55 protein-coding genes and 2 pseudogenes (1 of these 57 running past the window's edge) are annotated in these 57,671 nt (G+C 40.8%); 26 read left to right on the top strand and 31 right to left on the bottom strand.

Annotated features, from left to right (window positions below):
- The 3 genes from GD002_RS03810 to GD002_RS03800 form a co-directional block, all read right to left on the bottom strand.
- Positions 1 to 557, bottom strand: the 5' portion of a protein-coding gene (locus tag GD002_RS03810; protein WP_228548286.1) for a polysaccharide deacetylase family protein. 370 nt of this gene lie to the left of the window's left edge; only the first 557 of its 927 coding nucleotides appear in the window; its start codon is at positions 555 to 557; the stop codon falls past the left edge of the window.
- Between the two features lie 36 nt (positions 558 to 593).
- Complete coding sequence (locus GD002_RS03805) at positions 594 to 1,592, bottom strand: TRAP transporter substrate-binding protein (RefSeq protein ID WP_153731014.1); 999 nt, start codon at positions 1,590 to 1,592, stop codon at positions 594 to 596.
- A gap of 236 nt (positions 1,593 to 1,828) precedes the next feature.
- Complete coding sequence (locus tag GD002_RS03800) at positions 1,829 to 2,563, bottom strand: IclR family transcriptional regulator (RefSeq protein ID WP_153731013.1); 735 nt, start codon at positions 2,561 to 2,563, stop codon at positions 1,829 to 1,831.
- A gap of 321 nt (positions 2,564 to 2,884) precedes the next feature.
- On the opposite strand from GD002_RS03800, the gene GD002_RS03795 reads away from it, so the two are divergent.
- The 5 genes from GD002_RS03795 to GD002_RS03775 are packed head-to-tail and all read left to right on the top strand — an operon-like array spanning position 2,885 to position 7,616.
- Positions 2,885 to 3,730 carry a MurR/RpiR family transcriptional regulator gene (locus tag GD002_RS03795; protein WP_228548285.1) on the top strand — a complete coding sequence of 282 codons (846 nt, stop codon included), beginning with the start codon at positions 2,885 to 2,887 and terminating at the stop codon, positions 3,728 to 3,730.
- 1 nt (position 3,731) lies between these two features.
- Positions 3,732 to 4,895 carry an amidohydrolase gene (locus GD002_RS03790; protein ID WP_153731011.1) on the top strand — a complete coding sequence of 388 codons (1,164 nt, stop codon included), beginning with the start codon at positions 3,732 to 3,734 and terminating at the stop codon, positions 4,893 to 4,895.
- Positions 4,892 to 5,713: a GNAT family N-acetyltransferase gene (locus tag GD002_RS03785; protein ID WP_228548283.1), complete on the top strand. Its 822-nt coding sequence runs from the start codon at positions 4,892 to 4,894 to the stop codon at positions 5,711 to 5,713. Before GD002_RS03790 ends, GD002_RS03785 begins: the two co-directional genes overlap by 4 nt.
- On the top strand, positions 5,703 to 6,815 hold the full coding sequence (gene menC / locus GD002_RS03780; RefSeq protein ID WP_153731010.1) for an o-succinylbenzoate synthase: 1,113 nt from the start codon (positions 5,703 to 5,705) through the stop codon (positions 6,813 to 6,815). The genes GD002_RS03785 and menC overlap by 11 nt, the downstream gene beginning before the upstream one ends.
- Before the next feature lie 39 nt (positions 6,816 to 6,854).
- Positions 6,855 to 7,616 carry a polyphenol oxidase family protein gene (locus tag GD002_RS03775; RefSeq protein ID WP_153731009.1) on the top strand — a complete coding sequence of 254 codons (762 nt, stop codon included), beginning with the start codon at positions 6,855 to 6,857 and terminating at the stop codon, positions 7,614 to 7,616.
- A 34-nt stretch (positions 7,617 to 7,650) separates the two neighbouring features.
- On the opposite strand, the gene GD002_RS03770 is transcribed toward GD002_RS03775, so the two are convergent.
- From GD002_RS03770 to GD002_RS03755, 4 genes are all read right to left on the bottom strand, one after another.
- Entirely contained in the window at positions 7,651 to 8,277 is a 627-nt protein-coding gene (locus GD002_RS03770; protein ID WP_228548300.1) for a DUF5643 domain-containing protein, read from the bottom strand.
- Between the two features lie 230 nt (positions 8,278 to 8,507).
- Positions 8,508 to 9,920 (bottom strand): vWA domain-containing protein, encoded by a 1,413-nt coding sequence (locus tag GD002_RS03765; RefSeq protein WP_153731007.1) that lies wholly within the window; start codon positions 9,918 to 9,920, stop codon positions 8,508 to 8,510.
- Between the two features lie 273 nt (positions 9,921 to 10,193).
- Complete coding sequence (locus tag GD002_RS03760; RefSeq protein WP_153731006.1) at positions 10,194 to 12,188, bottom strand: methyl-accepting chemotaxis protein; 1,995 nt, start codon at positions 12,186 to 12,188, stop codon at positions 10,194 to 10,196.
- A 146-nt stretch (positions 12,189 to 12,334) separates the two neighbouring features.
- Positions 12,335 to 12,676 (bottom strand): DUF378 domain-containing protein, encoded by a 342-nt coding sequence (locus GD002_RS03755; protein ID WP_153731005.1) that lies wholly within the window; start codon positions 12,674 to 12,676, stop codon positions 12,335 to 12,337.
- Between the two features lie 191 nt (positions 12,677 to 12,867).
- Between GD002_RS03755 and GD002_RS03750 the strand changes: the two genes are divergently transcribed.
- Complete coding sequence (locus GD002_RS03750; RefSeq protein ID WP_153731004.1) at positions 12,868 to 13,797, top strand: patatin-like phospholipase family protein; 930 nt, start codon at positions 12,868 to 12,870, stop codon at positions 13,795 to 13,797.
- A gap of 75 nt (positions 13,798 to 13,872) precedes the next feature.
- The gene (locus tag GD002_RS03745) at positions 13,873 to 14,028 is read left to right on the top strand and encodes a hypothetical protein (protein ID WP_153731003.1); all 156 of its coding nucleotides are present in this window, start codon (positions 13,873 to 13,875) and stop codon (positions 14,026 to 14,028) included.
- 10 nt (positions 14,029 to 14,038) lie between these two features.
- Here the strand turns inward: GD002_RS03745 and GD002_RS03740 are convergent, their stop codons facing one another.
- Positions 14,039 to 14,200, bottom strand: coding sequence for a hypothetical protein (locus GD002_RS03740; protein WP_330583375.1), 162 nt, complete (start codon positions 14,198 to 14,200; stop codon positions 14,039 to 14,041).
- Between the two features lie 404 nt (positions 14,201 to 14,604).
- On the opposite strand from GD002_RS03740, the gene GD002_RS03735 reads away from it, so the two are divergent.
- From GD002_RS03735 to GD002_RS18095, 3 genes and pseudogenes are all read left to right on the top strand, one after another.
- Positions 14,605 to 14,841 (top strand): ATP-binding cassette domain-containing protein, encoded by a 237-nt coding sequence (locus GD002_RS03735; RefSeq protein ID WP_153731001.1) that lies wholly within the window; start codon positions 14,605 to 14,607, stop codon positions 14,839 to 14,841.
- A 15-nt stretch (positions 14,842 to 14,856) separates the two neighbouring features.
- A pseudogene (locus GD002_RS18120) lies at positions 14,857 to 14,922 on the top strand (hypothetical protein); the annotation flags it as partial.
- A 153-nt stretch (positions 14,923 to 15,075) separates the two neighbouring features.
- Positions 15,076 to 16,155: an ATP-binding cassette domain-containing protein gene (locus GD002_RS18095; RefSeq protein ID WP_330583376.1), complete on the top strand. Its 1,080-nt coding sequence runs from the start codon at positions 15,076 to 15,078 to the stop codon at positions 16,153 to 16,155.
- 24 nt (positions 16,156 to 16,179) lie between these two features.
- On the opposite strand, the gene splB is transcribed toward GD002_RS18095, so the two are convergent.
- The gene (gene splB / locus GD002_RS03725; protein ID WP_153730999.1) at positions 16,180 to 17,208 is read right to left on the bottom strand and encodes a spore photoproduct lyase; all 1,029 of its coding nucleotides are present in this window, start codon (positions 17,206 to 17,208) and stop codon (positions 16,180 to 16,182) included.
- 586 nt (positions 17,209 to 17,794) lie between these two features.
- Between splB and GD002_RS03720 the strand changes: the two genes are divergently transcribed.
- Positions 17,795 to 18,430, top strand: a complete 636-nt coding sequence (locus GD002_RS03720) for an S-Ena type endospore appendage (RefSeq protein ID WP_153730998.1) — start codon at positions 17,795 to 17,797, stop codon at positions 18,428 to 18,430.
- A 45-nt stretch (positions 18,431 to 18,475) separates the two neighbouring features.
- On the opposite strand, the gene GD002_RS03715 is transcribed toward GD002_RS03720, so the two are convergent.
- The gene (locus GD002_RS03715) at positions 18,476 to 18,862 is read right to left on the bottom strand and encodes an S-Ena type endospore appendage (protein WP_153730997.1); all 387 of its coding nucleotides are present in this window, start codon (positions 18,860 to 18,862) and stop codon (positions 18,476 to 18,478) included.
- Positions 18,863 to 19,063: 201 nt separating this feature from the next.
- Here GD002_RS03715 and GD002_RS03710 point away from each other — a divergent pair, with 201 nt between their 5' ends.
- From GD002_RS03710 to GD002_RS03675, 8 genes are all read left to right on the top strand, one after another.
- Positions 19,064 to 19,435 carry a GntR family transcriptional regulator gene (locus GD002_RS03710; RefSeq protein ID WP_153730996.1) on the top strand — a complete coding sequence of 124 codons (372 nt, stop codon included), beginning with the start codon at positions 19,064 to 19,066 and terminating at the stop codon, positions 19,433 to 19,435.
- Positions 19,436 to 19,440: 5 nt separating this feature from the next.
- Positions 19,441 to 20,301: an ABC transporter ATP-binding protein gene (locus GD002_RS03705; RefSeq protein ID WP_153730995.1), complete on the top strand. Its 861-nt coding sequence runs from the start codon at positions 19,441 to 19,443 to the stop codon at positions 20,299 to 20,301.
- Positions 20,298 to 20,969, top strand: coding sequence for an ABC-2 transporter permease (locus GD002_RS03700; RefSeq protein ID WP_153730994.1), 672 nt, complete (start codon positions 20,298 to 20,300; stop codon positions 20,967 to 20,969). Before GD002_RS03705 ends, GD002_RS03700 begins: the two co-directional genes overlap by 4 nt.
- 84 nt (positions 20,970 to 21,053) lie before the next feature.
- A complete protein-coding gene (locus GD002_RS03695; RefSeq protein ID WP_153730993.1) occupies positions 21,054 to 21,977 on the top strand; it encodes an ABC transporter ATP-binding protein in 924 nt (307 codons plus the stop codon).
- On the top strand, positions 21,955 to 22,893 hold the full coding sequence (locus GD002_RS03690) for an ABC transporter permease (RefSeq protein ID WP_153730992.1): 939 nt from the start codon (positions 21,955 to 21,957) through the stop codon (positions 22,891 to 22,893). The genes GD002_RS03695 and GD002_RS03690 overlap by 23 nt, the downstream gene beginning before the upstream one ends.
- Before the next feature lie 234 nt (positions 22,894 to 23,127).
- Positions 23,128 to 24,312 carry a M20 metallopeptidase family protein gene (locus GD002_RS03685; RefSeq protein WP_153730991.1) on the top strand — a complete coding sequence of 395 codons (1,185 nt, stop codon included), beginning with the start codon at positions 23,128 to 23,130 and terminating at the stop codon, positions 24,310 to 24,312.
- A 13-nt stretch (positions 24,313 to 24,325) separates the two neighbouring features.
- Positions 24,326 to 25,861, top strand: coding sequence for an AbgT family transporter (locus tag GD002_RS03680; protein WP_153730990.1), 1,536 nt, complete (start codon positions 24,326 to 24,328; stop codon positions 25,859 to 25,861).
- A gap of 153 nt (positions 25,862 to 26,014) precedes the next feature.
- Complete coding sequence (locus GD002_RS03675; protein ID WP_153730989.1) at positions 26,015 to 27,313, top strand: helix-turn-helix domain-containing protein; 1,299 nt, start codon at positions 26,015 to 26,017, stop codon at positions 27,311 to 27,313.
- A gap of 44 nt (positions 27,314 to 27,357) precedes the next feature.
- Here GD002_RS03675 and GD002_RS03670 read toward each other — a convergent pair whose 3' ends face one another.
- A complete protein-coding gene (locus GD002_RS03670; protein ID WP_228548282.1) occupies positions 27,358 to 28,809 on the bottom strand; it encodes a protein adenylyltransferase SelO in 1,452 nt (483 codons plus the stop codon).
- Between the two features lie 212 nt (positions 28,810 to 29,021).
- Here GD002_RS03670 and GD002_RS03665 point away from each other — a divergent pair, with 212 nt between their 5' ends.
- Positions 29,022 to 30,755, top strand: coding sequence for a globin-coupled sensor protein (locus GD002_RS03665; protein ID WP_228548281.1), 1,734 nt, complete (start codon positions 29,022 to 29,024; stop codon positions 30,753 to 30,755).
- Positions 30,756 to 30,822: 67 nt separating this feature from the next.
- On the opposite strand, the gene GD002_RS03660 is transcribed toward GD002_RS03665, so the two are convergent.
- Positions 30,823 to 31,626, bottom strand: a complete 804-nt coding sequence (locus tag GD002_RS03660; RefSeq protein ID WP_228548299.1) for a YitT family protein — start codon at positions 31,624 to 31,626, stop codon at positions 30,823 to 30,825.
- Between the two features lie 273 nt (positions 31,627 to 31,899).
- Between GD002_RS03660 and GD002_RS03655 the strand changes: the two genes are divergently transcribed.
- The gene (locus GD002_RS03655; protein WP_153730986.1) at positions 31,900 to 32,067 is read left to right on the top strand and encodes a hypothetical protein; all 168 of its coding nucleotides are present in this window, start codon (positions 31,900 to 31,902) and stop codon (positions 32,065 to 32,067) included.
- A 314-nt stretch (positions 32,068 to 32,381) separates the two neighbouring features.
- Positions 32,382 to 34,157 (top strand): multicopper oxidase family protein, encoded by a 1,776-nt coding sequence (locus GD002_RS03650; RefSeq protein ID WP_153730985.1) that lies wholly within the window; start codon positions 32,382 to 32,384, stop codon positions 34,155 to 34,157.
- 46 nt (positions 34,158 to 34,203) lie between these two features.
- Here GD002_RS03650 and GD002_RS03645 read toward each other — a convergent pair.
- Positions 34,204 to 34,587 (bottom strand): annotated as a pseudogene (locus GD002_RS03645) (DUF3427 domain-containing protein); the annotation flags it as partial.
- Between the two features lie 221 nt (positions 34,588 to 34,808).
- Here GD002_RS03645 and GD002_RS03640 point away from each other — a divergent pair.
- A complete protein-coding gene (locus tag GD002_RS03640; protein ID WP_153730984.1) occupies positions 34,809 to 35,594 on the top strand; it encodes a tryptophan-rich sensory protein in 786 nt (261 codons plus the stop codon).
- 116 nt (positions 35,595 to 35,710) lie between these two features.
- Here the strand turns inward: GD002_RS03640 and GD002_RS03635 are convergent, their stop codons facing one another.
- The 6 genes from GD002_RS03635 to GD002_RS03610 all read right to left on the bottom strand — a co-directional run bounded on the left by GD002_RS03635 (position 35,711) and on the right by GD002_RS03610 (position 42,199).
- On the bottom strand, positions 35,711 to 36,193 hold the full coding sequence (locus GD002_RS03635; RefSeq protein WP_153730983.1) for a glycosyl-4,4'-diaponeurosporenoate acyltransferase CrtO family protein: 483 nt from the start codon (positions 36,191 to 36,193) through the stop codon (positions 35,711 to 35,713).
- A gap of 24 nt (positions 36,194 to 36,217) precedes the next feature.
- Positions 36,218 to 37,330 (bottom strand): glycosyltransferase, encoded by a 1,113-nt coding sequence (locus GD002_RS03630; protein WP_153730982.1) that lies wholly within the window; start codon positions 37,328 to 37,330, stop codon positions 36,218 to 36,220.
- Between the two features lie 33 nt (positions 37,331 to 37,363).
- Positions 37,364 to 38,872, bottom strand: coding sequence for a phytoene desaturase family protein (locus GD002_RS03625; RefSeq protein ID WP_153730981.1), 1,509 nt, complete (start codon positions 38,870 to 38,872; stop codon positions 37,364 to 37,366).
- A gap of 15 nt (positions 38,873 to 38,887) precedes the next feature.
- Positions 38,888 to 39,751 carry a phytoene/squalene synthase family protein gene (locus GD002_RS03620; protein ID WP_153730980.1) on the bottom strand — a complete coding sequence of 288 codons (864 nt, stop codon included), beginning with the start codon at positions 39,749 to 39,751 and terminating at the stop codon, positions 38,888 to 38,890.
- Between the two features lie 13 nt (positions 39,752 to 39,764).
- Positions 39,765 to 41,285, bottom strand: coding sequence for a phytoene desaturase family protein (locus tag GD002_RS03615; protein ID WP_153730979.1), 1,521 nt, complete (start codon positions 41,283 to 41,285; stop codon positions 39,765 to 39,767).
- 200 nt (positions 41,286 to 41,485) lie between these two features.
- On the bottom strand, positions 41,486 to 42,199 hold the full coding sequence (locus GD002_RS03610; protein ID WP_153730978.1) for a polysaccharide deacetylase family protein: 714 nt from the start codon (positions 42,197 to 42,199) through the stop codon (positions 41,486 to 41,488).
- Positions 42,200 to 42,493: 294 nt separating this feature from the next.
- On the opposite strand from GD002_RS03610, the gene GD002_RS03605 reads away from it, so the two are divergent.
- On the top strand, positions 42,494 to 43,033 hold the full coding sequence (locus tag GD002_RS03605) for an ECF transporter S component (RefSeq protein WP_153730977.1): 540 nt from the start codon (positions 42,494 to 42,496) through the stop codon (positions 43,031 to 43,033).
- A 49-nt stretch (positions 43,034 to 43,082) separates the two neighbouring features.
- On the opposite strand, the gene GD002_RS03600 is transcribed toward GD002_RS03605, so the two are convergent.
- From GD002_RS03600 to GD002_RS03565, 8 genes are all read right to left on the bottom strand, one after another.
- Positions 43,083 to 43,790 (bottom strand): ABC transporter permease, encoded by a 708-nt coding sequence (locus tag GD002_RS03600; protein WP_153730976.1) that lies wholly within the window; start codon positions 43,788 to 43,790, stop codon positions 43,083 to 43,085.
- Entirely contained in the window at positions 43,787 to 44,635 is an 849-nt protein-coding gene (locus GD002_RS03595; protein WP_153730975.1) for an ABC transporter ATP-binding protein, read from the bottom strand. Before GD002_RS03595 ends, GD002_RS03600 begins: the two co-directional genes overlap by 4 nt.
- Positions 44,636 to 44,884: 249 nt before the next feature.
- The gene (locus tag GD002_RS03590; protein WP_153730974.1) at positions 44,885 to 45,910 is read right to left on the bottom strand and encodes a LytTR family transcriptional regulator DNA-binding domain-containing protein; all 1,026 of its coding nucleotides are present in this window, start codon (positions 45,908 to 45,910) and stop codon (positions 44,885 to 44,887) included.
- A 52-nt stretch (positions 45,911 to 45,962) separates the two neighbouring features.
- Positions 45,963 to 47,843: an SLC13 family permease gene (locus tag GD002_RS03585; RefSeq protein WP_194841463.1), complete on the bottom strand. Its 1,881-nt coding sequence runs from the start codon at positions 47,841 to 47,843 to the stop codon at positions 45,963 to 45,965.
- A gap of 258 nt (positions 47,844 to 48,101) precedes the next feature.
- Positions 48,102 to 49,601 (bottom strand): malate:quinone oxidoreductase, encoded by a 1,500-nt coding sequence (locus GD002_RS03580; protein WP_153730973.1) that lies wholly within the window; start codon positions 49,599 to 49,601, stop codon positions 48,102 to 48,104.
- 251 nt (positions 49,602 to 49,852) lie between these two features.
- Positions 49,853 to 51,121 (bottom strand): DUF4179 domain-containing protein, encoded by a 1,269-nt coding sequence (locus tag GD002_RS03575; protein WP_153730972.1) that lies wholly within the window; start codon positions 51,119 to 51,121, stop codon positions 49,853 to 49,855.
- Positions 51,114 to 51,656, bottom strand: coding sequence for an RNA polymerase sigma factor (locus GD002_RS03570; protein WP_153730971.1), 543 nt, complete (start codon positions 51,654 to 51,656; stop codon positions 51,114 to 51,116). Before GD002_RS03570 ends, GD002_RS03575 begins: the two co-directional genes overlap by 8 nt.
- A gap of 123 nt (positions 51,657 to 51,779) precedes the next feature.
- Complete coding sequence (locus tag GD002_RS03565; protein ID WP_153730970.1) at positions 51,780 to 52,970, bottom strand: DUF4317 domain-containing protein; 1,191 nt, start codon at positions 52,968 to 52,970, stop codon at positions 51,780 to 51,782.
- A 275-nt stretch (positions 52,971 to 53,245) separates the two neighbouring features.
- Here GD002_RS03565 and GD002_RS03560 point away from each other — a divergent pair, with 275 nt between their 5' ends.
- Complete coding sequence (locus GD002_RS03560) at positions 53,246 to 53,668, top strand: organic hydroperoxide resistance protein (protein ID WP_153730969.1); 423 nt, start codon at positions 53,246 to 53,248, stop codon at positions 53,666 to 53,668.
- Positions 53,669 to 53,828: 160 nt separating this feature from the next.
- Here GD002_RS03560 and GD002_RS03555 read toward each other — a convergent pair whose 3' ends face one another.
- Positions 53,829 to 54,554 (bottom strand): 3-ketoacyl-ACP reductase, encoded by a 726-nt coding sequence (locus GD002_RS03555; RefSeq protein ID WP_153730968.1) that lies wholly within the window; start codon positions 54,552 to 54,554, stop codon positions 53,829 to 53,831.
- Positions 54,555 to 54,636: 82 nt separating this feature from the next.
- Positions 54,637 to 55,254, bottom strand: coding sequence for an NUDIX hydrolase (locus GD002_RS03550; protein ID WP_153730967.1), 618 nt, complete (start codon positions 55,252 to 55,254; stop codon positions 54,637 to 54,639).
- A 154-nt stretch (positions 55,255 to 55,408) separates the two neighbouring features.
- Here GD002_RS03550 and GD002_RS03545 point away from each other — a divergent pair, with 154 nt between their 5' ends.
- Positions 55,409 to 55,897: a hypothetical protein gene (locus tag GD002_RS03545; RefSeq protein ID WP_408020074.1), complete on the top strand. Its 489-nt coding sequence runs from the start codon at positions 55,409 to 55,411 to the stop codon at positions 55,895 to 55,897.
- Positions 55,898 to 55,998: 101 nt separating this feature from the next.
- Here the strand turns inward: GD002_RS03545 and GD002_RS03540 are convergent, their stop codons facing one another.
- Both GD002_RS03540 and GD002_RS03535 read right to left on the bottom strand, forming a co-directional pair.
- Positions 55,999 to 56,775, bottom strand: a complete 777-nt coding sequence (locus GD002_RS03540) for a TatD family hydrolase (protein WP_153730966.1) — start codon at positions 56,773 to 56,775, stop codon at positions 55,999 to 56,001.
- Between the two features lie 70 nt (positions 56,776 to 56,845).
- On the bottom strand, positions 56,846 to 57,514 hold the full coding sequence (locus tag GD002_RS03535; RefSeq protein WP_153730965.1) for a peptidylprolyl isomerase: 669 nt from the start codon (positions 57,512 to 57,514) through the stop codon (positions 56,846 to 56,848).
- Positions 57,515 to 57,671: the final 157 nt, after the last annotated feature.

The following is a 57,671-nucleotide window of genomic DNA, read 5'->3' as shown; positions in this document are numbered from 1 at the left end:
CCATGTTCTACCAACAGTTCTCTCGTATTTACTGAAGGACCATATCGGCTATACCATCCTGCCGGTGCCGTTCCACAAGTTTTCTTAATCGAATCGTATGCCAATTGAATCCTTTCTTTTTCCTCTTCACGGCTTAACTTCCATGCCTTTTCCCATCTCCAGCCATGTGCACAAACATCATGACCACGTTCTTTAATCCACGAAGCAACTTCAAGATTTCGTTCCAATGCGACCGCACAGCCAAATATCGTTACTGGAATATCCAGTTCATCGAATAAACGCTGCAATCGCCAGATCCCTACCCTGCTGCCATATTCAAACACTGATTCCACAGCGATATCCCGCATATGGTTCGGCATTAGGGGATTGAATTCAACAAATGTTTCATTCTCGTCATCACCTAACGACTTCATTTGTTCCGAACCTTCCTCATAGTTAATCGCGATATTCAAAACGACCCGTGCTTCATCTGGCCAATTTACTTGTAAACCTTCACGACCGTAACCTACAAAGTCTCTTAGTGGTCCTGCAACAGGATACTCAATTAGTTTAGACAATGTAAAATCCCCCTCTGCCTTTTAATTCAATACGGATTACTTTTCACTTTCGATGATCTTGTGCAGCTCGCCATACTTATCTTCGTATTTCTTATATACAGGTTTTACAGCTTCTTTAAATGGTTCTAGATCGATATCTTCTATGATCTCCATCCCATTTTCCTTTGCTACTTCCATATATTCTTTATTCAGTTTCTGAACGAATTCACGCTCATGTATTCCTGCTTCTTTTGCTGAGCTCAATATAATTTCTTTCATATCTTCATCAAACTTATTGAACAAATCATTATTCATTAAGATAGCTCCACCGGAATACATATGATTCGTGATCGTCAGATATTTATGCACTTCGTAATACTTTTGTGGAATTAACACAGCTAATGAATTTCCTTGACCATCTACGATACCTTGCTGTGCAGATAAAAATAGTTCACTGAACGCAATAGGTGTTGCAGAAGCGTTAAATGCATTAATTGTATCGATTTGTACTTGATTCTCTTGAGTTCTCAACTTCAGACCTTTTAAATCTTCAAACTTTTTGATTGGTTTATCATTTGTTGCGATATTGTATGCACCATTATCTACCCAATACAAGTTTTTAATATTGGCATCCTCTAACTGCTTTGAAATCTGATCTCCTACTTCTCCGTCCAATACTTTTTCAGCATGTTCGTTACTTTCAAACAGGAAAGGGAAGTCTAACGCGTTGACCTTGTCAGCGAAATTTCCAAGAGGACCCGTAGACAAAACGGCCATGTCTATACTTCCCGCTTGTAAGGATTCTGCCATCTCCCGCTCTGCTCCTAATTCTGAGTTAGGATGTATTTGAACTTTGATAGATCCGTCACTTTTCTCTTCCACTAGCTCTTGAAATTTCAAAGCTGCTTCATGTAAATGAGAATCTAATGCTCCGCCATGCGCAAGTGACAGCGTTTTCATTTCACTTTCATTAGATCCATTTTTTTCACCAGAACAACCTGCCAATACACTTAAGCAAAGAACTAAAAACAGAAACAGTTTACCTACATTTTTCATCGTAATCCCCCTAACAGATTATCATTAAATGATAATCTAAATTCATTTATTGATAAATCATATATTAATTATTTAAAAAAATCAATAGCTTTTATAATCTTCACTCGATATTTTATGCTGTTTTTTTGTAGAGACTTAGTAAATTTATTCTCTTATTTCTTTACCTTTCTTCAACAAACATCAGATGAAAAGGGCCTTTTTCCATAATTGGAAAAGGCCCGAAAGTATAGCTTTTTTTATAATTTTCGCAACGCAGTTGTGAGTTCACTGGTTGCTTTTTTTATTTCTTGGATGGTCCGATCAATTGCATCTTCGTCAAAACGTACTTTAGGACCGGCAACTGTAATACTAGCAATCACGTTATTATTCAAGTCAAATATAGGCGCAGCAATTGCAAGTGTGTCCGCATCCACTTCTCCTATTGTTTTGACATAACCTTGCTGACAAATCTTTTTTACTTCCTCAAAAAATCGTACTTGATCAATAGATGGATGAATAGATAACATATCATCTATTATGTTTTTCTTTTCAAAAGCTAAAATAGCTTTTCCAGTTGCCCCTTCTGTTAAGGAGTGCTGTTTTCCTTTTTGAGCTACAAATCTAATGAGACGATCTACCTCTACGGATTGCACTGTGACCCCTACATCGCCTTTTTTGATAGCTAAAAATGAGGTTTCATTTAATTTTTCAGTCAAATCTTTCAAGAGAGGTAATGATATACCCAATAAATCATTCTCAACTTTTAAATAAAGGTTTTGAGCTAACGAGAATAGTTTGATACCTAACCCTATTTCTCCATGCGGTTCTCTAGTGACTACTTCATTTAACTCTAATGTTTTAATTAATCTATACACAGTAGATGTTGGGATAGAAACTTTTTCGGATATCTCTTTTACAGTCATCGACTTATTTTCTTCAGCTAAAGTAAATAAAATATCGAGTGCACGTCCTACAGTTTGAGTCTGATTCATAAATTAATTCCTTTCTTTTTATACAATTATGTATAATTCTCTCCATACTATTTTCGTATCCTCTGTTAAAAAACAAGCTACTGCCTATTTTTATGCATAGTAATAGTACACAGGTATATGCTCAACTGATGGTTTGCATAGAACACTCACAGAAATTGAAGTAAATTAGAAACAGACTAATCTGCATAGTTTCAGTTACCTATTTTATCTAATCAACAGGAAATGTCAATGTTCGAAACACGTCTCTTGATTGAAGTTTAAAGTGCAATATGGTTTAATAAAAGAAGGAAAAACTTCACTAGATTGTAGGGGGATGCTATGATGGGTTTAGATGAGACGATAAAAATACACTATTCTTCCTTATCTCCCGGCCAAAAAAAAGTGGCTACTTTTTATATTGACCGACCACAAGAAGCAGCGTTACTAACAGCCTTTCAAATCGGAAAACAGGTGGGTGTAAGTGAAACAACAGTCATTCGTTTAGCATATGCACTGGGATTTAGCGGCTATTCAGAATTACAACAAGCTCTTCGCAAAGATTGGCTCTCACCTAAGCAGAACATTTATGAAGGATCTCCTTCAGAAGAGAAGCAAATGGATGATAATTACTTCATTCACCAAGTAATCCAGAGAGAACAAACTATTTTGCAACATGTTAAGGAGCAAATCAATACTGAAGATATTTGGCAAGTGGTTGACGTTCTCATTCATTCAGACCGAGTATATATTGGAGGCTTTGGTAGTTCATATGCAGCAGCGTATTGGCTGTTTTATGCGCTGAAGCAAATGAGAGATAACGTCGTAATTTCCAACCCAACTGGCTTTATGACAGAAGATATTTGTGATTTGACTGCAAACTCAGTAGCCATAATTTTTTCCTTTCCACGCTATCGTCAAGATACCGTACAATCGGCAAAGATGGCTAAAGAGAGAGGTTCAAAAGTGATCGGTATTACGGATAGAGCACTATCTCCTCTCGGTCAGCTGGCAGATATGACGTTTACAAGTGCTGAAAAAGACACAGTCGACTCTCATTCCATTGCATCTATTATTAGTTTGTTGGATATGCTTCTTGCAGGCATGAGAATCCGCGATCGTGAACGCATTTCCAAGCGGCAACAGCACCTAGAGCAACTATATACAGAACAGCAATTATTTTTAGAATAGAATGGAGGATATTTCCTTGAATAATCCAATTCAATTCATTGAAGACCGTAGAGAACAGATCTTGCAAACCTATCAAGAGTTGCACAAACTCGCAGAGCCTAGCTGGGAAGAACAAAAGACATCTCGTTATTTACAGGAAAAACTATCAGCTGCCGGTCTACAAGTCAAAACCTATACAGGTCACTATGGATTTATTGCAGAAATAGCAGGAAAAAAGGAAGGCGTCATTGCGCTTCGTGCCGACATGGATGCCTTAGTTCAAGAAGTAGATGGTACCGTGAAAGCCAATCACTCTTGCGGCCACGACGGGCATAGTACAATGGCGTTGTATTCAGCGTTAGCACTCCAAGACAGTAAATTCTCTTTACAACACACCATTCGGTTCATCTTCCAACCTGCAGAAGAAAAAGCAGAAGGTGCGCTGCAAATGATGGAAGAAGGTGTTTTGGAAGATGTATTGTTTTTAGGTGGTGTGCACGTCAGACCACACACAGAAGTACCTTTTGGCAAATCAGCCCCTGTTATTTTACATGGTTCTTCTGCGACATTAACAGGAGTCATTACAGGAACACCTGCCCATGCAGCACGACCAGAAGAAGGTAATAATCCGATTGAAGCGGCAAGTTTATTGATTCAGTCGTTAAAACAGATCCGTCTGCCCGGCAATAAAAAATACTCTATAAAAATGACGGAACTGCATGCCGGTGAAACGAGTAATTCTATTCCTGCAAGCGCCCGATTCACTTTGGATATTCGTGCAGAAGCGAATGAAACGATGGATGCTTTATTGTCAAAAGCCCGCCATATTATTGACAGCACTGCTAAACTGACAGAAACGAATATTACTTGCAAGGAAGAAGGGTATTCTCCTGCTGCCACTAAAAATGACCAGGCCGTTCATCTAGCACAGCATGCGATCGGTTCTATATTAGGTAAGGAAAATGTGGCTGCTCCTTGCATTTCACAAGGAGCAGAGGATTTTCATTTCTACACATGGAAAACGCCTCATATTCCCGCCACGATGATCGGCTTGGGCTGTGATTTAAAACCTGGACTTCACCATCCACAGATGACATTTAATACAGACGCCTTGATCTATGGAACAAAAATACTAACCCAACTGCTACTAAATGCAGATCAAGGAATGGAGGAGAATAGCCTGTGATAAATTCAGCTTCTTTAACGCTTCGATTAATAGAAACGCTTGAGGATTTACACAAAGTTCATGCGCTGGAGTCCATCGTTTGGAGTGTAGAAGACACCGTACCTATCAGTCATACCATTGCTACCGTTAAAAACGGTGGATTGATCTTAGGTGCATTTGACGGGGATAAATTGATCGGCTTTCAATACAGCTTTCCTGGATTTGACGGCAAAGAGGTCTATTTATATTCACATAGTCTCGGCATCCATCCAGATTATCGTAAACTGGGTATTGGCGAAAAATTAAAAGTAGCTCAACGGCAAGTTGCACTTGAAAAGGGATTTGACCGTATTATTTGGACCTATGATCCACTTGAAACGGTCAATGCAAACTTAAACTTACATAAACTACGCGCTGTCGTCGTGGCTTATATTGAAAATGCTTATGGAGAGATGGAAGACGAGATGAATAGTGGAATTCCAACCGATCGTTTTACAGTGGAATGGAATATTCGACAAGAGCCTTCCGATATCAGTCCCATTGATTTACAACACAGCCCTTCACTTATTGAAACAAGTGTTACTAATGGATTTTTATTTGCAGAGCAGACGCATTGGCGAAAAGATGATGAGATCGTGTATGTTCCTGTACCAGCCAACTTTCAAGAGCTTAAACAACACGATTTTTCAGCGGCTATGATTTGGCGAGAAAAGACGAGAGAAGTGTTCAAAGATTATCTGAACAACGGATGGGTCGTGACCGATCTTTTAAAACATCCGGAATTCAGTGAAAGCTATGTCTATATATTAGAGAAACGAGGGAATTCAAATGGAAATTAAAACTGTCATTTTACGGTATATGAAGATGAGACTGTTACACCCTTTTCAAACGAGTGTGGGAACAGAGATTGATAAAGATTTTATTTTGGTAGAAGTGAAATCAGAAAAAGGCATATCTGGATACGGTGAGTCAGTAGCCTCTATTGTTCCGCTCTTTCACGAAGAGACCGTTCAAACAAATTGGCATATGCTACAAGATTATTTAATACCTGCTCTATTCAAGGCATCCATTCAGCATCCCGACGATGTCTCGAAGGCTTTTACTCATTTTCGCGGGAACTACAATGCCAAAGCGGCGATTGAAGGAGCTGTTTGGGACTTATACGCGAAAGAACAGAATTTACCGCTCGCTACTGCACTTGGTGGCACGAAGAAACAAATAGAAGTAGGCGTGAGTATTGGGATTCAAGAATCTGAAGCGAAGTTACTACAGAAAATTGAAGGCTTCTTGGATGCTGGCTTCAAGCGAATTAAAGTCAAAGTTATGCCGGGATGGGACTTGGACATTTTACGTGCCGTTCGTCGTCAATTCCCTGATATCCAGCTGATGGCAGACGCCAATTGTGCCTATTCTTTAAAAGATATCGATCATTTGCGTCATTTTGATGAGTTTGGTCTTACTATGATTGAACAGCCATTAGATCATGGAGATATCATCGACCATGCACAGTTACAAGCTCAAATTGAAACACCTATTTGCTTAGATGAAAGTATTCATTCTGCAGAAGATGCTAGAAAAGCAATTGAACTGGGCAGCTGTAAAATCATCAACTTAAAAATCGGACGTGTAGGCGGTCTAACTGAGTCCAAGAAAATTCATGATCTCTGTCAGCAATATCAAATCCCGATTTGGTGTGGCGGTATGCTAGAAGCAGGTGTTGGACGGGCTCATAATATCGCCATCACAAGCTTGCCAAACTTTAGTCTTCCCGGCGATACAGCTCCATCTGCGCACTATTGGGATGAAGACATCATCTTGCCAGAAGTCACTATGCATGACGGGCTCATTGAGGTGCCGACAACGCCTGGTATCGGGTTTGATTTGAATTGGGACAAGGTGGAAGAGTGCATGGTGCATAGTCGGGTGTTTCACAGGGGTTAATGGACGTAATTGGCATATAGTAAGGCTGGAGGGATTTTTATGAAAATGACGGTCTATACCCAAAATCAAGAAATACTAGCTGGCACCACAATGAAGGATAGTGAACAACTCGAAAATAATAACATGGCCCTTCATGCTTGTGAATCGACAGATCATGTGATTCGAAACAGAAAACGATTAGCCAGTTTTCTACAGTACAGCCTTGCAGATTTCGTGTTCGCCAATCAAACACATAGCGCAAACTTTCATTGTGTGACAGTAAATGACCGAGGTAAAGGGGCAGACAAGCAAGAAACTGCGATTGCAGATACAGATGCGCTGTACACCTTTGAGCCAAATATCGTGTTATGTAGCTTGACTGCAGATTGTGTCCCAGTACTGTTCTACAGTGATGATTGCCCGTTAGTTGGAGTCATTCATTCGGGGTGGCAAGGGACGGCGAAGGAGATCACGCTAAAATTATTCCGCCACTTACAGCAAGTAGAACACTGCGACCTCCGTCAAGTACACGTACAAATCGGTGTTGCACTCAGTCAGGAGAAATTTGAAGTGGATGAAGATGTCTATAAGAAATTCTACGATCTTGGCTATGCTGATGAGTGGATGGAATACAATCAAACAACAAATAAATACCATATTGACAATCAACTGACGGTGAAAAAGCAATGTGAGTTAGCTGGAATTCCTTCTAGCAATATTACAATTGACCGTACTTGCACATTCCAAAGCGCAGATGGTTTTTCCTATCGTGAGGATAAAAAAGCAGGACGGCATTTGAGTTTTATTCGAAGGACAACATAAAACAGGCAGTGACGGAATATGTCACTGCCCGTTTTCACTTTAATTCAACCTTGACGTCTCCTTCTAGATAGTTCGGATATGCAAACAATTCAAGCTTCAGTGGGTTCGTGTAATTACTTTGACGAAAACTTACGTTCCACTTGCTGGATCCTTCGTCAGAGTACGTTCCAATTGCAGATTTTTCAACCTCTTTTCCTTTAGCATCTATTATGGAGCTGAATAAGTCGTAAGGAAAAGTCTCAGAGTCCCAATTTTTCATGGAGAGTACTACATGACTCTTATTTGATGTCAGCAACTGGATTTTTTGATCTTCCGGCTGATTGAGCCATTCCCCTGTTTCTGTATTGATTTCTGCTACCGCTTCTTCTTTACTCAGAGCTTGCACCTTATTGATTCGCAAATAAAGCTTTTCCGTCTGCGCAAAATAATTGCTCTGTAGAAAATATATTTGACCACCGTCTTCGTCACCAAATGCTGAAGATCCATTGCGGATCGATCCCCACACTTCCCCTTTTTCATACTCCAGCCGCATATCCTCAAACTGCAAAATTTTCATCGCGTTGGAAGGATTCATCGAAATCTTCACGCCTACTCGCAACGGTGACACGGTAATAGTCTCAACAGTGAATTTTTGTGACTCGATTTCCACTTCTTGATTCAGATTGAGGAACGAGCCAAAGTATCATTCCACCGCGCCAAAGTACCATCGAACCGAGCCAAAGCTTCTTTGGACCGCGCATTAGTCAATCCGCACAGAGCCAAACCAGTAACGGAACGAGCCAAACTAGCCATTCACCGCGCAATTCCTCTATCTTTAGCACTTCCACAAAAACAAGGACCATCCAAAAAGTCAGTTAATAATGACTTTTCAAACAGCCCCTTTACATCTATCTATTCTAATACCTCAGACCATTCGTCCTTCCATTTATTCACCGCGGCATCTATTTCATCTTTTGCTTGATCGGCTTCAGCGCTCTTTTGTTCTTTCAGTTCATTAAAATGAGTATCCCTTAGCTCTCGTTGCTGTTTAATCATTTCGAGTACCTCGCTAGCCACTTCTTCGCTAATATACTTTTCATTTTTCAAGAAATAGACGGCATCGGTGATTCGTTGGCTTTCACGAGTAGAGAGGTTTGTTAGTCGATCATAAATGAGAGTTAACGCTTCCATCTGACCGACCAGATCTTGTAGTTTCACACCTTGCTGCGTGATGACCTGCATTCTACTAGGCTTCCATTTCTGAATAAGTACCTCTTCAAATTCTGCTTGATTTCGAACCGTTGCATATTGGCCACCACCCGCTTCTGCCACTTGCTTCAGTTGATTTTGCCCTTCATCATCTACGTCAAATCCTATAATATTAACTTTCGCCTCTATTTGGCTGGCATTCAATTGTTTAGCCGCCGCTATTGGATCGCCACCGCAAGTTTCCACACCATCACTAACGACATACACTATATTTCGGAATTTCTCACGATCGTAAGTAGACAAGTAGGTTCGTGCTTTCTCCATAGCTCCCGCAAGCGGTGTCCATCCACTCGCCTCAAACGAATTCATTGCTTCCTGAAATGAAGGTTCTTCATAAGCACCTAATGGATATAGTGTCTCGATTGATGAGCACGATAATTTTCGATCAGCCTCTGTGCCTTTTCCTTTATGACCATAGGCAAATAATGCAACATTCACAGAATCGTCTAACTCACTTGTAAAATTTTCAATCGCCTCTTTAGCCAAATTCATCCTAGATTCACCTGCGATTTCAGCCTTCATGCTGCCACTCGCGTCCATTAAAATGACAATATTGGTTTTTTGCGATTTCACCCGCTCGATTTCATCCTCACCTGTAGGTAATTCTGGCATTACATACCCATGATCAAAATCAACCAACTGATCATAGTATCGTTTATACTGTCCCGATCCCAACGTATAGACTAGGTAGTCATAAATTGACTCTGCGTTAGCTTGCGAATGTTCTTCAAAATAGGCTGGTAGTTCTCTTTCCATCACTCCCTTAAATGTATCCTCATAAAATCTAAGATACGCAACGAAATTAACTGTACGCGCTGCTTCTACTTCTGGGTCCATGAATTCTTCTACTAAAGTACCTGCTGACTGATGCATTAGATCGTCTATCGTCTGAGCAGCTGGCGGAATTTCATCCTTCACTGACTCTTTTACAGGTTGCCCACTTTCTTCACTTGTAGTAGAAGAACCCTCCTCCTTTTCTCCTGTTTGATTTGAACAAGCTGCCACAAACAAAAAGCTACATATCAACCACATAAAAAATATTTTTTTGTATGACATCGCTATCCCCCTTTATCCATCTTCCAATACTCCTATTTACGATTGAGCAGACAAAGAGGTTTCTATGTAAAAATTCCTGACTTTTCCATACAATTCACTGAAAAATAGTCGAAAGGAACTTATCCAACGACTACTAGGTGATAAGCTCTACACAAGAAAGAAGCTGTCCTGAAATGCGGACAGCTTCTAATTTCCTTGCTATATTGGATTGGCAACGCTCATACATCATGTATAAGCTGTTTAGCACTCAGTAAACAGCCCTTATAAATACGATTAAATCTTAAATTGTTCAACTGCCTGACTGAGATTTTCACTAAGTTCAGTCAACTTCATTGCCGAATCTGTGACAGATTGGGTAGCTCGTAACTGTTCTTCGGTGGATGCACTCACCTCTTCACAAGCCGCTGCCGTTTCTTGAGCAGTCGCCGCCATCATCTGAATCGTTTGTGTCACTTGTTCTTTATAATTCGTCACATTCTGCACTTGGTTATAGACATTATCTATGGATTGCTGCATGTCGTTCATCAAGTTAGAGATATCGCCAAACGTTGTTTCCGTTTGATCGACTACACCGCTTTGACGATGAAAATTATCCATCGTTTCCTGCATTTGAACGGTGACCAATCGAGACTTTTCCTGTAATTCTAATACAGTCTCTTTAACTTCATCGGTAGACCGAGCAGATTGTTCTGCCAAATTACGCACTTCTGCTGCTACTACAGCAAACCCTTTACCATGATCACCGGCACGAGCCGCTTCAATACTGGCGTTCAACGCGAGAAGATTCGTCTGTGATGAGATATCGGTAATCGTCTCCATCACACTGCCGATTGCCTTCACTTTTTCTCCAAGCGTCCCAATGACTTCAAACATAGAGCGCAAATCACCTTCCCAATCGGAAAATGAACCTTTTAATTGTTGCATCTGCATCGAACCATTCGTATTCATCTCGCCCGCTTGCTGTGCAATATCCGTCATCTGTTCCGATTTACGAGCAATATCATTAATCTGGTCGCCAAGCATCTCTGCTTGTTCCGTAACCAATTCTGCATCTTCTGCCGATTTCGCAGCACCTTTGGCAATTTCCCCTACCGCATGAGCCACTTCTGAACTGGACGCGTTCGTCTCCTCAGCCACCGCGCTCATACTCTCCGAATTTAAACGCACATTGCTAGCAGATTGATTCACAACTGTAATGATCTTGTCCATATGGTCGATCATGACATTAAACGAGTTTCCTAGTTCACCCATCTCGTCCTTCGACTGTATATCGGAGCGGACTGTCAAATCACCTTGTGCTACTGCCCCCATGAGGTTCTTCAATGTGCCAACCGGTTTCAAGGTACGGCCCATTACTATATACAGGACAATAAGTAAGACGATTAACGTAATAATTGTAATCACAATCATAGAAATACGTAATTTGCTCGCCATCGCATTAATATCCTTCTCATTATAAACCGCACCAATCTTCCAACCTAACTTTGGAAGAGTAGAATAAATCATTACTCGTTTCTTCCCCTCCTCTTCGTACCGGAGAGTATTTTCCTTTGAATCACTCTCATACATTTTAGATATAATTGGCGAGTCGATCAGGTTTTCTCCTTGATATTTCGGATGTGAAATAGCCATTCCCACATTGTCCATCATGATCGGGTATCCATTAAATCCTAATGACGTATCGGATATTTGAGATGTAAAAACCGATAACTCAATTGTCAATCCAATGACTCCTGCAACCTTCCCATCGACTGTTACCGCTTTTGCTGCCGTTATCGCAAAATCATTGGTAGCTACGTCAACATATGGATCTGTCCAAAACACGGAGTCAGGGTCTGCTGCAGCCCCCTTATACCAACCTCTACTCGTTGGATCAAATCCCTCATCCAACTCTACTGCGGGAACGTGAAGCATTTTCTTATCTGGTGTTGCATAGTAAATAAAAGACGTTTTATCATAGACTTTCAAAAAATCTTCCAATTCCTTTATCGTACCCTGTTCTGCTACACTCTTCTTCTCTCCAGTAGTATTCTGGTAGGTTACAAAATCCTCAGAATTAGCCAATTGACCTAAACCCTTTTCAAATTGCGTTAGATATCTTTCAATCGAACGACCCATTTCATTTACGACTGCCTGGCTTGCCTCGATGTTATTCTCAAATGAATTCTTTTGCACAGCCGTACTACTGAGAACGGTCATAACTATTGCTCCCAAGAAAAACAGGACCATTGACACACTGATCACTTTCATCTTTATCGAATTTTTCATATGAAATCTTCCCCATCTATGTATAATATCTTACACCTACTATTTCGGCCAAAAGACTCAAAACTTTAGTTTTTATAAAATATTTATAATAATTTTAAAATTACCGAATAAGAATACCCCTCTACATAAAGTAAAGGGGTTCTCATTTAAAACTTTTTCTCATCTTTTGAATCACTGTTTTCTCGTTCGGACTTTTTACGTATTTCCTTAAAGTCTGGTTCATCTCCAAATTCAGTATTGTAATTTACATTCCTGAACGTATCGCGATTTGCTCTATGCTCTTCTTCTGCCTCTTCATCCGGTCTGAATAAGAGCACGATTGTCGCTAATCCACTAAGCCCAACAATTGCATAAATAATCTTTGCCAGTAATGTATCTTGCCCTCCAAATATGGTAGCCACTAAATCAAAGTTGAAAAAACCGATCAATCCCCAGTTAAGGGCACCAATAATGACCAAAGCTAACGCAATCCGCATAAACATGCTCATACCTTACACCTCCTTTACCTACCCAAAGTCGAATCCATACCAATTTAATTGTTACGTGTAAAGATTCCTTCATATGGTTCACCAAACGAGCATTTTCATGCATTTTTCATAAGAATTGAGCTGTCCCAGGTTCTATTTCAACATTTTGGACTCTACAGTAGAAGAAGACTGAAAATGAAAGTAGGGATAGCATGCGAATTGATGGTGTTTTTTCAGGTGGTGGATTAAAAGGATTTGCACTAGTGGGGGCAGTTCAGGAACTAGAAGAACAAGGCTATCATTTTAAAAACCTGGCCGGAACGAGTGCAGGATCGATCTTAGCAAGTTTTCTGGCTGCTGGTTATACGGGGAATGAAATTAAAGAGATGTTAGCGGAAGAAGACTTCCAATCACTGCTAGATCCTCGAAAGACCCTTCTTCCATTCCCTTTTATGAAGTGGGTTTCTCTTTACTGGAGAATGGGATTATATCAAGGAAAGGCGCTTGAAGATTGGTTCTTTGACAAGCTCGCACGAAAAGGTTGCTATGCATTTGGCGATCTTCCGAAAGGCTCTTTAAAATTAGTGGCATCTGATTTAACGAACGGTAAAATCATGGTGTTACCAGACGACTTAGACCAATATGGCTTTGATCCTAATAAATTTTCGATCGCCAAGGCATTACGTATGAGTTGTGGTATTCCTTATTTTTTTGAGCCTGTCCGCTTGGATGCACCAAAAGGGACAGTTGTCGTAGACGGTGGAGTGCTTAGTAATTTTCCCATGTGGATTTTTGAAGATGATTCACAATCAGAGAAGCGCCCATTAATTGGACTAAAATTAAGTCGACGCCAAGAAGAAGTACCTGAACGCTCTATTCACAATGCTTTGCAATTATTTGAAGCGTTATTTTCAACGATGAAGAACGCTCATGACGAAAAATACATCTCCCGAGAGCACGAAAAAAATATCGTCTTTATTCCAGTAGAAGATTATAGTGCTACAAAATTCGATATGACTGAAGAGCAAATTGAAGAACTTCTGACAATCGGACGAAACCGCACGAAGCAATTTTTACGCACCTGGTCTCCTAGTCGTAACTCTCCCCACTTACGAGTAATTAGACAGAAAAATGTCATCTAAATGAAATATTTGACTTCAATTCAGTTTAGACCCTACACGTGCCGGGTAAAATGACTTACAAGGAGGGTTGCGATAATGACCAATTGTCAAGAAAGTTATATTTTCAACCGAGAACTTCAACTTCTGAATGATGAATACCAAACTGCACCCGCCGATGTAAAATCTTTTATCCTACAAGATATTCAGCTGCTCCAAACGGCGATCTCTCTTTTGCAAGGCGATGCAAGTTAGTTATTTTATTTCATATAATAAACAACTTCCCCATCACTTGATTCCGTCCGACTCTTTCTTCTTCCGCTGCCAAATCATACTTTTTCAATAGATGAAACACCTCATTTAACGTCTCTTGTTCCAATGGCTTGCTTAAAAACAATTCACATCTTTCCACTAGCTCTTGCGGCATAAATGTTTGCTGTTCTTTTAGCTTTTGTTTAACGTCTTCAGTAGAATGGTCAATAGTGCATCTGCTTATTTGTGTTCACTCCTTTGTCTGAAATTCTATTACACTATTCCGTGAGTTTGTAAGGAAGGCTCACTGAGAATCTTTTCTTTGTTCATTTGACAATCTATAACGCGCTTTCTATACTGGAATTACTATTATACGAACGGGGTGACGAGTGGACAATGGATAACTAATCTATGGAAATTGAAGGAAACGAATATTTTTTCGTTTACAACAACCATAGGATTAGTCTGTTCATTTTTCGACTCGCGCAAGTTTTGTGCGTTTTTTTAAACATGGCTAATCCTTCTAAACTACTTGTTTAGAGGGATTTTTTCTTTCTAAACAAAAGGGAGAGATGCTTTATGCAGATTACGGTAGCACACCGTTTATTCAAAGAAACAACCGTAACGATAGAACACGGCGAAACAGTTGGGATTGTTGGACCTAATGGATGCGGCAAGTCTACACTTTTACACCAATTGCACGATGCTATAAAAACGAGTGCAATTGTGACACAGGAGGCACAAAGCCAAAAACTAGATTATACATCTGAGGAACTTGCTTTTCTAAGTGATTGGCATGTCCCTAACTTCCCTTAAGAAAGTTTAAGCGGAGGTGAGCAATTGAAAGTACGCTTAGCAAAAGCATTGACTTCACGCGCTGCGATTATTTTACTTGATGAACCGACCAACCATCTAGATGAAACGAGCGTTTTGAAATTAACAGACCTTATTCAAGGGAGTTCCAAGACATGGATAATTGTTTCACATGACCGATTCTTTTTAGATCAAATAGCTACAACTATCTGGTCCATTGATGACGGTGCCATTGATATGGTAGCTGGTAATTACAGTCAGTATGAAAAGTGGCGTAAGGTGAAGCGCGACAGTCAGATGCATGCTTATTCAATTCAACAAAAACGGATTGCACATGTCGAGCAACAGCTTAATGACCTACAGACATGGTCAGCAAATATGCACAAGGAATCTACCGCCAATCACCATCCGAAAGCGATGGGTGCGAAGGAATATTATCGTACCAAGGCAAAGCGTGCTGACAAACAAGTGAAATCCAAGCGTAAAAAATTAGAACAGCAGCTACAAGAAAATCATGTAGAAAAGGTAAGCAAAGAACACGCCATTCATTTTTCGCTTGCAACAGAGCGCACGATGGGAAAACGCATTATCGAATTAAAAAACAGTGTGATACACCCTATTTTACAAAACGTTAACCTTGTTGTTACACGCGGTGAAAAAATCGCGGTACTTGGAGCGAATGGCACCGGCAAATCTACCTTGCTACAAGCAATGTATACTCATACCGTCACAAGTGGTGAGCTATGGCTATCAGAGGCCGCAAACATCGGTTATTTATCGCAATCCGTTTATGACCTTCCTGTTGAGCAAACCATTGCCGAATTCTTCACATACGATAATTTCGAAGAAGAAGGTGAAATTCGTACTCAACTGATCCATTTAGGCTTCACCAACACACATTGGCATACAACCATTCAACAGTTAAGTATGGGCGAGCGTATCAAACTAAAAATTGCACAATTTATTTTTGAGGGACGTAATGTTTTATTATTAGATGAGCCAACCAATCATCTCGACATTGCCTCACGTGAACAATTAGAAGAAGCACTACAAGCTTATGAAGGCACTATTATTTTTGTCTCTCATGATCGTTATTTCCGAAATAAGTTGGCCACTCGAAGTGTAACGATTGATAATGGTACCTTACACTTACCTAGAGCTATAAATACTACATCTGAAGAATTGCTAACATTGGAAACAGAAAAACAAGCAGTGCTTGGCCAATTATCCTTTTTAACGCCTAAAGATAAACAATATGCCAAGCTCGACGCTCGCTTCAATGAATTATTACAATTGATTAAGGCGGCTAAGTCGTAATCTACTCACGTCATGTGATGGTGTTCAGGTAAAGTACTCCAGTTTTGCATTGGGGAAGAATTCATCTATATAGCTGTATAACCGATCCTTAATCTGATCTTCCTCATCTTTCGGGTAGATGTACTTTCCGATTCCATATTTACCCCATTTGTAACGCCGCTTTTCTTCATCCAACTCCAACTTGGTTTTGGGATAGTTTTTTTCAATCACTTTCTTGGCAGGCTTTGTAAAGCGGTGCTGAATTAATTCAAAGGTGATATCATCTCGTGCATCCATTGGAAGTTCTGCGTCTAGACGTTCGAACATGTGTCGATATCCTTCTTCCCAACCCTCGTGCAAATAAATTGGTGCCACAATGAACCCAAGTGGATAGCCAGCGCGAGCTACTTTTCCGGCCGCCTCAATCCGTTTATCCAATGGAGAGGTTCCCGGCTCAAAGTTTTTGATGACATAGTCGGCATTCACGCTAAATCGGAATCTGGTATTGCCGTTGTGCTTAGCGTCAAGTAAATGATCGACAAAATGAAACTTGGTGACAAACCGTAGCCGACCGAGCTCTGTTTGGCCAATATGCTCAATTGTTCGTTTTAATGAATGTGTTAGATGATCGATGCCCACAATATCAGAAGTACAGGCAGCTTCAAAACGCGTGATTTCAGGCGCACGCTCTTCGATATAACGGTCTGCTGCCTCTAAAATTTCTTCTACGTTCACGTAAGTTCGAATATACGGTTTACTCCCCATTGTCGTTTGTAAATAACAGTAATGACAATGCCCCATACAGCCGGTGGCAAGCGGTATCGCATATTCTGCAGACGGTTTCGACGTATCAAACTTTAAAGTTTTCCGTATTCCGACTACTAGCGTTGACTTCGCCATGCGATATTTTTGAGCATCCGTTTCACCCGGAAGATTCCGCACTTGATTGTGTGACGTTGTGTAGCGGATTTCAATACCCATCTCTTCAAATTTACTTTTCAGCTCTTGTCCTAAAGCGTACTCCAATGCTCCCGGTTCGAAATAGACTAACTGCGGAATAAAGGGTTTATTCATAGTAGTTTTTTCTCCTATGCGATTTTTATTTCTATTAGTGTGAGTCATTCCGTTTAGATTATGTCGCTCAAAGATTTTCTTTGTTTCTCCATATTCTTCCCGACGATTTAAGTAAAAAAGTCCAATCTCTATATATTCACCGCGTCCATAAAGGTGAATTTCCGTTGAAGCTGTCCTGAAAGTGAAATATCTTTCAGTGGCAGTTATTTTATTTACGTAAAAAAGCTAGGCAACGCGCCAAAGTTGCATCGCACCGATCGGTTTCTATGGGCGGTTGGGTGAGATTTCCGACTTTGGCCACACAACCAGCCAAACGATTCGTTCACCATCTTACAAACAGCCTAGGATGAACAGAAATTTTCCTATCCAACCAAAAATAAGAGCCGCCCGAAAAGCCAGGTGAAAACCACTTTTCGAACAGCCCCCTTTTCATTTAGACAATTGCGTGAGATGTAACGTCAAGGCCCAAGTTATGTGTTAAATAGTTGCTGTCAAAATAAACTACTAAGGGGTTTTGATAGGCCGTGTCAGTAGCCTGTACCAATGTATATATTGAATTATCATAGATTAGACAGGAACGATGCGTATGAAAAAATTAGTAATTAATGAGATTCTCGATCTTCAATCCAGACAATGTCAACCACAAAACAAAACTCCTATTCCTTTCATGCTAATTCAACAAAATGAAGACCCGATTTGTTTTTCAGTAGCTATATCTGGAACATTCGTTAAATCCCCGTTTATATTGATTTCTTCTATCAAACAAAGCCATGTCATGGTTGAAGTACTGGCTCCTATTCGTGACGTTCTGTTGCGAACAAAGGCTATAGTTGTTTTAAACCTTTCAAACATTTACAGGATACAAACCGTCACGAACCCCGTGTATGATACCCTCGAATTATGTAAGCCATTTGAACAAATCATTAGTACACCCTTTTCATTGTTAGAAGATGATTGTCACGTCATATGGAAGGCATTGCTTAATCGAAATGAGGATGAAGCAACCATTACCGTGAGCTTTCAAGGAAATGCAGAGGATGTGACCGTTTGGCTTTGCACAAATAAAGGAACATTTTCACTAGTGGTACGAAATGGAGAGACTAGTACAATTAATGTAAACGATTTACTAACTATTTCATTAAGCAGCGAAGTACACCCCATTGATGGAGTGATTGATATTCAAATAAAGTCTCTCCATTACGACACAATCTGCTTTCTATGAATAAGAAAACACTGATTGCCGAAGCAATCAGTGTTTTTCTAGTGATTAAGCTGTGAAGTCTAGTGGGAAACAGATTTCAAAATCTAAGCGTCCGTCTTCCGCATTGTCTAAGGACGTACCTCTTACACGGATACGTTCCAAGTTCTGCAATTGAACTGTAATTGATCCACCGGCAGGAATTGTTTGGGTAGTGTCTCCAGGTCCATCTACTTCAAATTCGATAGTCATATCGGCATTTGTATAGTTGACCACTGTATACACTCCAATGTTAAGCAAACTCTGAGGATTATAAAAAATTGTTTCATAATCGTCAATTCTCGGCCCACGCACTTCAAACGGTACAGACTTACATACACATTTAACCGCAGCGTCTGTTGCGCTTCCTGCTACCCATTTGCCTCGTGAAACAAAGCAATCGTTTTTACAAGTCATATTCTCTCACCTCCTACCCTTAGAATACGCACGCGCTAAGAGCTTGTTTAAGTACTGCGACTAGTAAAAGGCGAATGCCTGTTTGTTTTTTGAACCTGATGAATATGTATATAGACTATTTATTTACATAGACCTTGACCGCAAAACCACGACTGTATATACTGTACATATACAGTATATAATCAGAGATAGGGTGATGTGTTGAATATTGTCATCTCCAATTCAGTGAACCAGCCGATTTATCTGCAAATCAAGAATCAACTGAAGGAGCAGATTTTATTAGGGGCACTGAAAGAGAAAGAAGCGCTGCCTTCTATACGCAAACTTGCAAAAGACTTGCAGATCAGTGTCATTACAACAAAAAAGGCCTATGAAGAACTGGAACGCGACGGACTTATTGAAACGTTTCCGGGCAAAGGTTCATTTGTCGCTACACAGAACCGCGAGATTTTGAAGGAAGAACAGTTAAAGAAAATTGAAGAACAGCTGGTGAATGTGATTGAAGACGGACGGGCTTTTGACGTGGATCTTGAAGAACTGATTCATATGCTGACATTGCTGTACGAGGAGTGAATTGAATGGAAAATATAGCAGAAGTACGAAACCTGACGAAGCAGTTCAATGGCTTTGCACTGAACGATCTCAGCTTTGATATTAAAAAAGGATTCATTACCGGATTCATCGGGGCAAATGGTGCAGGAAAAACGACGACAATCCGCTGTTTGATGGATTTGATTCGAACTGAACAAGGAGAAATCCGAGTATTTGGCGAGTCACATGAAAATCATACTGCAGAGATCAAGGAACGCATCGGATTTGTCTATGACGCGGATTTCTATTATGAAGATCTTACTATTGAGAAAAACAAACGGATTCTCGCCCCCTTCTATTCAGAGTGGGATGATGAACTGTTCTATCAGTATCTTAGGAAGTTTCAGCTGAATACTGCTAAACGCGTCAAGCATTTATCCAAAGGAATGCGCATGAAGTTTTCACTTGCAATGGCACTCTCCCACCATCCTGACTTTATCATTATGGATGAACCGACAGCAGGGTTGGATCCGATGGTCCGCCGCGAGCTGCTTGATATGATGCAGGAGCTTATACAAGATGAGGAAAAGGCTATCTTCTTCTCGACACATATCACAACTGATTTGGAGAAAATAGCAGATTTTATAGTGTTCATTCATGATGGACGGATTATCTTTCAAGGAGAGAAAGATGAATTCACGGAACGCTATGTATTGATAAAAGGTACAGCAGATCAGCGCAGTCTGCTTGATGAATTGCCTGTGATTGGACTGCGTGGAACAGATGTCGGCTTTGAATGCCTGGTGGATACTGCGGAAATCCCTTTAGACCAACTGTCATCATTACTCGTTGAACAACCGACACTCGAAGACATCATGTATTACACAGGAAGGGGCGGATCTCAATGAACGCTTTAATAAGAAAAGATTTATATACGCAAAAGGTGAGTACCTACTTCCTTACAGCCCTGTGGTTCGTCATATTCACAAACTTTTTTACAGACGGTCAGCCTGTGCGCCATGTCTTACTCCTGATCTTCCTAGCTTATTTCATAGCCATTTCAACCAGCAACAAATCTATTGAGAAAGAATCTGTCTTAATCAACAGCCTTCCAGTCACAAGAAAACAATTCGTTCTGGCTAAGTACGCGGCCGGTTTCATGTGGTTCGGTCTGACCGCGGCTGCGGTGCTCGTTTATATCTTCCTGTTCGATACGTTCGCTCCGTTTCCTACACGGATGATGACGATACCTGAATTACTTATCGCACTCGGAAGCTTTTTTATCATCATATCCCTGTTTTATCCGCTGCAATTCAAAGCGGGATATGTATTGGCTACTTCTTTGACGATTATCTTGCCGTTACTGAGCATGATGTCGTTCAGAATCATACTGAACATCATGGAAAATCCAAGAATGGTAGCGGAACAAAAATTCTTCCGGCAAACCGCGGAGCTCGTCACTGTCAATCAATGGACAGTCGCACTCGCAGTCCTTCTGGTCAGCACCTTGGTGACGTGGCTATCCATCCTGGTATCTATACGAATTGTACGCAAGACTGACTTTGACCATGCGTAATATTTTACATCTTATAACTTTCTCAAATGAAAATCGTTAAATAGTACAAGTAAGATTTCATTACTGATACAAAAAGGAGGATATATGGACATAAAACCAATTGTTGAGTTACAAAATTTGACGAAAGTCATCGGAAAGAAAAAAATTATCGATGATGTAAGTTTATCATTATATCCCGGCCAAATCACCGGATTCCTGGGGCCGAATGGAGCAGGAAAAACAACGACGATCCGCATGATGGTTGGACTGATGAAGCGGACGAGCGGCGAAATCCTCATTGACGGCAAACCGCTTTCGGAGAACTTTGAAGAAGGCCTGTCGAAAGTCGGCGTCATTGTGGAAAATCCCGAGATGTACAAATTCATGTCGGGCTATAAAAACTTGGTGCATTTCGCACGCATGCAGAAAAATATCACCAAAGAACGGATCGATGAAGTCGTCCGACAAGTCGGATTGGAACAGCGAATTAACGAAAAAGTGTCCACTTATTCTCTCGGCATGCGGCAACGCCTCGGTCTGGCTCAGGCTTTATTGCATCGGCCGAAGTTTTTGATCCTGGACGAACCGACAAACGGACTGGACCCTGCAGGCATTCGAGAATTCCGTCAGTACTTGCGTGTTATTGCAGAAACTGAAGGGGTTTCTGTATTCGTTTCGAGCCATATGCTCTCGGAAATCGAATTAATGTGCGACCGGATAGCTGTAATTCAAAATGGCAGGCTGGTCGATATCCGCGATATGTCAGAAACCGCACAATCTCATTATTATCTGGAACTCTCCCCTGCCGAAACAGCACAGAGTCTGCTGACTTCCAAAGGTTACGCGGTAGAATCACTGCCCGTCGGCTTGGTACTACAGGCCGAGAAAAATCAAATTCCATCGGTCATACAGTTGCTGACGGCTAATAGAATCGAAGTGTTCGCTGTGCAACCGCACCGTAAAACATTAGAAGATCAATTCCTGGAAATTACAGGAGGTGGGCAAATTGCTGAAGCTCATACAAAATGAATGGATGAAACTCTGGACAAAAAAAGGCACCTGGATCATGACGCTTTTATTAATCGTTCTCGTCATTGGCCTAATGGGATTAACCAAGTGGATAAATAGTCAGAACACGACAGAGCCAACAGATTGGAAAGCGAATGTACAGGAACAATTGAAATATACTAACGAAGCTCTCCAATTGGATTTACCAGAAAGTGAACGAAAGCAAACAGAAGAAACAATTAAAATTTTGGAATACCGTCTAGCTCATGACATTCCTCCTTTAGCAGAGGATAGCCGCGAGTCTTTGATTATCAACCCTGTAGCAATTGGCAGTCTCGTTGTATTACTCACTGTCATTGTAGCAGCAGGCATTGTGGCTTCTGAATTCTCTCAGGGAACCATTAAAATGTTACTTACGCGGCCAGTCAAACGGTGGAAAATCATGACATCAAAATATATCACCGTTCTCCTATTTGGGATCTTGCTGATGTTCATTGGATTCATTGTTACTATCGCTTGCGCATACATTCTATTTCCTGCTGGTGGCGGTCAAGAACTGAAGTGGGACGGTAATGCAGTGGTTTCCTTATCTGTATGGGGACATGGCTTATACATGCTTATACTGTCTTTTGCCAATGTCATTATCACGGCTACCTTCGCGTTTATGATTGGAAGCGTATTTCGTTCAAATGGAATGGCAATTGGCCTTTCCCTCTTCATTTTCTTTACAGGCAATACCATCGTGTTATTACTTGCAAAATACGAAATCGTGAAGTATCTCGTGTTTACTCATATGGACCTTACCGTCTATGAGAACGGTTATCCATTTATAGAAGGAATGACGATTACTTTTTCACTTACCGTTTTAGCTGTATACCTCGTCATCTTCCTAGTAATCAGCTATATGGTGTTTACAAAACGAGATATTACTGCATAAATAACGATAATTGTGTAATAGGAATTAACGTATAGAAAAAAAGGCAGAAAGGTTGCGAGAACGGTAGCCGAGCTGCCTTTTTCTCTTGTTTTTTTCCGTCTGCAAAAAGCAAAAATTGTCCTTTCTTTGAAAGCTGTGAAAATTTAGCTATTGATATTTTTTCGTGGTAGATACTATAATAACAATATAGCGACATAGTCGTTAAATTAGCGCAAAGTATGAGGTGTCACTAATATGCAAAAGAAAACGATTACAAACATGGTAGAAGAAATATTTCCACAGGTCATAGAATGGAGACGCCATTTACACCAGAATCCTGAACTGTCATTTGAAGAATATGAGACGTCCAAGTTTATTGAAGAACAGTTACAAACATTTGACGGGATTGAAGTATCAAGACCTACTAAAACGAGTGTGATGGGAAGATTAAAGGGCTTGGCTGGGGAAGGAAAAACGATTGCTATGCGTGCGGACATCGATGCACTTCCAATTCACGAAGAGACTGGCATCCCTTTTGAATCACACGTAGAAGGAAAAATGCATGCGTGTGGACACGATGGACATACTTCCATGCTACTTGGTACAGCAAAAATTCTGTCAGAAATGAAGAAAGCGCTTACCGGTGAATATGTGTTTTTATTTCAGCATGCCGAAGAATTACCCCCTGGTGGCGCCAAGGAAATGGTCGAGGCAGGAGTATTAGAAGGTGTAGATTGCATCTTAGGGATGCACTTATGGTCTACCGTACCAGTTGGAGAAATTCAGGTGACAAAAGGTGCAATGTCAGCTGCATCTGACATTTTTGATATTACTGTAAAAGGAAAATCAGGACACGCATCTCAACCTGAAGAAGCAATCGATGCGTTGGCTATCGGTGCACAGATCGTATCGAACCTTCAACAAATCGTCTCACGGGTGTTGAGCCCTCTTGAAAGCGGTGTCATCTCGTGTACACGTTTCCGGAGCGGTGACGCTTATAACGTGATTCCTGACCAGGCCCTAATTGGCGGTTCCGTTCGTACATTATCTAATGACGTAAGAGAGAAAATCAAAACAAACATTGAAAAGATCAGCTCTAATATAGCTGAAGCTCATGGTGCTACTGCCGAGTTGTCGTATCAATATGGCTATGATCCCGTTGTAAATGATATCGATTTATCGACCAAAGTTTTACAGCATCTCACAGATTTCTTTACAGAGGAAAAGGTAGAGATCGTACCACCTATGATGGGCGGAGAAGACTTCTCAGCATTCAGTAATATCGTACCTGGTTGTTATATTGGCGTGGGAGCCATGCAAAAAAGGGATGATGTCTTTTATCCTCACCACCATCCACGTTTTGAAATAAATGAAGAAGCATTGAAAATAGGCATCTCTTACTTCGTTTCGACTGCTCTATTTTTAACTAGCCAAAGCTAAAGGAGGAAGAAATATGAGGCACGACGTAGATTCTTCTCAAAAGAAGGATTCGTTTTTCAACAAGATGTTGAATCGAATTGAAATTGCAGGAAACAAACTTCCAGATCCAATCGTTTTATTCGCGATAATGGCATTAATTATTTTAGTCATCTCTGCAATTGCTTCGTACCTGAATCTCTCTGCTGTCAGTCCGGCAGATGGTAAAGAAATTGTTGTGAAAAACCTTCTTTCAAAAGACGGTATTTTGGACATGTTGACGGGTATGGTCAAGAACTTCAGTGACTTCCCACCACTTGGCGCCGTCTTAGTCATCATGCTTGGTGTGGGGCTTGCAGATGAAAGTGGATACTTTAAGACCTTAATGAGAAGAGCTGTTCTTTCTACACCGAAAAAAATTATCATTCCGATGATCGTTTTAATTGGTATTATTGGAAACGTTGCTGGGGATGCCACGCAAGTCGTATTGCCGCCACTTGCTGCAACCATCCTCATGTCTTTCGGTTTCCACCCATTTGTCGGATTAATTGCTGCCTATGCATCAACGCTTGGTGCCTTCTCAGCAAATATTCTCATTGGGATGAGCGATACGTTAGCTGCTGGTTTCACAGAAATCGGTGCGCAAACTGTGGATCCTTCCTTCATTGCCAATCCCGCAATGAACTATTATTTCATTGCCGTGTCAACCTTCTTCTTGCTCGTTGTTGGAACATGGGTTACTTATAAATTTACGATCCCACGCTACGGTATGTTTGAAGGAGAGATAGTAGCAAATGAGGTAATTACACCGCTTGAAAAGAAAGGATTACGATGGGCTAATATTTCTGTAGTAGTTGTAGTGGCTATCGTGTTAATCGGAGTCATCCCTTCTAATGGCTGGTTACGGAATGCTGAAACAGGTTCTATCATCCAAGGTTCTCCGCTTATGGCAGCAGTGGTTCCATTAGTCATGATTCTATTTTTAGTACCCGGCATTTTTTACGGAATCGGCGCACAAACTATCAAGAGCACCAAGGACTTCGGACAGCAAATTGGACGTGCGATGAGTTCGATGGGACCTTATATAGTTCTTGTATTCGTCTCCGCTCAAATGCTTGCTTATTTTAATGCAAGTAACTTAGGAGCAATCATTGCAATTAAAGGCGCAGAGTTTCTAGACGGCATTGGATTTAAAGGAATTCCATTATTCGTTTCCTTCATTATATTTGTGGCATTAGTTAACTTATTAATAGGTAGTGCCTCAGCAAAATGGGCAATCCTGGCTCCTATCTTCGTACCGATGTTCATGTACTTGGATTATCATCCGGCATTTACACAGATGATGTACAGAATTGGAGACTCGATCACTAACCCGATCACACCAATGTTCCCCTATTTGGTACTTATCTTAGCGTTCGCACAGAAATTTGATAAAAAAGCGGGGCTCGGTACGCTAATCGCAGGACTGTTCCCTTACTCTGTATTCTTCGGTATTTTCTGGATCATTCTCTTAATTGTTTGGTACTTGCTAGGAATTCCAGTAGGACCAGGTGCACCTATTTTTCTAAATTAATGATATGTAAAGTGTCTCTTAGCTTGAGTTTGCGGCTGAGAGGCACTTTTTTAACGTTGGAAGTGGGTAATGATTAGGATGTAGGAAGTTTACGTCAAAGCTCATTTATTTGTTATACTAATAGGAATACATAGGTTATAGAGGGGGGTTAACATGTTTAAAGTAGCAATTATCGGCCCAGCTATTTCTATCGACCGGATACAAAGTGTAATAAAAGATTTTCCTTCACGACTATCTTTTACTCCTTTTGTATATGAAAATGCCGTTGAAACCATTGACATTGTTCATACACACTATGAAAAATTTGACTACTTTTTATTCTCTGGTCCCATTCCATATGATCTAGCTACACGGACGGGGTTAGATGCTGCTAAGTTCTTTTCGATTGTCCTACTAGAAACGGGATTTTATAAAGGATTGCTCAATGTAACAAACCAAGTGAGGAAACCAATCGAACGCTTAAGTATCGATATCGTCAATACCTCGAACATAATCGATGCATCACTGAGCCAGCTGAATATTCCAGTAAAAGATGTCTTTGTAAAACCATTTGATGCAGCTATAGATTATTGGACGTTGTACGAACATCACCTCCGTTTATGGGAAGCTGGCAAGGTAGATGCGGTTTTGACATGCTATCCTGCCGTTATGGATGAGTTACATAAAAAAGGAATCCCTGCCGACTGGATTAGTACGACGAAACTAGCGACACGACACGCTCTCGAAATTATTGACAACCATGCAGAAATCTCATTTTTAAAACGATCTCAAATTGGTGTATGTATGGTTCATATTGATAACTTGCTGTATGAAGATCCCTCCAAACTCTCTTATGATATACAATTCACTACACTGAAGTTGAATGAAGAGTTATTACTATTGAGTCGAGAAATGAACGGGTCCTTCATCAGCTTTCGTGAAGGTCAGTATATGATATTCAGTTCACGCGGAGAGATTATCGATACGTTTTCCATACTACGAGAGACAATTGGGCGGCTAGAACGTGCGTGGGATAGAAAAATAACTAGTGGAATAGGCTTTGGCGATTCTGCATTAAAAGCTGAGATGCATGCCAGGAAAGCTCTTCAGCTCACACAACGAGAACCAGATACGATCATTCTAATAGACCATGAAGGAGAGATTCTTGATTTGCCGAAGGAGCAGTATGACGAGTCCTCGGTATATCATGACATTCATTTGCTCAATCGCTTAAAAGCTGAAAATATTAACATTCAACTATTTGATAAAATTCGCGAAGTGATTAGACGAAAGAAATGGTCTACCTTTACAGCAAAAGAACTTGCATTCGAATTAAAAATGAGTGATCGCAGTGCGCAACGTACTCTTTTAGCGTTAACAACCGCAGGGATTGTAAAACATGCAGGTGAGGAAAAGGCTGTTTCGAAGGGACGACCAAGTAAGCTATATAAACTCGATGTAACGTTTCATTAATTAAACAGCCTATTCGACAAGTGTCTCTGTCGAATAGGCTGTTCTTATGTGCCGCAATACGTTTGATAAGAAGTCCCATCTGAAGGCGGTGTTACATATTCCTCTTGTTCAGTTGTATAAGCATACGGTTTCTCTAGGACATGCAATAGTTTCATCAAGACGTTCATGTCGCCTTCTTCTGCCGCTGTCAAAGCCTCTTCCACGCGATGATTTCTCGGAATAACAGACGGGTTATGCTGTTTCATTAGCTGTTGAACTTTCCCTTGATCGTTCGATTGACGCTGCAATCTAGCCGTCCAACGTTCCTTCCATTCAGTGAACTCTGCAGTGTGGAACATCTGCTCAGTTTCCCCTACTGTCAATGATCGGAAAGTATTTGTGTAATCGGCTCGATGTTCTTTCATTACATCTAACAAATCCTTCACAAGCACCTCATCTTGCTTTTCCTCATTAAATAGACCCAGTTTCGCTCTCATCCCACTCATCCAATTCGTCATGTACAACTGTGCAAATTTAGAAAGCTTATTCTCTGCCAGCTTCACTGCCTCTTCTTGATCTTCATGTAGCAACGGTAAAAGAGTTTCCGCAAATCGCGTTAGATTCCATTCTGCGATCCCCGGTTGATTACGATAAGAATACCTTCCTTGCACGTCAATCGAGCTAAATACAGTTACAGGATCATAGTTGTCCATAAAAGCACACGGTCCATAGTCGATCGTTTCCCCACTGATTGTCATATTATCTGTATTCATGACACCATGAATGAAACCTACAAGTTGCCACTTGGCAATTAAAGAAGCTTGTTGTGTAATCACGTGTTCAAGTAACGATAAATAAGGATGGTCTTCCTTTTTAGCTTGTGGATAGTGACGCTCAATCGCATAATTAGCTAACTCGCGCAAATCTTCTGTTACTTGACGTGCCGCTGCGTATTGAAACGTCCCCACCCGCAGATGACTAGAAGCTACCCGTGTAAGCACCGCACCTGTCAAAACCGATTCTCGATAAACTGGCTCACCAGTAACCGCCACAGCTAAACTACGTGTTGTCGGAATCCCAAGACCATGCATCGCTTCGCTGATCACATATTCTCGCAACATAGGTCCAAGTGCAGCCCGTCCATCTCCTCCGCGAGAGAATGGTGTCCGCCCCGATCCCTTTAATTGAATGTCCACACGGTCCCCTTGGAGCGTAATGTGTTCACCGAGAAGCATCGCGCGTCCGTCACCGAGCATCGTGAAATTACCAAATTGGTGTCCTGCATAGGCTTGGGCAATTGGTTCTATTCCTGCAAGCTTTTCATTACCTGCAAAAATAGCTGCAGATTCATTTTTCTTCAGTTGTTCCGTATTTAGGCCGAGAGAAGTCGCAAGCTGATCGTTCAGAATGACTTGCTGTGGCGAACTAACGAGATTCGGCTCCGTAATCGCATAAAATGTCGCAGGCAGATTACAGTAGCTCATTTCTACATTCCAGCCCACATGATTTATCTTCATAAGTTCTCCTTTCATTTCACCTGACATATCGTACGTAATATAAACCAGATACCCAATTCAGGGGGGAGATATAGTAGTAAATAGAAATGTGATTTCTTTTCTACACTTAGAACTAATTACTTAAGCTCAAACCAAATTATTTACTTGTCTTATTGATTTATACCCAAATATATCTATACTAATAATAAACAACTATTTAGGAGGCCGAATTAATGTCTTCATTTCGTCCCAAAATGAACGTGGAGCAGTTACTTCAGCGAGGCACCGATTTAGAAGCGCCTGCTCGTTTTAAAGAGACATTGCATTATAATCATTTTCAAAAAACAGATATTGAAAACCTGGAGGAGCTATATAAAAAGCTAAAGAATATTACACCTACCATCTCCGAAATTTTCGAACAATACTTAAAGGAACTTTCTCCTGATCGTCAAAACCCGGTTCCCAAATCATTGATTGATAGTTATTTGAAGAACTTCTTCACTCATACCCGTGATAAAGAGTATATGGAAAAAACTTTGCAATTTTTCTTTATTCTGCGGAAACATCAGTTTGAACCTGGAAAAACAATTGTGCTGTTCAATCAATTTTCCTTTTATATTCAAACGCATTTATTGTACCATTTTGGCTACCGTCCAGGAAAAGCATTTGAATTGCTGAAATCACTACAGTCTGCTGTCAATATTGATCAACAGCTATATATTGAACTAATGACAGAGCAGACCGTGGAGCATGTCGTAACAGAAATTTCCCAGCTTGTTGATGCCAATGCTAAAATTATGTTCATGAAAGACTTGATTTTCAATTTAGATCACCAATCAGATGAGATCCAATCATCCACTGCTGCCACCGAACAAATTACAGCTTCCATTTCTGAGGTAGCCAACACGTCCTCACGTATATCGGAAAAAACTGCAGATTCGGTAGACTATGCCATAAGTAGCAAAAAGACGATAGAGACTACTTTAGAAGATATCTTCCAAACAGAAGAGCAGTTCCGTTCTATTGTCGAAACCTTTTCTTCCTTACAACACCGTGTAGGTGAAATTGAAAATGTCGTGCAATTGATCAACAATATTGCGGGTCAGACAAATTTATTGGCTTTGAATGCATCCATCGAAGCGGCCCGTGCTGGCGAACACGGCAAAGGATTTGCAGTTGTTGCACAGGAAGTTCGGAAGCTTGCCGAAAATACTGTATCCGCACTGGCGGAGGTAACAGAAAATGTCGGGCATCTAAAATCTTATGCGAATAGCGTATCCCGCTCCATTGAGGACACTACAAAAATCATTACTCATGCGACAGTCGAAGCAAAAAACTCCTTACCATTACTGTCAGCTATCGTAACGGCAATTGAGGAAATCAATATGGACGTTAGCAATACCGCAGCTATTTCAGAGCAACAAGCTGCCTCAATTGATGAAGTATCCAACCGAATGATGGCGATTTCTCAGACACAGGAAGACATCCGTCATTTCGGTGAACGTACATCGGCTTCGATTTACAGTCTGAGTCAGGAAATCAATAAATTCCGTTTACGGATCATCGAAGAAAACAATGTACATCTATCGTCCAGTACAATGCTGCAATTGTCAAAAGCTGACCATATTCTTTGGAAGTGGCGTATTTACAATATGCTTCTCGGTTTAGAAACCGTAAAACCTTCAGACGTTTCGTCACATCAGGACTGTCGACTTGGCAAATGGTATAACATGGACATCACAAAGAAGAGACTAGGTCATTTATCTTCTTATCAAAATATGGACAAATACCACGCGGATGTCCACAAATATGCACGTGAAGCAGCGATACATTTCGAGCAAGGAAATATAGTAGCTGCGGAAAAAGACTTACAACAGTTGGAGACAGCCTCTTCGGAAGTGCTTCACCTTCTTGATGATTTAATTGATGTGATTGGGAAAGAAAATATGAACTTACAACCAGTCTAAATTTTACTTAGAAAACAGGGCTATCTGGAATGTCATGCACCACGATGCTCCAGATAGCCCTTATTCATTAGCTTTTAGCAAGTGAAAATCCTCTTCCTAGAATTTCCGATGCATTTATAAATACTACAAAAGAATGTGGCTCTTCTTCCTGCAAGATTTTTTTCAAATAAATGGCTTCCTGTTGCTCTACCACGCATAAAATCATCGTCTTCTCTTGATTGGAAAAGCCACCGATGGATCTTACTTTCGTCAATCCCCTATCGATTTCTTCTTTAATAATTGTCTGAACTCGTTCCTCTTGCTCCGTAATGATCAGCACAAGCTTGGAAGGTGACGTTTGCAGCTGTACAAAGTCTATCACTTTACTAGTCACAAAAATCGCCATCATAGCAAATAAGGCTAACTCTAAATTAAACACCATTGCGGAACCAATTACGACGATTCCATCTACGATTAATTGAGCATAACCACTGGACAAGCCGGTATACTTTTTCACAATCTGCGCAACAGTTGCAAGGCCACCTGTCGACCCATTGCCTCGGTAAACAATTCCCAGCCCTACTCCTAATAGAATTCCTCCATAGATCGCCGCCAATAAAGGGTTATCTATCGCGAATGGGATATCCTTACTTAAATAAATCGTTAACGGCACAAAAAATGTACCGACCAATGTTTTCAAACTGAAATCTTTTCCAAGTAACGCAAGGCCAAGGAAAAATATAGGGATATTAATCAGCCACTGCACAAAAGCTGGTTCGAATTGATATAACTCATATAAAATCGTACTGATACCCGACACACCGCCTGCTGCAAGTCTAGCAGGCAGGAAAAATATATTATAAGCCAAGCCAACAAAAACGGAGCCAATCATAATCCAGATGTATTCTGTAATCAGCTTTCTTTTCGCTGTATAGGTCTTCAAGTTTCATCCCATCCTTTCCTAGTGGCTTGAGCCGCCTTTGTCAGTTTACATTATTTTGATCGAGTTGGCATCTTCGTATGTTAACTTATACTATTCTTAACACTACCTAAAGACGTAATTTCTTTCGAAACGAAAAGAAGAACGAATGTTTCTTTTTTGATACACACTTGTATTCCCACGTGTATAAAGAACACAACAATTTATAATAGGAAGAATGAACTTATGGAAGTGCGCGTGCTTCAACTGTTAGAAGGCTTGACAGAAAGTGTTGAGCAGGTTGATAAACGTTTTGAACAAGTTGATCAGCTGTTTGATCGGGTAGGTCATCTCCTAGAGGATATTGGTGGACAGGTTGAGTATCAAACGATGTTACAAATAGAAAAAGATTAAATGGCTACTAAGGAATTTACTTTAATCAAATCTCGCATTTTCGATTTAGAGTCAAGAAACCATTAGCTAAAAAAATCCAGTAACCATTTACATCTACTGAAATTTGAAACTTAATGTCACTATTTAGATGATCGTCTGCGAATGTACTTCAGACGATCATTTTTTATATTTCACTGTCTTTCCTAATAATTTCTACAGCATCAAATAAGAAAAGTACTAGCATTACTATACTTCTCCATAATATCTTTGCACACAAATTTACCTTTAGGCATCTACTACTACATAAGCCCATATTATAAGAAGGATGTGACAGCTTGGATTTGACGCCGTTTATCGATGCGCTCCCAATTCCCCAGTATTTATCGCCAAAGGAGCGGCATAAGTGTTTTACCTATTATGAAGTTTCGATGAAAGAGTTTTTTCATGAGTTTCATAGTGAGTTAGCACCCACTAAGATTTGGGGCTATAACGGTCAGTTTCCTGGACCTGTCATCAATGTCAATCGTGGAGAGTGCGCACATGTCAAGTGGATGAATCAGCTGCCTGAGAAGCATCTGTTGCCGATTGACCGAACACTCCATGGCTCAGGAGAACATATGCCCGATGTTCGGACCGTAGTGCATTTGCACGGAGCTGAAGTTGAACCCGAAAGCGACGGCTACCCGGAAGCTTGGTTTACGAATGATTTTAAATTCGTAGGACCTGTCTTTGATTCACCCGTCTATAAATACAATAACAATCAGCGCGCCTCCACCCTGTGGTATCACGATCACGCTGTTGGCATCACGCGTTTAAACGTCTACGCGGGACTCGTTGGGATGTATATCATTCGGGATGAAGAGGAACGCAAGCTTAATCTGCCTTCCGGTGCCTTTGAAATTCCTTTAGTCGTTGCAGATCGAGGTTTCAATGAAGATGGTTCGCTATTTTATCCTGACACAACGAATGTCAGACCAGGTCCTCTTGAGCCGGGCCTAGAATTCCCTCATCCCTCTGTTACACCAGGAGAAACCTTCGAAAACATTACAGTGAACGGTAAGGTTTGGCCATTTTTAGAAGTAGAACAGCGAAAATATCGATTCCGTATTGTAAATGCTTCCAATGAACGTTTCTATCGATTAAAACTCTCCAACGGTCAAAAGTTCATCCAAATCGGAAGCGATGGAGGGTTATTGGAGAAACCTGTCTACATGACTGAATTACTAATCGCTCCAGCAGAACGAATGGATGTGATCATCGATTTCTCCAAACATGAGCCTGGAACTGAAATTGTTATTAAAAACACAGCGAATTCACCGTTTGATTTTCCACCGCCTATTGGAGTTCCGCCAAATCCTGAGACAGATGGACTTGTAATGCAGTTCAGAGTAATCGAAATAAACGGATCTGACACTAGCAAAGTACCGACATTCTTGAGCCACATTCCTAAGTTAAAAGAATGCGATGCAGACCGGACACGGGATATTACATTTGACGCAACCATTGATGAGTTTGGACGTTTTAAATTTTTATTGAACAACAAGGGATTCATGGAACGGATAGACGTGAAACCAAAACTGAACGATATGGAAATCTGGCGGTTTATTAATGCCGCGGGCACCACACACCCATTGCATATTCACCTCATTCAATTCCAAATCCTCGACCGAATTCCGTTTGATGCGCAAGGCCTCACGTCGAATGGATTGCTTCATTTTACAGGTCCGCCCCAGCCACCTGCAGAAAACGAACGCGGATGGAAAGACACGGTTCAATCACCACCTGGATTCGTCACCCGTGTCATCATGCGGTTCGCTCCGTTCACAGGGCGTTACGTATTCCATTGTCATATATTAGAGCATGAGGATTATGATATGATGCGGCCATTTGAGGTTGTCGAGCGTAGATGTCAATATACATGTTCTTGTAAGAAGCGCTGCACATGTGAGTGTAAATGTAAACAGACTCGAACGATTCCATGTGGTTGTAAAGAAGATTGCAACTGTAAGGAAAAACAACCTAGCACTCCTTCCAAAGAGGAAGATTGCCATAAAAAAAAATGTTCAAAATGTCCGCCTTGTTCGGAAACTTATCGATGCGAGTGTGAGTGACGTGAAAACCCGAGAGTGCGATTTCGATTCATCCCTCGGGTTTTTACTATAGTACATTCTTATTTGCCGCCTGGACCATTTTAGCGGGCATTTTCTCATGTAACCGCCAAACGAAGCTGATCGGTTGGCTTCCTGTATGACTTACATAGTCAGTTATTCCGAGAAACGTGAACGGTGCAGTATATCCAGAGTCTTTTTTGTATTCCCTAACGAATAGCGCAATATGATTCCCTGTTTGTCGATGATTGATATATCGTTTACCAGTTGGACTGGTGTCAGACGTACGACTTTGTGATTGCCAATGGAAAAGTCTATCATTGATTGCATAATCCTCATATTGAGTAGACGGTGAAAAATCCTTATCTGACTTATTTAGTGTAATGAAAAAGATATCAGTTTTCAGATCCTCAAAGTATTTAACTCCTTCACGAGGACTGCGAAGAGCAGCTAGAATTTTCCCATTTTCGTTTTCAATCACTGCTCCTACTACCCGTACATATTTCTTCATTTTATTCACCTCTGCCAACGTTCCATTTGAGATCCATATACCACCAATTGGAAGCAACAGAGAGGACCTCCACGTTTTAACTATCGCTAAAACAGGAATAGTTATCTAACACCAACAATAGAATTAGAAAAAGAGGTGAGCATATGAATCAAACAGGAAGACCTATGTACTTGAGTTTGTGGATCGTGATCACGTACACCATCATGATTACAGTCAATATCTTAGCAAACACATTACCCATTAACGGACAAACCACAAGCGAAGTATCGGATAAGTACGGTAATTTATTTGCACCTGCAGGATTTACGTTTGCCATTTGGGGCGTCATTTATGTATTGCTGGCTCTCCATGTTCTGTATCAGTTAGGTCTATTCCAAAAGAAGAGAAATTCAATCCTACTAAATCAGGTTGGCATTTATTTTTGCATCTCTTCCATCCTTAACGCACTATGGATCCTTGCATGGCATTATGAAAAATTATTCATATCCGTTCTGATTATGATACTGCTTCTGTTATGTTTAATTAAAATCAACAACATGACCTCTACGGCTTCTCTATCACGTAGAGAATGGCTGTTCATTAAACTTCCATTCAGTGTATACTTCGGCTGGATTACAATTGCCACCATCGCGAATATCACTGCACTTCTTGTCTCAATAAATTGGGATGGATTTGGTTTATCAGAAGTGACATGGACCATCATCATTCTATTCGTCGGAGCTGCAATTGGTATCCTCACCATGCTACAACAACAAAATATCGCTTACGGACTGGTCTTTGTTTGGGCGTACTATGGAATCTATTCGAAGCATGTATCAGAAAGTGGATTTAACGGGGAATACCCTACAATCATTACAACGGTACTCATCTGCCTACTTCTCTTCATACTAACCATTATTCTAATCGCCATTAGAAAACGCCGATCATGAGGCAAAATCAAAAAAACGCAAAGGAAGAGGCGACTAACCTTCTTCCTTTGCATCAAAAGTTTGTAACAAGTTTAAACACATTATCATACAAATACCCCATTTAGGATGCAAAAAACTTACGGTGACGACTTTAACAATCTTTCCAAACGTGGGCGATTAAATCGTTGTACTACGATCAACGGCACATTGAATAATACAGCATAGGCTACATTGAGCCATGCTGCCCATACCGGATTCCAAAAAAAGAACAGAATACTCGGTAGGATCATCAACCAATGCACAAACTCCGCTCGTCTAGACTCCAGCAAAAAATCAGTAAGCGATGCAGAATTCATTCCATGCAACTGCTTCTTATTGTAGCCACTCCGAATGAACAACGTACCATCTGGAATGTACCCCTTCCATTTCTTCACACGGAATAGTCGCTGCCATATGCGTCCCTCTTGTTCCCAGGAAAAACTTTTGAACCAACGCTCATTCCGCACAAACCAATTGATAGGAACTTGTTGTGCCACCACCGATATGGTGATATGAAGAACCATCCAAGCCACAACATCTAGAATTACTACCCATATCAACGGCAACTCAATCAGCGGCATCCCATCAGCCCCTTCATCAGCTCGCTACACATTGATATCGCGCCCTTTCCACTGCACACTGCCTCTTCGTTTTGATAAGTAAAGGGAGTACAGGAAAATGGAGATGAAGACAAATAACAACAACGGATATATCGGAAAGATCCACCATTTAAAACGACCGACACGCCGTGAAGCAATTATTAATTCTGCCATGTATATTGCATAAAGAATGACAAATACCCAAAGCCATAAGAATGAATCTTCCCATGCAGAAACGACAAGCAGACCTGGTACGACAAGACCACCCGACATCCAAAGATATATGAGTCCCATCACCATCGGATGCGTAGCTGCTGAGCCAGTCGCCATGCTTTTCGAATAGCCTTGAATCATATGGGACAACCCTTCCGGATACATTCGCAACCAAGCAATTCCTCGACCACTAAAACAATGGACTGGCAAATCTTGCTCCTGAAAAGCCTTACCAAGGGCCAAATCATCCATGACCGCACCACGGACTGCAGCATGTCCGCCCACCTCTTCATACTGTTCTTTACTGCATAACAAACAAGGTCCGAATGAGCCTCCACTTTTCAAACGGTGGCCGAATACGGTAAATACATTCATGCCTGCCATGACGATAAGTGGAAATAGCAAGGCGATCTGTTCATACCATTTTTCCGCATAGTGATCGGGTTGCAACGATAAAATTCCACAACTATCCATAGATTCAAAAGCTGCAACATAATTTGCTAGGCTATCCAAATCCGTGAAAACGGTATCCGCATCCATGAAGAGTAGTAACTCATTTTCTGCCGCTAGAGCACCTGCCCAGCAAGCTGCGGACTTGCCAACCCAACCTTCTTCCAGTTGTTCATTTGATAACACGGTTGCTCCAAAAGTTTGAACCAACTCTATTGTGCCATCTGTAGAACCATCATCTACTACAATCAATTCATATGACACGTCACGTTGATGAAGGATCGACTCCAATAGAGGCCGTATCCGACGTTCTTCATTTCTGGCAGGGACGATGATCGATACGGAGGAAGATGGTCTACCTGACGCTTGTATTACAGGCACTTTCCAAAACACGAGCACACCACACAGCAGTCCGAAGCAGGCTACCGCCATTCCCATGATCAGCACACTATCCATAGCAAGCTCCTTTCCACCAGCGATACAATCTATTTACAAGTTTGATCGTTCTGCCATGTCTCGTGTCATAATTTTATCGCACACTTGCTGGCCACTCAGTGTCACCATCGGCATACCTCCACCAGGATTGACTGTACCTCCAACAAAATACAGATTGTCAAAACGCTCACTATGCTTTTTATTCTTGAATCCTTTATTCTTCTTTTTATCTGATACCGTTCCATAAATTGAGCCGCGATGCGAACCATATGTACGCTCAATATCATGAGGCGTCCACACATCACGAGTGACGATATTCTCACGTAACCCATCTAGACCCATACGTTCGAGCTTATCGAGAACTGTTTCTTCCAACTTCAAATAATCAGCAGGCGTAAACGGATGATCTTGGATATACGGGATGTGGGGAAGGATCTTCAAGTTTTCATGACCTGGTAACGCTTGAGAGGGATCTGTTTTATTTGTATTGACGAGATAAATCGTTGGATCATCCGGCAATTGTTTCTTCACGAACACTTTATTCATCTGCTTTTTCAGATTCTTGGAAAAAAAGAAGTTATGATGGTTGAGTTGCGGATATTTTTTCTTCACTCCCAAATGAAGCACCAAACCTGAGCTCGATGGTTCAAATTTGCGCTCTAGCTTATCGGTCCATTCGGGTTCCATATCCACCATCTTTTGATAAAACGGGATGACTTCCATATTGGAAATATAATAATCCGCTTCTGCTACACGACCGTCTTCCAGCTCTGCTCCAATAATCAGGTCTCCCACCGTCTTCATTTTTCGGACACCGGTACCTGTATGCAGTTGAACTCCGACTTCCTCTGCTAGTTTCACAAGGCCTTCTGCTAGACGATGCATCCCACCAGGCACATACCAACAACCCTGTGCATATTGCATATAAATCATCATGTTTAAAATGGCTGGAGCATCATAAGGGGAAGATCCAACATATTTAATAAAATAGGAAAGCATATCCCGCAAATGAGGATTGCGTATTCTCTTATCGATTGCTTCGTGCATCGTCGAAAACAAATCAAAGCCTTTTATGGACTTCAGCATACCGTGATGTTTAATCACTTCGCTTGTCGAGTCAAGTCCTTCTCTGAAATAACCAGCTTCCGTCATTTCATACAAGCCTTTCGCGTACAGCAGAAAGTCTTTGTAATCTTTCATATCTCGACGTGATAGTTTCTTATTTTCCTTCTCCATCCGCTCAAGATCCCCATACAAGTCTAGAACGGTGCCATCTGGAAAAAATGAACGCCATTCTCGTTCCAAACGAAGAATCGGCACATAATCTACCATTCGTTTTCCGCTATCTGCAAACAGCTTCTCGAAAATATGGGGCATGGTCAGAATGGAAGGACCCAAGTCGAAACCGAAGCCATCCTGTTCTAAGCGATTCAACTTTCCACCCAAATGCTCATTTTTCTCATATAACGTCACCGCGTAATCACGTTGCGCTAATGAAATAGCGGCCGACAGTCCCCCTAAACCTCCACCGACCACCAATACGCTTTTCTGGTTTTCCAACATAGAAGCCATCCCTCCTTACATGCTAGCCCGGGCAACCAGCTTGGCCATTTCGACTGGCGTTACATAATTCTTTCGATTAAAACAATCATACCCGCTTTTTCGTACACTATTTAAAATCCCTTGGTACACATGCGCAGAAGATAGCACCGCAAAACGACTATCTTTATCAAAGTCCTCTATATGCTGAGTGAAATCAGCATATAAAAACTCTGCTCTGGTAGCGAGATACTCCCACATATTCATAAATCCTTGTGTAATTCTGCCTTCCGCGAGTAAAAGCTCATTATAATGATATCGATCCATTTCCTCTTGCGGCAAATAAATCCGGCCCTTTTCACGATAATCCTCTCCCACATCACGAAGGATATTCGTAATTTGCATTGCAATACCCAAGTTTTCGGCTGCGCTATTCAGGGAGCATTTTTTGTCACTCGCGATGATTGGCAATAGCATCCTTCCAACAGAACCCGCCACATACTTACTATAGGTTTCCAATGCACTGAGGTTAGCTGGTGTCATAAAATGAATATCCATCCGCTGTCCTACCAACTGATCGTAAAACGGCTGCAAATCCATATCAAAGCGATCGAATACATCACGCAATGCACGCCATAAGGGATGATCAATTTCACAATGCTTTCCAAAACGGTTCAGTTCAGCTGTCAACTGATCCAATGCAGCTAGTTGCGCCCCACTCGTTTTGTTTTCATCCACACTGTCATCCGCAATCCGACAAAACGCATAAATTGCGTAGACTGCACGCGCTTTCTCCTTCGGCAAATTTGAAAATGCATAGTAAAAGCTTTTAGAATGACGTTTGATGATTTTTTCACAATAGGCATAATCGGAGGCAATAGTGGATGGTTGACTGATCAGCATATAGATTCTCCTTTCATGTAGCTTGAAACAAAATCCCTTTGTCATCATGCATCAGTTCTTCTGTCGCAATGCGTGCGGAGAGAAGAACAATGGGCACACCTGCTCCTGGATGTGTGCTACTTCCAGTGAAGTATAAATTTTCACAATGCGTTGCTTTGCTTTGAGGGCGCAAATGATTACTTTGGCTAAGAGTTGGCTGCAATCCAAAACACGCGCCATTCTGTGCATTGAACCGTTGCTCAAAATCTTTTGGTGTCATAAAAGTTTCAGAGACGATTTCATTTTCTACATTTTCAAAGCCCTTTACCTTCTTTAATGCCTCCAAGACATAACCACGATAATGTGCGATTGTTTCTTCATCCCAGTCATATTGTGAACATGAACGGTCGGACACTGGAACTAAAATGTACAAACCATCCTTTCCTTCTGGAGCCAATGTAGGGTCTAGCTTAGAGCCGATATAGACATAAAATGATGCTTCATCCAGCTTCTTCCCTGTGAAAATATCATCCAAGTTTTCTTTCAGTTTTTCATTGAAAATGAAATTATGGGCAGTCGGTACTTCGTCGTATTTACGATCCATTCCGAGATACATAAGGAAGCAGGAACAAGAGTATTTCATGTTGTCAATTTTTTTGTCGGTGTACTTTCCTTTAGCTTTTTCTTCTTTGACTAGGTGCTTCATGGCATACGGAAAATCCGCATTGCACATGACATAATCGGATTCAATGAACGAACCATTCACGCGGATCCCTTTCGCTTGCCTATTCTCTATTACAATCTCATCGACAGCTGTTCCATAGTGGACTTTGCCGCCAAGCTCTTTAAATAAACGCTCAAGCGACTGGGCCATCGTATACATACCGCCTTTGATGAACCACACACCATATAGAAATTCGATCATCGGGATCATCGTATAAAGTGAAGGTCCGCTATATGGAGAAACTCCGATGTACAATGTTTGAAAGCTGATCATCTGCTTTAAACGCTCATTTTTAATGTACTTGCTGACAAACTTATCAGCATTGTCGAATGTTTTTAACTTGAGACCTTGACGCAATACGGATGGATTATAAAAATCAGATGGTTTACGGAATGGCTTCTGTAAGAAATGCTCTTTCGCTACGAGGAAACGCTTATAGATTTCCTGTAAATAATCCAGCAACCCACTCGCATCTTCTTCACTCACGCCTTCAAACACTTCAATCAGTTTCGTCAATTCAGAAGAAATTTCATAGTGATCCTGTGGCTTATCGCCGAAATACACGCTGTACATCGGGTCTAAACGCTCCATTGGAATATAATCGTCAGGATCCTTTCCACATAAGTAGAAAATCTCCTTGTACAAATCAGGCATCATGACAATCGTTGGTCCAAGGTCAAACTGGTAGCCATCCTGCTGAATACGATGCATCTTACCTCCTGGAAGAGATTCTTTTTCGTAAAGCTCGACCTCGTATCCCGCATGTTGAAGCCGAATCGCACTAGCTAATCCCGCCACCCCTGCTCCTATGACACTCACTTTCTTTTTCATTTACATACCACCTCTCGCCTCTATTTACGAAACAAACATTATACAAAAACACGAAACTCATCTAATAACAGTGTATTTTTCAATAAAGGTTATACAATGTTTATACACTATTCTATTAATGAACACAAGTAATAGCACAAGGCTATCTATCATTTCATTAAAAAACCTCTGACTTTTATCTTGTCAGAGGTAGTAGTTATTTAATCTATCAGGCTATCTTGTACATGAACAAATTCTATATTCTTGTGGGAAACTTCCTCAAGATACTTTGACAACTTGTCCAACATATGGGCGGGTGCCAAGTCATCTGCCCCTGGATTAGACCCATCATCATGAAGCAAAACAATCGATCCATCATCCCTCACTCGACGAAGACCATCCAACATGCCCTTTTCGCAGCCTTTAACTTTCCAATCCTGAAATACATGAGACCATAGCACAATCTGATAGGATCTCGTTACAAAAAGTGTAGCCGCATTCATAAATCCCCAAGGAGGGCGGTATAACGTCGGGGGTTCTCCTGTAACATCTACAATCGCTCGATGTGTCTCAATCAACTCACGTTTTAGCTGAGAAGGTGTCAGTAACCAACTGGAAGTGTGCTGATCATGATGAATGCCAATTTGATGCCCTTCCTTATGCATGCGTTTGACAACTTCGGGGTACGCTCTCACATTTTCACCAACTACAAAGAATGTTGCTTTGACGCCATGGCGCTTCAGTAAGTCCAACAACTGCACCGTATAGACAGGATGAGGTCCATCATCAAACGTCAACGCAATGCCTTTTCCTGTAGGCAAACGCTTCGTCACTCGATACCCTGCTGTCCGAATCAAAGCAGTGGCACCCATTCCATAAGCCAATGGGAGGACAGCGGCTACTCCCACCAACCATGCTACATTCCGTTTTTTCATTCGACTTCACTTCCTTTCCTGTTATTATAGAATCCGCTTTATCACTACACAATTCAAATGCTACTCGAATGTAGATACGTCCTATTAATTAGATATAAAAGAAGACAATCGAGCCGTTCCTCTTCCGACCTGTTTGTTAGACAACACTCGAAAGCTAATGGTTTCATTTTTAGCTAGCTTTATTACTTCTACTCCACTGACCCCTAAACTTTAATAGAAATTGATACTTTTAAAAATACCAGATTTCCTATATTCTAAACTAATCAATCCCATAATGTTAGGAAGGTTTAGACAATGCAAAAAACACAAAGTTATACAGCGTCACGCATGAAAACGTTTGATTTGATAGTGACTTCTATGCTCGCTTCACTGGTATTTGTTGCGACTCTTTTATTGAATATTAAACTGCCGATTGCTGCTAATGGAGGGTTAATACATCTTGGGACAGCTATGTTATTCATCGTTTCTATCCTATTCGGACCTAAAAAAGGCGCAATAGCCGGGGCTGTGGGGATGGGATTGTTTGATATAGTTGGTGGCTGGGCTTTATGGGCACCTATCACTATTTTAACGCGAGGACTGCAAGGATTTGTTATTGGGAAAATCGCTTGGTCGAATGGCCGCAAAGGAAATAGTTTTAAATTCAACTTGCTGGCCATGATTATTTCTATTCCGGTCACTGTCGCAGGCTATTATATTGGCGAAAGTATCCTCTATCACAGCTGGATCATCCCGCTAGCTTCGATTCCTGGCGATCTTGTACAATGTGCGGTAGGAATTGCAGTTGCAATCCCAGTTTGTGCGATGCTGAAGAAAGTGCCGATGTTTAAATAAAAAAGTGTTCCTGCGCTATCAAGTTTCTAGCGCAGGAACACTTTTCATTTCAATCAACCATTCTCTTGCGATAAATGACGGCTGTTAGTATGCACAGCAATACGACCCATGCCAAAATAATGCCCAACTCCACTAGCACGTCTCCCATACCGCTCCCTGCCTCCACTTTTGTAGCCAGTTCGATCAGCTGAATATTGGGCAAGTACATTCCTACTTTTGCAATTGGATATTGATCCACAATAGTGGGAAGGAACGAGCCAAGTGAAAATACGGTGACTACAGGCATTACGATGACAGATGCTTCCATGACAGATTTCGAAAAGAGACCGAGCAATGTTCCAAAGGCAATATAAAAGAACGAGGATAGAATGAATGCTACTGCCATAATTCCGATATTTGCAGGTTTATACTCTGCAAAATACGCGGTAATCACCACAACAAACATTGTCAGTATAAACGTCAGCAAGCTTTTTCCACCTAGAATTTCAGTTGTGCTTGCTGGTGATAGCATCAAACCACGTAATGTGTTTTTCTCTTTTTCCTCAGCTATTAAGCAACACTGCACATATGTAGCGACCATTGCAAAGGCCAAGTTTATGAGCATAAAATGATACTCTATAGAATGGTCTCCTGCACGTCCGTACATCAATCCTAATCCAATCGGCATGATGAGAACTGTAGAAACCGCCAAGTTCCGTGAGAAGTCCTTAAAGTCTTTTTGTAATATTGCATTCATACGCCTCAATGAAATCATCATGCCAATTTCCTCCCTGTCACTTGCACAAAAATTTCTCCTAAAGTCGGTTCATTTGAATGAATGGTTACCACTTGATTCGTCTTCATATAGTCAAACAAACGATCTGCTCCTTCAGTTCCTACTGGCAAAACTACCTTCTCTTCCGTCACTAGTTCCACTGTAATCGTCGAATCTGAATATTGTTTCTTCAGTCTATCCGGTGTATCCAGCAATTGAATAGAACCTTTATTCAAAAAAGCAATACGATCACATAAGAGTTCCGCTTCCTGCATGTCATGTGTTGTAAGAAAAATAGTAGTGCCTTTTGCTTTGAGTGCACGTAAACCTTCATGAATATGAAGAGAATTTGTCGGATCAAGTGCAGATGTTGGTTCATCTAGAAAGAGTAATTCAGGTTCGTGTATCAATGCTCGCGCCAGTGTTACACGTTGCGCCATTCCTTTAGATAAGGTGGATACTCTTTTCGTCTTTTCTTTCTTTAAATTGACAGCCTCCAGTACTTCATCAATTTTCGAATATGGAACCTCATATAAATCACAATACAATTTCAAATTATCATAAATAGATAGCCTTCCATACAATCCACTATTATCTGTGAGAACACCAAAACGATGACGGAATTCTGACTTCTTCAGCTGAGAAACTGACTCGCCAAAAATTTTTGCTTTACCACTCGTCGGTGTTATTTGACCAGTTAATATTTTAATTGTTGTTGTTTTACCCGACCCACTCGGTCCAAGGAAACCAAAGATCTCTCCCTTTTTCACAAAGAAATCAACACTTTCAATTGCCTTTTGATTTCCAAATACTTTTGCTAACCCCTTCACTTCAATAACATTTTCCATTTCCATCCTCCTGAGTGATTCGTCCTGTATTTCCTCTTCGCACTTTTAGAATAAACGAGAGGAAAATAGACCACATCATATTCCAGATGAAAAGAGGCTAGTAAAGGGTGAATGGAGCAATAGGACCGTTGAATGAATAGCTAAGATAGCCAGACTTTATAACAATCGTTCTGAATGGAGTGGTTCAATAATTAAACTAACACCTATTTTCTTGTTATTCCCCGGGAAATAATACGTATTTCGACAGGTTTAGAGCCCGAGCATCTCTTTTAACTCTACCATTTTAGATTTCGACAAAGGGATTGTCGATTTATCCTTATCATCTAAAACAAGGCTATAGCTATTTCTTGTCCATGTGATAACTTCGCGCACCTTCTGCAAATTCACGATATAGGATCGATGGCAACGGAAGAAACCGAATGGCAGTAAGCGTGCTTCCAATTCATTCAACGTGGACACAGATGGGAAGGACTCTCCTTTTATATGCAAATAAGATTGACCTTCGTTACTTTCAATGTAGTCAATCTCAGGTGGGTCAAATAAGACGATTTTTTCATTAATTTTAGTTGGAATCTTTTCAAAACGGACAGGAAGAACAGATTCTACAATCGGTGTTAGTTCTTCTGCAGATGTAGTATGATCTTCATTACCTTCCTCCATATGAACTGCATGTAGCCCATTTTCATCTAAACGAAAAATCTTGTCCGACATAGTAACAGCACTTTCCATATTTCCCGTTAAAATCAAGACACTTCGATTTTGCTGTTTCAATTGTAGAAGTATCATTAAGAAAATCCTCTTAGATTCCAGGTCTAGGTTCTGATCTGCTTCTTCAAAAATATAAACCTCCGGATCTTGAACAAGTAAGCAAGCCAGTTGAACACGTTTTCTTTCGGAGTAGGATAACTGCTTTATTTTCACCTTCCGCTTTACATCCAATTGGACTGTTTGGATCACATCTTCAATCGACTCGTTAGATGAATAGAGACGTTTTGTAAAATAGAGCATTTCTTCAATGGATAATCGCTCATATAAGCTGTCTTTCAGAAAGAAGAAACCCATTTTATGTTTATTATAGGAAACTGAACTTTCTCCCACTCGAATTTCACCGTTTGAAAGCCTTGTGTTTTCTAAGAGTAATTCAATTACCTGTTCTCGAACATTCACGCTCGAATAGACGGCCACTACACTTCCTAAACCTATCGACAAATCAAAAGAAGGAAAGATAATTGAATCATACATTCGTTTTTCTGCGTTAATAAAGTGAAGCGACATGAAGCTACCCTCTTTCCCTAAAATATCTATAACACTCATGCTCTATAGGTAGTTAAAGCGGAAATAACAACGGGATTGCAATCATCATAACGACGAACATAATAATTTGCAGCGGAATCCCTATTTTTGCGAAATCTTTAAATGAATATCCTCCGGCTGTCATAACCAATGCATTTGTCGGGGAAGCAACAGGTGTGGCAAATGACATGCTAGCACCTACAGCAACGGCAATTAAAAAGGCATATGGATTGACATTCAAACTGATCGCTGCACTCATGGCGATGGGCGCAAATAACACGGCCGTGGCCGTGTTGCTGATAAATTGTCCAAAGACCATAGTTAGCAAGTAAATTCCACCAAGGACACCGATAGCTCCTAACCCGCCTAGCACCTGAATCATCCCCTCTGACAACAACTGCATCCCGCCGGACTTCTCTAACGCAGTTGCCATTGGTAGCATAGCCGCGATCAACACAATACTTTCCCAGTTAATTTGTCCATAGGCATCATCCATGTTGCGGACACAACCCGTTAAGATCATCAAAACAGCAGCAATCAGCACGGATATAACGGCTGGAAATACTTCTGAAATCATCAAGGTCACCATTAGCAGCATAATCGCTCCGGCCACCCATGCTTTACCGTTAGCCGAAGCCATACTTGCATGTTCTTTAGGCTGTCCGACAATGACCACGTCTTTCGTTTCTTTTGCCAATAACTCAATGGAATCCCATGATCCTTGCACGAGCAGTGCATCGCCAAAACGGAGTTGCTGCTTGGACATGTCTTTCAGCAACTGCTTGCCTTGCCGGTTGATACCAATAATATTCAGATTGTACATTTCACGAAATCTGACACTCCGAATATCTTTATTAATCAAGCGAGAATGTGGTGTCATTAACACTTCTGCAATTCCTAATTCTTTCGAAACTAACTTCTCCGCGTCTGATCCCTGTTCTACCAATAGCAATCCGTACTCATTTATCAAATCCTCAACACGTTCAGCTGTACCCTGCAAATATAGAATATCGTTTGCCTCAATGATGCTCGAAGGCCCGGCCATTTCCTGAAACGTCATCGGTAAAAACTTAATTCCTTCTACTGATTTACGTTCAATTTTCAGAATGCATAATTGAAAACGGGCAGGAATCTTTAGCTGAGATAAGCGTTGTCCAACCATTGAAGAGTCCTCTGGTACATTGACTTGAAGCAGTGTCCCACCCAGTTTGTAGTCCTTCGCAAGTTGTTTTGGTGATAACGGATGTGACGCCTCGCCATTTGTTTTCCTCATACCCTTTGGCACAATGCGATGACGCATAAAAAAGAGATAAACAATTCCTACAAACACCCCAATTAATCCAATTGGCGTGATTTGAAAAAAGCCAAGCTTCTCAAAACCGTTATCGACAAGGAGTTGCGACACGATCAAGTTCGGAGGGGATGCGATCAGCGTCAGTAATCCCGAGAAACTAGCGATATACGATAACGGTAATAAATATTTTGAAGGACTGCTACCGATACTGATTGCGATACTCACCACAATCGGCATCATTAACGCAACCGTTCCCGTGTTACTCATGAACGCACCAACAAATGCAACGATGAGCAACAATAAGATAAATAACCGTTTTTCACTATCTCCTGCATAGCGCAGCAGTAAATTCCCTGCCATTTGCGCTAAACCCGTTCGCAAAATACCTGCACCTACTATAAAAAGTCCTGCAATCATAATAACAACTGAGTTTGAAAACCCGACTAGAGCTTCTACTGGCTCTAAAATACCAACCAATACAAAAGCCAACAGCGCCAGCACAGCAACGAGATCTGCTCTCAGCCGATTTGTCATGAATAGCACAATCGTGATACTTAAGATTCCAAATGTCAATAATAATTCCAACTTCTTCAGTATCCCTTCTCCATGTATTTCCTTCATTGTATACTATCTTACGGTGATAGATAGGCAATCCACGCATAATTCGTGGTGAACCAAGCGTAAAGCCTTTTCTTACGTGATCTGCAAGAGAAGCAATAAACGGCTCTAAGTCACTCACCGAACACACAAAACTAGTCGCATACCGCACCATAGCAACTGCCTAGAATGGGAGAGCAAGCTTTCCTCATACAAAACACAAAAGCCGCCCGAAATGTCAGGTGAGAATGACTTTTCGGACAGCAAATTTTAATTTACAATTTAGTTATGAACGACTTCTTTTTCAGTTAATCCTAATGTTTCAGCTGTAGAAGCATGAATTTCCTTAAGAAGTTCAGGATTTTCTATTAGTGACTTCCCGTAAGAAGGGATCATTTCTTTAAGCTTCGGTTCCCATTCACCTACTTGTTCTGGGAAGCATTTTTGCAAGAGATCCAACATAACTGCTACTGCAGTAGAGGCTCCTGGAGAAGCTCCTAGCAACGCAGCAACCGTTCCATCCGCGTCCGTTACTAATTCTGTACCGAACTGAAGTGTACCTTTTCCTTTATCTGTATCTTTAATAACTTGTACACGCTGACCTGCAACCCATAAATCCCAATCTTCGCTCTTTGCATCTGGAATAAATTCACGCAGTTCATTTATGCGTTGCTCTTTCGATTGCATGACCTGCTCAACTAAGTACTTTGTCAATGACATATTCTTTGCACCGCATGCGAGCATAGTCGTCACGTTGTTCGGCTTTACCGAACCGATCAAGTCGAACATAGAGCCTGTTTTCAAGAATTTAGGAGAGAAGCCTGCAAACGGTCCGAATAATAAAGATTTCTCATTATCGATATAGCGTGTGTCTAAATGCGGAACCGACATTGGCGGTGCACCGACTTTCGCTTTTCCGTATACTTTCGCATGATGCTGTGCAACCACTTCTGGATTTTTACAGATCATGAAAATACCACTGATCGGGAACCCACCAATATGCTTGCTTTCCGGAATCCCTGTTTTCTGTAACAATGGAAGACTTCCACCGCCACCGCCGATGAAAACAAATTTAGCCTTATGGTATTCAATCTTACCATCTTGGTTATTTTTTATCTTTAATTCCCATTCACCGTCGCTAGTGCGTTTAATATCTTCTACTTGATGACCGTAGTTGATCTCCACATCTACTTTTTTCATGTGGTCGATCAGCATGCGTGTCAATGCGCCGAAGTTGACGTCTGTTCCTGAATCGATTTTAGTCGCTGCAATCGATTCATTCATCGGACGATCCTTCATGATAAGCGGAATCCACTCTTTTAGTTTTTCCGGATCATCGGAAAACTCCATTCCTTCAAATAACGGATTCGCAGTCATCGCTTCGAACCGTTTTTTTAGATATGCTACATTATCCTCGCCCTGAACCATACTCATATGGGGCAATGGCATAATGAATTCATTTGGGTTTTGAATTAAATTTTTCTCTACTAGATGAGACCAAAACTGCATGGACAGTTGAAACTGCTCATTTACTTTGATTGCTTTGCTAATATCTATAGAACCATCCGCTTTTTCAGAAGTATAGTTCAGTTCGCAAAGCGCTGCGTGTCCTGTTCCTGCATTGTTTAACTCGTGAGAACTTTCTTCTCCTGCCTTATCGAGCTTTTCAAACAAAGTGACTTTCCAATCTGGCGCTAGTTCTTTAAGCATCGTTCCTAGCGTCGCACTCATAATTCCGGCACCTATTAAGATAACATCTGATTTAGTTTGTCTATTACTCATTTTGACCTTCCTTATATGTGAAATTTACAGAAACGTAAATGTTCCTAAATAAGGCGTCACAGCAAACATGGCGCGTCCTAGGAGCACTTTCTTTCTGTCTACGTTTACCTATACATCTACCAACATCTTTTCTATTATACCTTAAATAGTACTAGGATTAAAGAGACTTGTTTATTTATAAGGAATTAGATTGGAAAATGTCGATATTTTGTTGAACCTCATAAAATCCATGTCATAATTTATTGCATACGTTATTTTCGTAAAGGTATATCGATCACTTCATGATATTTTTTTTCATAATGAAGACCTTTGATTAGTATGGCGTCTGGCAGTTGTTCTGTATCGAACAGTAAGACTCGTTCTTTATTTTCCTTGCCACTTTCAGTGGACACATACTCCTGTTTTAACGTCGTTTGCAAAGGAACTTTATAGTCATTAACTTGCACCGCAACACCATCTAACAAGATATTTTCTTCTGTTACAACCGTAATTTCCAATCCCTCCGATGTCACTTCCATTTTTCGTATAATGACTTCTTCACCTTCTAGATCAGCAGACGTTTCTTTTCTTGAATGAAGAAATATGGTTTCATCCACCTGTTTATATCCAACAAACGTGTCTACTGCAATCGCAAGCGAATCAAGATCTTTTGGCAAAGCATCATAATCAATAGTAAATACATTGCCATTGATAGCCGATGTAACACCACCACTTATCTGTTCATATGGCATGCCGTTAGCCAATAACTTCACTCCATAAAATCCTAATGGAATTCGGTCGAAATTATCGACTTTTAGTTTCCCTTTAATTGTCGTTTGACTGGGTGTTGCTGTAATCGAATTAAAGCGAATACTTCCTTGATCTACTTGGACGCTCTTTTTTATCGATTGCTTTAGTTCAGTTCGCATGGCAGCACTCGGATTATATGGAAATGTGACCTCTACCCAATCTTGTGAAGTAGAGTCATGGAATTCCAATGTCAGCTTTTTCGCAAATGGGCTTACTGGCTCGAACGTCCACATTCCTTTTAGCTCGGTTCCTTCCTCATTCGTAGTGGATGTGCCGGAACGCGAAAAAGAATGTGTAAAAAGACCAGTCAATTCCATAAACGAAATGTCTTCTTTCAAGCCTTTTGGATTACTGAGTGTATAGTAAAGTACAAACTGATTTTCATCTGTTAAAATTCCATCAACTGTTAACTCCGATCCATCTGCAAGTAACACTTTTTTATCGATAGTCTGACCGTTGCCTGACTCATTTAACTCTGCAAGCGTAGTAGACATGATTTCTTCAAAACCCAGTAGTTTTTTTCCATAATAAGCGAACGCGTTATATTGGTACGCGACCAATGATAGAACAAGCAATGCAGCCGTCACTGAAACCCAGTGTGGCATACGACTTTTTTTCCGCTTCGGCATTTTTTCCAGTGCTGCACGCAACCGTCCTTCCAATTCTTCCGGCGCTGTAACTTCATCCAAGCGTTTTTTCTCTTCCACCAACTGCCGCTCTAACTCAGTCATTGAATTCACCCCTTGCATGTTCGCGCATTTTTTTCAATCCATTGAAAACCCTCGACTTAGCTGTTCCTATAGAGACCTGAGTCATCTTTGCGATCGTTTCATAATCCAAATCGTGAAAGTACTTTAACTCGATCGCTTCTTTTTGTTGTGCATTGACTCGTAACAGCAACTCTTGTATATCCATACGTTGTTCTGTTTGCTCGAAAGAATTTTGAACAGCGGATGGATCGGAGAAAGCTTCTATTGTCTCCCAACTTTCAATCAGTGTGACCTTGTCTGCCTTGCGTAGCATTTGTTTGCATTGATTCACTAAAATCGTCTTACTCCAACTGTAGAAAGCATCATTTTTTTCAAGTTGCTGTATGTTTCTATATAAACTGACAATCATTTCTTCCATCGCGTCCATCGCATCATGTGAATTCCCCATGTAGTTGAGAGCCAGTCGATAATACGCGTCTTGCTGCTCATTGATTAATTGCAGAAGCGCTTCTTTACTACCCTTTTTCGCTTGTTTCACTAACCGAACGCCCCTCATATCCTCACCTCTCACTTATAAGAGTCATCATATCAGTAAAAAGTTCATTTAACTTTTTGTCTAACTGAAAAACCGTTCAGCCACTAAGGGTGAACGGTTTTAGGTTAACAAATGGGCTGAACTTTATTTCAACAATTCTTCCGAAATCAATTTAAAACCTTCAATGATCGTATCTTCCTCGACCTCTATCAAAATACACCGCTTGCCATCGTAATTGACTTGTTTCACATATTTCAAATCCTGTGGACTGATCGCGATATTAGCTACTTTTGTCTCGATCTTAATCGACTTAGAAGTGTAACTCGGCACGATATGGCTCGCTTTCATTTCATACGTATCGTCATCAACGACTGTCTCAAACGCATTTTTCACTTGTTCTGCATCCACATAATCTACACCGCTCATCTTTAGCACACGCTCTACCTGCATCTTATCTAACGCAGGCGGCTCTTCTGGTTCTTCCTCTTCTTCATCCACCTCCGTCAAGCGATGCACGGCCTCGTATACATTGGCAAGCGTTTGTGAATCGACTTCCTCCCCTACCACCTGTTTAATAATTTCTTCGAATACGGCTTTATCATCTGCTGCCGTCATGACCTCTTCCCCATTCAGCACATTCTCGATAAAACGATAATCTGGTTTGTTTGCTTTGCCTGCCGCATACAGAATATGATTAACGTCGGCTGCATTGTCCGTGAAACATGGAAATAAAAATCCGCCAATTGGGGACGCCAGATTAATAATCGGATCCACCATCGTATTTGATTTGAATTCTCTCTCAATGAAATCAAATACAATCGATCGCTTAGGTAAATCTGTCTGATTCATGCTACAAAGGATGAAAGGGGTTGTAAATACTTCATCCCGAGCATCTATTTCTGTCTCCTCACTGTTCCGCTTTGTCTTCTTGAAATAATTTCCTCGAATGAAAGTGACTACTAGATCTTTTTCATATTGAACATCTTTCACCATTTTCAGCGCAAGATGCTGCATTTCATCTTTCCACGCATCCGCTTCTTCTGCTTGAAGACCATCATATAATAGTTGCTGCGCGTGGTCCGTTTGCTCTTCCGTTTGCCGTTCAAACTTCACTTCAAACAGCTTCATTCCTAATTTTCCACCCAATACTTTTTTAAAATTCGTTAAGAATAGCTCTTGCTGTTCCCGATCTAGCAGAGCAAATGCTTGGCTCTCCTCATGATAAATCTCACTGCTCTCCTGCCGAATATAAACGTTGTAAATATCTGTGATTGTTAATAGATCGGAATCTAATTTAAAACGTTTGCGAATATCTGCAATATCATTTTTGTTCATCTATTATTCCAACTCCCCAGCTAATAAAATTACACGTTTCTATTATAACAATATTTCTGTTGAACATTTTCCATTGTATTTACTCTGCTCTACAACTGACCAAAATGACAGAAGAAAATGCAGAAGTGGAGGTCTTCTGCTGAATACAGATATATGTATGTTCACCACTTTATAAGGGATGTATGAAAATATTCATCTTTTTTATACATACATGTTGGGATTGAGGGTATGTAATGAAGTAGGTCATTATAATTTAGACGAGGAGAAGTGATAGTATGACAGAAAAACTATTTACATCAACAGCAACTGCCAAAGGTGGACGAGAAGGTCATGTACAATCTTCAGATGGCGTTGTTGAATTCGATACCGCCATGCCTGGAAGTCCTAGAGCAAAAGAATTAGCTAACTCCACTAACCCTGAACAATTATTCGCAGCTGGATATGCAGCGTGTTTCGATGGTGCATTACAATTAGTAGCAAGTAAGGAACACGTCAAGTTCTCTTCAGAAGTCACAGCGAATGTGAGCCTATGTAAAGATGAGACAGACAATGGTTTTAAACTAGCCGTAAAACTACAAGTAAAAGGAACGGATATTGAGAAGGACAAGTTAGAAGACTTAGTAGAAAAAGCACATCAATTCTGTCCCTATTCAAAAGCAACAAGAGGCAATATCGAAGTGACTTTGGAAGTGCTATAAGTTACTCTCATTTTGAAATTGGACTGTAGACAATTATCTACAGTCTTTTTCATTTTCAAGGCGTAGATGATCTGATGTGTCATACCGACCACATTTTCCATTCTGTGCAAAAAAGCTAACTATCCTCTTACTGGATAATTAGCTCTTCTACAATTCTATATTAGTATGGATTGGTTGCAATGAATCCTGCTGTTTTCACATAAATTCTTGGATTTAATTTTAATTGATTGACGATTACTTCTGCAATATCTTCAGCTTGTATCAGCTTCGAATCATCATTTTCTTTAATTAAGCTTAACTCCAGTGCTAAATCCGTTGCTACCGTACTAGGGGTTAACGTAGACACCCGAATATTGTTTCGACGAACTTCTTGTGCTAGTGATTCCGTAAATCCAATCACACCAAATTTAGATGCACTATATGCACTAGACGTGGCAGCCCCGTTTAATCCATTCGTCGATGAAATCGTAATGATATCTCCGCCATTTTTTTCGATTAATTGAGGTAATACGGCATGCGTAACATAATACGTACCCATTAAGTTGACATCCAGTATATGCTTCCATTCCTCTGGCTCCATATCTAGCACCGTACCAAATGTGGCAATCCCTGCATTGTTAATCAAAATATCTGCAGCACCTAAGTCTTTCGTTAATGAAGCAATCGCTACATCTACTTGCTCTTTTATAGACACGTCAGCTGCAGCATACGCCACGTTGACACCTAACTCTTTAATTTCAGCAGCCACTTCTTGTAACGTAGACTCCGTTCTTGCAAGCAATCCTACAGCTACACCCTCTTTTGCTAATGCAATCGCAGTTGCCTTTCCAATTCCTCTTGCTGCACCAGTAATAAATGCTACTTTTCCATTTAAGGATTGTGCCATGTGCTCATCTCCTTTTCATTCTGTATCGACCTCATTATACTGCTTATCATATTAGTATTGGTATAGATTCGACTTTAACTCTTCACTTTATGATTTCAATAAAATGCTTCAAAATCCTAGCGGTCAATCCCCAAACCGTATACTTTCCATAGTCAAAAAACCATTCTTCCATTGAATTAGCTCTCCATTGATATTGATCGCCATTCATTATTTTTTCAAAGGGAAAACTGGACGAAGGCGTTGACTGAACAGACACTAAATGCATATAAGGTTCATGATCCAGCAACCATTTTACAGGGATTGTGAATACTTCATCCACTTCATCTTTGTTAAAACTATGAATAATCTCATGATAATCAATAGCTGCGACAAACGGATAGACAACGAATGAAGGGGAGGCAATATAAGGACTTAACTCACCTATTATTGTAACCGTTTTGGGATCGATGCCTAGCTCTTCTTGCGTTTCCCGTAAAGCGGCATCCATAGGAGACGCATCCGATGCATCTATGCGACCGCCTGGAAAACTAATATCCCCCGGCTGTTTTCTCATCGTTAAGGAACGCACTTCGAACAGGACATGCCATTCCCCATCAGATTCGACTAAAGGGATTAATACTGCTGAGCGAAAAGCCGTTTTCTCTCCAATAAATAGGGATTTGTTTTCATTTAACTGGGTCTTTACTTGATCTAGATTCATGAAACTTCCTCACCTCAACATTTTATATCTATCGTATCATTAGAAGATTGCGGATTAAAGAAATCTTATTACATATACCCAAAACATTCACCAAGTAGCCAGGATGACATAGTCTATATAGATGAGACTAAGCAACAATAGGGGGATTGGAATAATGAACTTTGCAGCTTTTAGCGGAACTGTCATGACGATTGATGATTTTTCGATTGGGCAAAATAATGAAATGGGGTGTTACAAAATAATGTCCGTGGATAACGGATACGGCAATGTTGTCAATTTCGTAGTAGAACCGACCACGTACTTTGTGGATCATGTAATGGTGAGCGTGGGTGATCGAGTAACCGGATTCTATGACGCAGATGCGCCTACCCCCCTAATCTACCCGCCACAATTCAGAGCACTTGTCATGAGCATGGATTCGCCTTATCAAAACGTAACAGTAGACTACTTTAATAGACAATTAGAGAATAGCGATGGAACGCTAAAGCTTAATTTGTCTCCTTATACCCAAATTACCTTGCAAAACGGGCAAGCTTTCACTGGGAATGTTGCAGGACGAAATCTAATTGTTGTCTACGGTGCTACCACAAGAAGCATCCCTGCCCAAACTACACCTACTAAAATCATTGTCCTCTGTTCTTAACGGAACCTGGAAAAGATCATAAAAAGAAGATCCTTCAAAGTTAGAATCAAAATCTCACTTTGAAGGATTATATGAAGTTTCATTGGATGTATCTTTTTTAATTATAGTTGATAAAACGAGCGTGTCGTTTCATAAACCCTCTGATAGACTTCTTCTACATCTATGCGCTTTATTTGTGAGATCATTTGAATGCTTTGGTGAAGCATAGATGGATGCGTCATCTTCTCAGAAAAAGGTCCTTCAAATGGCCATGGCCCGTCCGTTTCAACCAGCAATTGTGATAGCGGCGTTTGTTTGGCAATGTGTTGTATTTTTTGCTTATAAACAATATCAGGTGTCACGGAAATAACATAGCCATTTGCTAGTATACGTTCAAGGATTCTATCATTCCCTTTGAACCAATGAAAATGTGCAGCAGGAATCGAATAGGTTTCCAATAGATCACAAACCGACTCAGCGTCATTATAAACAGCATGTAGTACGACCGGCAGCTTGGTTTGTGCAGCTTTTCTAATGAATTGCTCAAGTACCTCTAAATATGGCGCTACCTCCAAATCAGGTTGTTCTTGTCGCAAATAGTAAGGCAAGCCAACTTCCCCGATTGCAGTCAGCTGACGATTGTTTTCAGTGATCAGATACAATATTGCCTGCAATTCATCCTCACTCGGTAAAGTCTGCTCTGGATGATACCCGATCGCCGGCTTGATCCGGCTGTCCAGACGGGCAAGTTCCAACTGGCGGTGAGAAGATGCTAAATCATTTGGAACAGCTATTAGCGCATCCACACCAATTTCTTCTAACTCTCTCAGGATAACGTTTTGTTCCTCTTCCTTGTACATATCTAAATGAATATGCGCATCTATCAGACGTCTGTTCATACATATCCCTTCTTTCCCATAACTACAGTATACAAAAAAGCCGCTCCTTCGCAGGAACGGTTAAAATTACTTATTTTTTGACTACAGGAGCAGGATAGTCAAAGCCTTTCGTATTCACTTCAACCTTCTTCATTTGCTGATCTTCTAACGGCTTATTTGTTGCCTGGTCTCGTTCAGCAGCAACAATAGCATCCACCGTTTCCATACCTTCAATTACTTTACCGAACGCAGCATAGTCCCCATCAAGTTGCGACGTTTCTTCTACCATAATGAAAAATTGCGATCCTGCAGAATTGGGATCACCCGTCCGCGCCATAGAAACTACACCACGTTCATGCTTCAAATTATTCTCAAAGCCATTGCTAGTAAACTCACCCTCAATTGAATGTCCAGGTCCACCTGATCCATTTCCTGAAGGGTCCCCTCCTTGAATCATAAAGCCTGGGACGACGCGGTGAAAGATGAGACCATCATAATAACCTTCTTCTACTAAGGATATAAAATTCGCTACCGTATTCGGAGCGACTGAAGGTTCTAGTTCCATAACGATTTTTTCGTCATTATTCATTGTGATCGTTACAATTGGGTTTTCTTTTACATCTGTGGAGTAATCCGATTTGTCATTTGCTGGCTTCTCGTTTGATGGTTCATCTTTTTTTGCGGTTCCACAACCTGCTACCATAACAGATAGTACCATTAGGCTGAAGAGAAGATACCATACTCTATTTCGTGCAAACATATTTATTCAACTCCCTAATATAATTAGCTTATTGATTATATAACTATAAGACCGTTTAGTGAAGGCTGCTGACCACTTCTTTTTTGAGATTACCATTATAGGAGAGTAGGTAACACGCGTAACCAAATCGAATTGTCTATTTCTTGCTCTATAATAA

This window comes from Sporosarcina obsidiansis (genome assembly GCF_009651005.1).
In the GTDB taxonomy this organism is placed as follows: Bacteria; Bacillota; Bacilli; order Bacillales_A; family Planococcaceae; genus Sporosarcina; species Sporosarcina obsidiansis.
This window is presented reverse-complemented; position numbering and strand designations above follow the sequence as displayed.

Bases quoted from the DNA above. Each gene is read 5' to 3' on its own strand.
- GD002_RS03805 (WP_153731014.1), bottom strand. From the start codon at position 1,592: ATGAAAAATGTAGGTAAACTGTTTCTGTTTTTAGTTCTTTGCTTAAGT.
- GD002_RS03800 (WP_153731013.1), bottom strand. From the start codon at position 2,563: ATGAATCAGACTCAAACTGTAGGACGTGCACTCGATATTTTATTTACT.
- GD002_RS03795 (WP_228548285.1), top strand. From the start codon at position 2,885: ATGGGTTTAGATGAGACGATAAAAATACACTATTCTTCCTTATCTCCC.
- GD002_RS03790 (WP_153731011.1), top strand. From the start codon at position 3,732: ATGGAGGATATTTCCTTGAATAATCCAATTCAATTCATTGAAGACCGT.
- menC (WP_153731010.1), top strand. From the start codon at position 5,703: ATGGAAATTAAAACTGTCATTTTACGGTATATGAAGATGAGACTGTTA.
- GD002_RS03775 (WP_153731009.1), top strand. From the start codon at position 6,855: ATGAAAATGACGGTCTATACCCAAAATCAAGAAATACTAGCTGGCACC.
- GD002_RS03765 (WP_153731007.1), bottom strand. From the start codon at position 9,920: ATGTCATACAAAAAAATATTTTTTATGTGGTTGATATGTAGCTTTTTG.
- GD002_RS03760 (WP_153731006.1), bottom strand. From the start codon at position 12,188: ATGAAAAATTCGATAAAGATGAAAGTGATCAGTGTGTCAATGGTCCTG.
- GD002_RS03755 (WP_153731005.1), bottom strand. From the start codon at position 12,676: ATGAGCATGTTTATGCGGATTGCGTTAGCTTTGGTCATTATTGGTGCC.
- GD002_RS03750 (WP_153731004.1), top strand. From the start codon at position 12,868: ATGCGAATTGATGGTGTTTTTTCAGGTGGTGGATTAAAAGGATTTGCA.
- GD002_RS03745 (WP_153731003.1), top strand. From the start codon at position 13,873: ATGACCAATTGTCAAGAAAGTTATATTTTCAACCGAGAACTTCAACTT.
- GD002_RS03740 (WP_330583375.1), bottom strand. From the start codon at position 14,200: ATGCCGCAAGAGCTAGTGGAAAGATGTGAATTGTTTTTAAGCAAGCCA.
- GD002_RS03735 (WP_153731001.1), top strand. From the start codon at position 14,605: ATGCAGATTACGGTAGCACACCGTTTATTCAAAGAAACAACCGTAACG.
- GD002_RS18095 (WP_330583376.1), top strand. From the start codon at position 15,076: ATGGTAGCTGGTAATTACAGTCAGTATGAAAAGTGGCGTAAGGTGAAG.
- splB (WP_153730999.1), bottom strand. From the start codon at position 17,208: ATGAATAAACCCTTTATTCCGCAGTTAGTCTATTTCGAACCGGGAGCA.
- GD002_RS03720 (WP_153730998.1), top strand. From the start codon at position 17,795: ATGAAAAAATTAGTAATTAATGAGATTCTCGATCTTCAATCCAGACAA.
- GD002_RS03715 (WP_153730997.1), bottom strand. From the start codon at position 18,862: ATGACTTGTAAAAACGATTGCTTTGTTTCACGAGGCAAATGGGTAGCA.
- GD002_RS03705 (WP_153730995.1), top strand. From the start codon at position 19,441: ATGGAAAATATAGCAGAAGTACGAAACCTGACGAAGCAGTTCAATGGC.
- GD002_RS03700 (WP_153730994.1), top strand. From the start codon at position 20,298: ATGAACGCTTTAATAAGAAAAGATTTATATACGCAAAAGGTGAGTACC.
- GD002_RS03695 (WP_153730993.1), top strand. From the start codon at position 21,054: ATGGACATAAAACCAATTGTTGAGTTACAAAATTTGACGAAAGTCATC.
- GD002_RS03685 (WP_153730991.1), top strand. From the start codon at position 23,128: ATGCAAAAGAAAACGATTACAAACATGGTAGAAGAAATATTTCCACAG.
- GD002_RS03680 (WP_153730990.1), top strand. From the start codon at position 24,326: ATGAGGCACGACGTAGATTCTTCTCAAAAGAAGGATTCGTTTTTCAAC.
- GD002_RS03675 (WP_153730989.1), top strand. From the start codon at position 26,015: ATGTTTAAAGTAGCAATTATCGGCCCAGCTATTTCTATCGACCGGATA.
- GD002_RS03670 (WP_228548282.1), bottom strand. From the start codon at position 28,809: ATGAAGATAAATCATGTGGGCTGGAATGTAGAAATGAGCTACTGTAAT.
- GD002_RS03665 (WP_228548281.1), top strand. From the start codon at position 29,022: ATGTCTTCATTTCGTCCCAAAATGAACGTGGAGCAGTTACTTCAGCGA.
- GD002_RS03660 (WP_228548299.1), bottom strand. From the start codon at position 31,626: ATGATTGGCTCCGTTTTTGTTGGCTTGGCTTATAATATATTTTTCCTG.
- GD002_RS03655 (WP_153730986.1), top strand. From the start codon at position 31,900: ATGGAAGTGCGCGTGCTTCAACTGTTAGAAGGCTTGACAGAAAGTGTT.
- GD002_RS03640 (WP_153730984.1), top strand. From the start codon at position 34,809: ATGAATCAAACAGGAAGACCTATGTACTTGAGTTTGTGGATCGTGATC.
- GD002_RS03635 (WP_153730983.1), bottom strand. From the start codon at position 36,193: ATGCCGCTGATTGAGTTGCCGTTGATATGGGTAGTAATTCTAGATGTT.
- GD002_RS03630 (WP_153730982.1), bottom strand. From the start codon at position 37,330: ATGGATAGTGTGCTGATCATGGGAATGGCGGTAGCCTGCTTCGGACTG.
- GD002_RS03625 (WP_153730981.1), bottom strand. From the start codon at position 38,872: ATGTTGGAAAACCAGAAAAGCGTATTGGTGGTCGGTGGAGGTTTAGGG.
- GD002_RS03620 (WP_153730980.1), bottom strand. From the start codon at position 39,751: ATGCTGATCAGTCAACCATCCACTATTGCCTCCGATTATGCCTATTGT.
- GD002_RS03615 (WP_153730979.1), bottom strand. From the start codon at position 41,285: ATGAAAAAGAAAGTGAGTGTCATAGGAGCAGGGGTGGCGGGATTAGCT.
- GD002_RS03610 (WP_153730978.1), bottom strand. From the start codon at position 42,199: ATGAAAAAACGGAATGTAGCATGGTTGGTGGGAGTAGCCGCTGTCCTC.
- GD002_RS03605 (WP_153730977.1), top strand. From the start codon at position 42,494: ATGCAAAAAACACAAAGTTATACAGCGTCACGCATGAAAACGTTTGAT.
- GD002_RS03600 (WP_153730976.1), bottom strand. From the start codon at position 43,790: ATGATGATTTCATTGAGGCGTATGAATGCAATATTACAAAAAGACTTT.
- GD002_RS03595 (WP_153730975.1), bottom strand. From the start codon at position 44,635: ATGGAAAATGTTATTGAAGTGAAGGGGTTAGCAAAAGTATTTGGAAAT.
- GD002_RS03590 (WP_153730974.1), bottom strand. From the start codon at position 45,910: ATGTCGCTTCACTTTATTAACGCAGAAAAACGAATGTATGATTCAATT.
- GD002_RS03585 (WP_194841463.1), bottom strand. From the start codon at position 47,843: ATGAAGGAAATACATGGAGAAGGGATACTGAAGAAGTTGGAATTATTA.
- GD002_RS03580 (WP_153730973.1), bottom strand. From the start codon at position 49,601: ATGAGTAATAGACAAACTAAATCAGATGTTATCTTAATAGGTGCCGGA.
- GD002_RS03575 (WP_153730972.1), bottom strand. From the start codon at position 51,121: ATGACTGAGTTAGAGCGGCAGTTGGTGGAAGAGAAAAAACGCTTGGAT.
- GD002_RS03570 (WP_153730971.1), bottom strand. From the start codon at position 51,656: ATGAGGGGCGTTCGGTTAGTGAAACAAGCGAAAAAGGGTAGTAAAGAA.
- GD002_RS03565 (WP_153730970.1), bottom strand. From the start codon at position 52,970: ATGAACAAAAATGATATTGCAGATATTCGCAAACGTTTTAAATTAGAT.
- GD002_RS03560 (WP_153730969.1), top strand. From the start codon at position 53,246: ATGACAGAAAAACTATTTACATCAACAGCAACTGCCAAAGGTGGACGA.
- GD002_RS03555 (WP_153730968.1), bottom strand. From the start codon at position 54,554: ATGGCACAATCCTTAAATGGAAAAGTAGCATTTATTACTGGTGCAGCA.
- GD002_RS03550 (WP_153730967.1), bottom strand. From the start codon at position 55,254: ATGAATCTAGATCAAGTAAAGACCCAGTTAAATGAAAACAAATCCCTA.
- GD002_RS03545 (WP_408020074.1), top strand. From the start codon at position 55,409: ATGAACTTTGCAGCTTTTAGCGGAACTGTCATGACGATTGATGATTTT.
- GD002_RS03540 (WP_153730966.1), bottom strand. From the start codon at position 56,775: ATGAACAGACGTCTGATAGATGCGCATATTCATTTAGATATGTACAAG.
- GD002_RS03535 (WP_153730965.1), bottom strand. From the start codon at position 57,514: ATGTTTGCACGAAATAGAGTATGGTATCTTCTCTTCAGCCTAATGGTA.